Origin of the sequence: Arthrobacter gengyunqii (genome assembly GCF_023022985.1) — a bacterium.
GTDB classification, from domain to species: domain Bacteria; phylum Actinomycetota; class Actinomycetes; order Actinomycetales; family Micrococcaceae; genus Arthrobacter_B; species Arthrobacter_B gengyunqii.
Window position 1 is genome coordinate 2,225,701 of record NZ_CP095461.1, and the last position, 55,444, is coordinate 2,281,144.

The window sequence follows — 55,444 nt, forward strand, 5'->3', positions numbered from 1 at the left end:
GAAGTTCATCGCGTCCTCCGGGTCCTCGCCCATGCGCATCTTCTGCACGTATACGGCCATGTTGGCCGTGCGGCGGGAACTTTCCAAGATCACGACAGTAGAGGTGGTCTCATGAGCGAGGCGCACAACCCCACGGCCGGCGAAGACCGGACCATCAACATCCTGCAGCTGTACCCGCGGGAAATGAACATCTACGGGGACTGGGGCAACGTCCTGGTCCTCAAGCAGCGCCTGAAGTGGCACGGCTACAACGCCAACGTCCTGGAGTACAACGTGGGCGACGACTTCCCGGCGGACGTGGACCTGCTGGTGGGCGGCGGCGGACAGGACAGCGGGCAGGTGGTCATCCAGGACGACCTGCAGACAATTGCTCCGACCCTGCGCGCCATGGCCGAAGACGACCTGCCGATGCTCGCCATCTGCGGGCTCTACCAGCTCTTCGGCAACTTCTTCAAGACGCACACCGGGACCGTGATTCCGGGCATCGGCCTCCTGGACCTGGAGACCCACGGCGGCACCGAACGATTGATCGGCAACGTGCTCTCGGTCAGCGAGGAATTCGGCGAAATCCACGGCTACGAGAACCACTCCGGCCAGACGTTCCTGGGTTCGGGCGTGCGTCCGCTGGCCGAGGTCCGCAAGGGCGAAGGCAACAACTCCAAGGACAACTGGGAGGGTGCCCGCTACCGCAATGTGGTGGCCAGCTACCTGCACGGTTCCCTGCTGCCCAAGAACCCTGCCATTGCCGACTTCCTGCTTCAGCAGGCCGTGATCCGAAAGTTCGGTTCCTTTGAGCCGCGGCCGTCGTCAGCCAAGGATCTGGCGGAGCTGGCCAAGCTCTCGGAATTGGCCCGGCAGCACGCCTCGCAGCGTCCGAGGTAGAGCCGAGTCCGGAACCAGCCCCGCACTTCCTCTACTCCGTGCCGGCGCGCCGGAGCCGCACGGCTGCGACCGCAAAACACACTGCACCTGCCGTCAGTGCCAGGACGGCCACGAGCCTGGCGGTCCCGAATTCATCGAACAGTCCCGGCGTCAGGATGACGGCCAGCACTCCGAGCAAGGCTGCACCAATAATGAAGAACGCCGGGCGGTACTCACGGGTTGTGTTCATGCACGCAGCCTAGCCGCCGTCGGAGTACCGGGCGAATCTGCCTCCGGCGGGTGCGCTCGTGCCGGCAGCCTTCCCCAATCCGGCCTACCCTAGCCCGATCTACTGCTCGGATTCTTCGTGCAGATAACGGGGCTTGCCTCAATCCTCCGTGCAGATAACGGGCTCAAACCAGCGGATTCCGCCCCTTTGGGCCCGTCATCTGCACGAAGGAATCTGGAGGCGCGCTCTTGGGCGCATTATCTGCACGAAGGAATCCACAGATAGGATTTTGGGCCCGTCAACTGCACGAAGAATCCGGAAAGGGATCTTCGGGTTGCTGCGCTGCAGTAAGAGTCAGCGCACGGGATCCGTGGACACCAGCCATTCGTGCGCACCGGCATCGGCAGCACCCATGGACTCGACCACGGGAATGGTCCGCGCCCGCACCTCAGCCTGGTGATCCGGCGATGCGCAGGCACCCTGCGGCAGATCCGCAGCAACGGAGCACCAGCGGTAGGGGTCCCGGACGATGACGGAAGGCGCCCAGGCCAGGTCCGTGACGGTCCAGGCGCCGTCGTCGTCCTGGCCGAACTGGGCGCGCAGGATCAGGCCCTCGTTATTCACGTCATACCAGGGAGAAAGCTCGGTAACGGCGTTGCCCAGGCCGTAGGCAATCCAGGTTCCGTTGTAGTTTTCGATCGGCAGCACGGAGTGGCTGTGATGGCCGTAAATGAAATCGAACTCGCCGCTGTCAGCCAGGGCATGGGCTACCTCGATCTGCTGCGCATTGGGAACGGAGGCGTATTCGTCCCCGGCGTGCACCGCTCCCACCACGACGTCGGCACCGGCGGCGCGGGCGGCTTTGGCCTTGGCGATCATCACCGCAGGATCCAGCAGGTCCACCTGCCAGTCGAAGTCCGCGGTCATGCCGTTCAATCCGTAGGTGGCCTCCACAACGGAAACCCTGGCGGCGGGAGTCTGCAGGATGAAGGGCTCCGCAGCGTCCGCCTCCGAGGCATACGAGCCGGTGTGCGGCAGGCCCAGTGCGTCGAGTACCCCGAGGGTCCGGTTCAGCCCGGCGGTTCCGGCGTCCACCGTGTGGTTGCTGGCGGTGGTGCAGGCGTCGTAGCCCACGTCCTTTGCCGCGGTGAGGATCTGCGGCGGAACATTGAACAGCGGATAGCCGGTGTAGGGTCCATCCGTTTCCGCGACGGGTGTTTCCATGTGGCAAATGCCCAGGTCTGCGGAGTCCAGATAGGCCCGCTTGCCTTCGAGCAACGGCGTGAAGTCCAGCGGCATCTTCCCGGAGACCGCGGCGTCGGCACCGGCCTGAGTCCACAGCTGCGGATGCACCAGCAAATCTCCGGCAACCATCAGTGAGAAGCACCGTGCCGCCGCGCACTCCGCCCCCAGTCCGGTCGTGGGGGTAGGGGTGGGAACCGCGCCCGGGGACGTCTGGCCGGGGCCTGCGGGCGAACCGGAAGCGGACCCGGGAGCCGGATCGGAACTCGACGGCGGTGCCTCCGTGTCCGGCGAAGGCGCCACGGGGGCGCATCCGGCAACTGCTGCAAGCAGGAACACCGCGGCGGCCATCCTGATTCCGGACCCTGTTCGACGCGTTGCTCCGGTTGTGGAGGCAAATCCGTTGCTGCGTATACCCATGGAGTGCTCCTGGTGTCACACATTCGGTCTAAAAACCGCCCCGCGCAGTCCCGCCAAGCGTACGACGGCGTTTCTGTTGTTCGCGTCACTGTGCTTGTGCGAGTCTTGACCCTTATGAGTAACCCTTTCCTGCGCACCAGCACCCTGCCCTACCAGCTCCCGCCGTTTGAGGAGATCACGCCCGATGATTTCCTTCCCGCCTTCAAGACGGGCTTCGAGGAACACCTCGCGGAAATCGACGCGATTGTGGCAAACAGCGAGCCCCCCAACTTTGAGAACACCATCGCCGCGATGGAACGGGCCGGTCAAACGCTGGCACGCACGGCCTACGTCTTTTTCACGTTCACGGCAGCGGATGCCACCGAGCCGATCCAGGCCATCCAGCAGGAAGTCGGACCGCAGCTGGCTGCGCATGACGACAGCATCCACCTCAACAAGGCCCTTTTCGAACGGGTCAACGCCGTCTCCACCGACGGATTGGATGATGAATCCGCCCGTCTGGTGTCCGAGTACCGCCGCAGCTTCATCCGGGCCGGCGCCCAGCTCGACGACGAGGGGCAGGCACGCATGCGCGAACTGAATGCCCGCCTGTCCATCCTGGGCACCGAATATGCGCAGAAGCTGCTCAAGGACACCAACCAATCGGCCCTGCTGGTGACCGACGCTGCGGAGCTGGCCGGCCTGTCCGACGACGACATCGCGTCCGCGGCAGCGGCGGCCGCCGAGGCAGGCGGGGCCGAGGCAGGCAAGAAACAGTACCTGCTGTCCTTGGTCCTGCCCACCTCGCAGCCGGCGCTGGCCTCCCTCACCAACCGGGACACCCGCCGTCGGCTTCTTGAGGCCTCCCTGAACCGCGGTTTCCGGAACAACGAAGAGAACACGCTCGGTCTCGCCGCCGAGATGGCTGCATTGCGTGCCGAGCGCGCCGAGCTTCTGGGATTCGCCAACCATGCCGAGTTCGCCACCGACGACCAGACGGCTCCGTCCTTGGAAGCCATCCACGCGATGCTCGGAAAGCTGGCACCGCCGGCGGTCCGCAACGCACACGCCGAGGCGGAACTGTTGCGTGAAGCCGCCGCCCGCGACGGCGTCGAGGACCTGCAGGCCTGGGACTGGTCCTTCTATTCCGAGCAGGTCCGGCGCGAAAAGTTCAGCGTGGACCGCGCTGCGCTTCGGCCCTATTTTGAGCTGGAGCGGGTCCTGCACGACGGCGTCTTCTATGCTGCCAACCGCTTGTACGGGGTGACGTTCACCGAACGTCCGGACCTCGCCGGCTACCACCCGGACGTCCGGGTCTGGGAAGTGAAAAACGAGGACGGTTCCGGGCTGGGATTGTTCCTGGGCGACTACTACACCCGCGACACCAAGGCCGGCGGGGCGTGGATGAACTCTCTCGTGCACCAGTCCTCGCTGCTGGGAACCTCCCCCGTGGTCATCAACAACCTGAACATCGCCAAGCCGCCGGCCGGGGAGCCAACCCTGCTCTCCTTCGACGAAGTGGTGACGGCGTTCCATGAATTCGGCCATGCCCTGCACGGCCTGTTCTCGGATGTCACCTACCCGCAGTTCTCCGGAACGTCCGTTCCCCGCGACTTTGTGGAGTATCCCTCCCAGGTCAACGAAATGTGGATGCTGTGGCCGGAGGTCGTCGCCAACTTCGCCAAGCACCACGTCACGGGTGAACCGCTCCCCCAGGACGCCATCGACCGGCTCGAGGCAGCCTCCACCTGGGGCGAAGGCTTCGGCACCACGGAATACCTGGGCGCCACGCTCCTTGACCTCGCCTGGCACGAGCTCGCACCGGGCGAAACGGTGCAGGACCCCGAAGCGTTCGAGGCAGCGGCCCTGGAGCGTGCCGGCGTCGCACTGGATCTGGTGCCGCCCCGCTACCGGTCCGGTTACTTCAAGCACATTTTCGCCGGCGGCTACGCGGCCGCCTACTACGCGTACATCTGGAGTGAAGTCCTGGACGCGGACACCGTGGAGTGGTTCAAGGAAAACGGCGGGCTGACCCGGGAGAACGGAGACCGGTTCCGCCGCGAACTGCTCGCCCGGGGCAACAGCATTGATCCGCTGCAGGCCTTCCGGAACTTCCGCGGCCGGGAAGCCGCCATTGATCCCCTGCTGCACCGCCGCGGTCTGGCTTAATCCGCAATGGTCACCATTGCCGCCTGCCAGGAGCTCCATCAGGACTGGCTGAAAAACCTGGCCGGCGCCACCGGCGGCCGCACCTTCTCCACGCATGAGTCGGACTGGGTGTGGCTGCCGGCGCGGCGGCAACTGGTGCTGCTGTATCCGCAGCGGATTTCACCCGCCGGCATCCGCCCGGGGCTCGCCGAGGGCATGCGGCTCGGCGCGCAGAGCGTGTCCGTGTGGATGAACAACGCAGCAAGCTACGCACCCCTGGAGGCCTTCGGTTTCCGCCGGGGACCGCAGCCGTTGTGGATGAGCGCCCCCGTGACGGCACCGCAGCAGTACAGCGCGGCCGCGGCGGCCATCGACCCGGATCCGCCGGAGGTCACCGGGCCCGACGCCGAGGAACTCGCCGCCGGCCGTGCCCACCCTCGCAGTGCGTGGCACCTGACCACACGGGGCGACGGGAAGCTGACCGGGCGGGCCTGGGTGTACGACCCGTCCGTCGCCGCGCGGCCGCCCCACGCACCGGATCCAATTTCCGGCAGGCCCGGAATTCCCGCGGCTCCGGCACGGAAACCCCGAAAGGGGTCCCTGGCCGGAATTTTCGGGTTGTCCGTTGGACCTTCCAGCCGGCGCAGGGGTTACGGAACAGCGCTGCTGAGCCGCGCTGCCGCAGTGGCAGCCGCTGCCGGCGCGGACCGGCTTGCCATCAACGCCGCACCCGCCGGCTCCGAGCTTTGCGCGGCCCGCGGCTTCGAACTGATTGGCCGCGGACAATATCTGTTCCTGGACCTGCGTTAAGTGAACGCCTGGCGGGGCTTCCCGCCCGGCCAGGCGTTCACCTCATAAGCCGGTTACCAGCCGCGTTCGGCCAGCCGGTGCGGCTGCGGGATCTCGTCCACGTTGATGCCCACCATGGCCTCCCCCAGTCCGCGCGATGCCTTGGCGACTTCATCGGCGTCGTCAAAGAAGGTGGTGGCCTTGACGATCGCCGCCGCACGCTGGGCGGGGTTGCCGGATTTGAAGATGCCCGAGCCCACAAACACGCCGTCCGCGCCGAGCTGCATCATCATGGCAGCATCAGCGGGTGTGGCGATGCCGCCGGCTGTGAACAGCACCACCGGAAGCTTGCCGGCCGCAGCCACCTCTTTGACGAGCTCATAGGGTGCCTGCAGCTCCTTGGCGGCGACGTACAGTTCATCTTCGGGCAACGAGGACAGCCGGGCCACCTCGGAGCGGATGGCGCGCATGTGCATGGTGGCATTGGAAACGTCGCCCGTGCCCGCTTCGCCCTTGGACCGGATCATGGCCGCGCCTTCGTTGATGCGCCGCAGTGCTTCGCCCAGGTTCGTTGCGCCGCAGACAAAGGGAACAGTGAACTTCCACTTGTCGATGTGGTTGGCATAATCGGCCGGGGTCAGGACCTCGGATTCGTCAATGTAGTCAACGCCGAGTGACTGCAGGACCTGTGCCTCGACAAAATGTCCGATGCGGGCCTTGGCCATGACCGGAATGGAGACGGTGTCGATGATGCTGTCGATCATGTCCGGATCACTCATCCGGGAAACACCGCCCTGGGCGCGGATGTCCGCCGGCACACGCTCAAGCGCCATGACGGCCACGGCTCCGGCGTCCTCGGCAATGCGTGCCTGCTCAGCAGTGACCACATCCATGATCACCCCGCCCTTGAGCATTTCGGCGATGCCGCGCTTGACCCGGCTGCTGCCGGTGACCGGAGACAGGGAACCGGACATGGAAACAGGCACGGACGTGCCCTGGGGCTCTGGAATGTTCATGGAATTTCTCACCTTCGCGGGGAAACCGATGCAGCGTTCGCTGTTGGCTCCAGCCTAGGCGTTCAACGTCCTGTTAAACAGGCGGCCCGCCGCCGGATTGCTTCCGGTGACGGGCCGCTGGGAATTGGCTGTATTGCTGAGGACGATGCTGTGGCTAACGGGCCTTCGGCAGTGCCTGCCGCCGGACCGCGAGCATCCGCTGCGCAATGGTGACGCAGCTGGCCGCGCACAGGAGCACCAGGACCACCAGCAGCAGAATCTCGGGGACTCCCAGGCCCACCAGTCCGGTGGCCACCAGCAGGGAGACGAGGCGTTCTGCACGTTCGGCAATGCCAACGTTGGCGTTGAATCCCAGTGACTCCGCTTTGGCCCGAATGTAGGAAACCAGCATGCCCAGCACCAGCGCAATGATGGCGGAGATGCCGATGGCGTCGTTGTTGCCGCCGGTGAAGAACCAGATGCTGACGCCGGCAAACAGGGCGCCGTCGGCGAAGCGGTCCAGGGTTGAGTCCAGGAAACCGCCCCATTTTCCGGTCCGTGCCTGCTGGCGGGCCATGATGCCGTCAATGACGTCCGAGAAGATGAACGCGGTGATGAACAGGGTTCCCCAGAACAACTGTCCCAGCGGGTAGAACACCAGCCCGCCGATCATCACGCCCAGCGTCCCGGCAATGGTGACCATGTCCGGGGTGATCCCGCGGCGCAGCAGCCAGCTGGCCAGCGGGGTGAAAACGGCAGTGAAGAATCCCCGCGCGTATTTGTTCAGCACGGGTCAGTCCTCGCTGTCCTGGCCGGAGCCGTTTTCCGGCCAGGCATCGGCCACCTGCTGCCGGACATCGCCCAGGGTCTGGGTGATGGCCTTCGTCTGCGCGATGATCGGCAGGAAGTTTCCATCCCCGCCCCAGCGCGGCACAATGTGCTGGTGCAGGTGGGCGGCAATTCCCGCTCCCCCGGTCACGCCCTGGTTCATGCCCAGGTTGAAGCCGCTGGGATTGGAGACCTTGCGCAGCACCCGCATGGCGGTCTGCGTCAGGGAAGCAATCTCGGCTGTTTCCCGCTCGTCAATGTCCGTGTAGTCCGGCACGTGCCGGTACGGGCAGACAAGCAGGTGCCCGGCGTTGTACGGAAACAAATTCAGGATGACAAAGGCGTACTTGCCGCGGTGGACAATCAGCGATTCCTCGTCGGAACGGCCCGGTGCGGCGCAGAACGGGCAGTTGTGCTCCGAAGAAACCTGCTCCTGCCCACCCTTGATGTACGCCAGGCGGTGCGGGGTCCACAGGCGTGCAAATGAATCCGGCACGCCCGCAAGCTCGAATGAGTCGGTGACTGCGGCATCCCCGGGATAGGGACTGCCGCCGTCGTCCTGGCTGCTGTTTTCCATCTGCACTCCTGCCTCGGCCGCCTTACTTGTCCCGGTTCCGGACGGCTTCGACAATCCGCTTGACGGCCTCTTCCACGGGCACGCCGTTGTCCTGGCTGCCGTCGCGGAAGCGGAAGGAAACAGCACCGGCATCGGCGTCGTCGCCGCCGGCAATCAGGACAAACGGAATCTTGTCCTTGGACGCGGTGCGGATCTTCTTCGGGAAGCGGTCGGTTCCGGTGTCCACCTGGGCGCGGATGCCGGCGGCCTTGAGCTTGTCGACGACGTCGAACATGTAGTCGTTGAACGCCTCGGCCACGGGGATGCCAACCACCTGAACCGGTGCCAGCCAGGCCGGGAACGCGCCGGCGTAGTGCTCGGTCAGCACTGCCATGAAGCGTTCCACGGAGCCGAACAGCGCACGGTGGATCATGACCGGACGCTGGCGGGTGCCGTCGGCGGCCTGGTACTCGAGCTCGAAGCGCTCGGGCAGGTTGAAGTCCAGCTGGATGGTGGACATCTGCCAGGTGCGGCCGATGGCGTCGCGGGCCTGGACGGAGATCTTGGGGCCGTAGAACGCGGCGCCGCCCGGATCCGGGACCAGGTCCAGGCCGGACTCTTCGGCAACCTCGGCCAGGGTGCGGGTGGCTTCCTCCCACACGTCGTCGGAGCCGACGTACTTCTCCGGGTCCTTGGTGGACAGTTCCAGGTAGAAGTCATCCAGGCCGTAGTCCTTGAGCAGGTCCAAGACGAACTTCAGCGTGGTGGTCAGCTCGTCCTTCATCTGGTCGCGGGTGCAGTAGATGTGGGCGTCGTCCTGGGTCATGCCGCGCACGCGCGTCAGGCCGTGGATAACGCCGGACTTTTCGTACCGGTACACGGAGCCGAATTCGAAGAGCCGCAGCGGCAGTTCACGGTAGGACCGTCCGCGGGAGCGGAAGATCAGGTTGTGCATGGGGCAGTTCATCGGCTTCAGGTAGTAGTCCTGGCCGGGCTTGGTGACCTCGCCGGTTTCCGGGTCGGTGATCTCATCCACGTGCATGGGAGGGAACATGCCGTCGCGGTACCAGTCCAGGTGGCCGGAAACCTCGTACAGGTGGCCCTTGGTGATGTGCGGGGTGTAGACGAACTCGTAGCCGGCTTCGGTGTGGCGCTGGCGGGAGTAGTCCTCCATGGCCTTGCGGATGATGCCGCCCTTGGGGTGGAACACCGGCAGGCCCGAGCCCAGCTCGTCCGGGAAGGAGAACAGGTCCAGCTCGGTGCCCAGCTTGCGGTGGTCGCGGCGCTCGGCCTCGGCCAGGCGTTCCTGGTAGGCCTTCAGGGCGTCCTTGGTGGGCCAGGCGGTGCCGTAGATGCGCTGCAGCTGCTGGTTCTTCTGGTCGCCCAGCCAGTAGGCGGCGGAGGAACGGGTCAGCGCAAAGGCGTTGGAGATCAGTTTGGTGTTGGGCAGGTGCGGGCCGCGGCACAGATCACACCACACGACGTCGCCGGATTTGCGGTCCACGTTGTCGTAGATGGTGATTTCGCCGGCGCCGACCTCGATGTTCGCGCCCTCGCCGGCTTCGTCGGCGCCGTCCTTCTTGCCCAGGAGTTCCAGCTTGTACGGCTCGTTGGCCATGGCTTCGCGGGCTTCTTCTTCGGTGACCACGCGGCGCGCAAACTTCTGGTTCGAGTTGATGATCTTCTGCATCATCTTCTCGAGGGTCTTCAGGTCCTCCGGGGTGAACGGCTCGGCGACGTCGAAGTCGAAGTAGAAGCCGTCCTTGATGTACGGGCCGATGCCGAGCTTGGCATCCGGGCGCAGCTGCTGCACGGCCTGGGCCATCACGTGGGCGGTGGAGTGCCGCAGTACGTTGAGGCCGTCTTCGGAATCGATGGTCACGGCTTCAATGGCCTGGCCGGGGGCCAGCTCGGTGTCCAGGTCCTTCAGGACACCGTCCACGCGCATCACGACAACGTCGCGGCGGTCGAAGAACAGCTGTGCACCTGTGGTGCCAGTATCCACCGTGGTCTCCTCGTCGTTGACGATGAGGGTGAACTTCTCTGGCACTGACACGGTTGTCTCCTAGATTTCGTTGTATGGCGTCTGCGGCACGGCCTGGACACGGCCGGCTCTTTCTGCGCCCCTTTGATGTTATCCGCTGGAGTTGGGCCCTACCAACCTGCCGCGCTGGGGACGGGGCAGCGGAAGCGAGGCAGTGTCCGCCAGGTTCCATGCTTCCAGGGCCTGCAGGCTCATGCCGCGCTCCCCTGTGCGGCGGGTCAGCCCCCGGATCAGCATCAGCTCGGTGCCGAAAAGCAGCGGACCGGTTTTCTCCTGCGCCTCGGTGAAGAAGGTGCAGTCCACGCACCCGGTGCCGTCGTCGAGGCTGATGAACACCACCCGGCGGCCGCCGCGCATGGGCGGCGTTTGGGTGGCCACGCGGATGCCGGCCACGAGAACTTCTGAGCCGTTGCGCAGCCCGATCAGATCGCGGGCCTTGGTGACGCCCAGTTCTGCCAGCAGCGGGCCGTAGCTGTCGATCAGGTGGGCGCTGACGTCCACGGACAGCAGGTCCAGTTCCGTGCGCACCTTCTCGCGCAGCGTGGGTTCAGGCAGTTCCGGCCGAAGGTTCTCCAGCTCGGTGTCCCCCAGCGGCAGCGCCAGCTGTCCCGGAATGGGGTCATATTTCCGCGGGGCCGGGCGCGGCGGCGCCGTGTCCAGATGGTGCAGCAGGTCAGCCCGGGAGGCACCGGTTCCGGCTTCCCGGGCCAGCGAGTCGAAAGCTCCCAGCGAGGCCAGGCGCATCAGTGTGGCCCGCCCCACCCTGGCGCGGGCGCGCAGGTCGGCCAGGGAATCGTAGGGCTGGCCGGCGGTGATGCGCCGCAGCTCAGCCGCCGACAATCCGTAGATCCCGGCCAGGCTGAGCCGAATGCCCAGTTTTTCCTGCCGGGCCGGATGCCCGGGAGTTGCCGGAACCGCCGGCACCCGTTCCACCCGGTACTGCGCACCGCTGCGGTTGATGTCCAGCGGCAGGATGGGGATCCCCATCCGCCGGGCCTCGGCCACCAGCAGCCGGCGCGGATACATGCCCGGATCGTGTTCGAAGATCCCGGCCAGGAACGCTTCGGGGTGGTGGGTCTTCAGCCAGGCGGACTGATAAGTGGGCACTGCAAAGGCTGCCCCGTGGGCCTTGCAGAAACCAAAGCTGCCAAAAGCCTTCAGCGTTCCCCAGACCTTGTCGATGACTTCGGAGCCGTATCCGCGCTTGCCGGCCTCGGTGCGGAAGAAGTCCTCCACTGACGGTTCGGCATCTTCGTTGCCCAGCAGCCGGCGCAGCTCGTCGGCCTTGGCCAGTCCGCAGCCGGTAAACACGTCAAAGGTGCGCAGCACCTGCTCATGAAACACCGTCACCCCGTGCGTTTCCGCCAGGACCGGCCGCAGGGCTTCGTGCGGATACACCTCCGGAGACCAGCCGTGCCGGTGCTCCAGGAACGGGCGCACCATGTCGGATTTCATGGGTCCGGGCCGGAACAGCGAAATGTCGATGATCAGGTCGTTGAACTCCCGCGGGGCCAACTTACCGATCAGTTCCCGCTGGCCCGGGGATTCGATCTGGAAGCATCCCAGCGTATAGGTGCTGCAGATCAGGTCATACGTGGCCGGGTCGTCCAGGGGCACGGCGTCAAGGTCGATGGAGCCGTCCGCCAGCACATAGTCGGGACCCCGCCCCGCAGGCCCGGCGGGGTGTGCGCCGGCACGGACGGTGTCCTCCTTGGTGGGATGCAGTCTGTGCACTTCCTGCAGCGCGTAGGCCATGGCGCTTTGCATCCGCACCCCCAGCACGTCGAGTTTGAGCATGCCCATGGGATCCATGTCGTGTTTGTCGAACTGGGACATGGGCAGGCCCAGGCCGGAGGGCTGCACCGGTGTGCGGTCCAGCAGCGAGGTGTCCCCCAGGATCACGCCGCACGGGTGCATGGAGATGTGCCGGGGCAGCCGGTCCAGGCGTTCGGTCAGGTCCACCAGCAAATCCAGCTGCCGGTTGCCCTCGACCCGTTCGGCGATGTCCCGCAGCTCGGGCTTTTCCGCGAGCGCTTCACGGAACTTGCGGGCGGAGAAGCGCCACAGCTGTTTGGCCACGGCTCCGATGTCCTCTTCGGCCAGGCCAAGGGCCATGCCGGCGTCGCGCACCGCTCCGCGCGCCCGGTAACCGTTCTGCATGCTCATCAGGGTGACCCGTTCGGCCCCGAATCGTTCAAAGATGCGGTGGTAGACGTTGTGCCGCTGCGCGCTTTCAACGTCGATGTCGATGTCCGGGAGGGTGGAACGGTCCCGGGACAGGAACCGCTCAAAAATCAGGTCATGGGCCAGCGGGTTCACGTGGCTGATGCCCAGCAGATAGTTCACCAGGGAGGAGGCTCCCGAGCCCCGGGCTGCGGCACGCACGCCCATCCCGGTGATCATGGCGGAGACTTCTGCGACGGTCAGGAAGTAGGAGGCAAACCCCAGCCGTTCAATGATGCCCAGTTCATGGGCCAGCCGGTTGCGCAGGCGCGCTTCGGCTGCAGAGTCCTGTGCGGGGAAGCGGCGGCCGATGCCGGCTTCGCAGCGGCTCACCAGCTCAGCCATGGGTGCGGTGTTGATGCCGATCACGGAGGCCTCCGGAACCACCGGCTGCTTCCATCCCATGTCAGAGACGGGGTCCATCCGGCAGTCATCGGCGAGCGCCTCGGTGTCCCGGAGCATCCGGGCGGCCCCGGCAGCTCCGTAGCCGGCCTCGGCGCTGATTTCGCGGGCCAGGGCCTTCATCTGCGCTGCGCTCTTCAGCCAGCCCTGTCCGTTGGGCTGCAGGTCCGGCAGCCGGGCCATGGAGGTCAGCGCCCGGGCCGCGTCCAGGACGTCGGCGGTGGCGGCGCCGTCGGCATCCACGTAACGCACGGCATTGGTGAGGATGGCCGGCATCTGCATTTCATCCGCCAGCCGGAACATGCGCACGGCGTGGGCCAGGCTGAGGTTGGTCCCCGGGGCGCTGAGGTGGGCCACCACCTCGACGGCGAGCGCTTCACGGGGCAGGAGAGCCTGCCAGCGGCGAAAAAGCGTACGGGCGACGGCGTAGCTGCGGCTGCGCATGGCGGTGCCGACGTCGGAATGGGGACCCACCAGCACGGTCAGGACCGGTTCGCTGCCGGTGTCCCCACTGCTGCCGCCGCCGTCTCCATCCCCGCCGCTCCCTTTGCCGCCGTCGCCCGCTGCCCGCGAGGCCAGCTGCGCCATGGTCACTCCCACCGGTTTGCTGTCCTTGCGTGCCGCTGACGCGGAGGTGCCGGCGTGCGCATCGGAAATCAGCCGGCACAGCGCCCGGTAGCCGGCTCCGTGCCGCCGGCCGCGGGCCAGCACCACAACCCTGCCGGTGACCGGCTGGACGCCGTTGTCCTCCGGCTCCCCCAGCACTGCCAGATCCACCCCCACGATCGGATCAATGCCGGCGTCCATGCAGGCGCGCAGGTGCTTGACCGTTCCGTACAGTCCGTCCCGGTCGGTGCAGGCGAGCGCGTCGGCGCCGTCAGCTGCGGCAGCCTGTGCCATGTCCTCCGGCCAGGACACTCCGTAGTGCGCGCTGAAGGCTGTGGCTGCATGCAGATGGGTAAAGCTCATGTCGGGAGGTTCCTAGGCGCTTTCCCGCAGGGCGTCATGGATGCGGATCAGGCGCCAGCGGTCGGAACTGATGTCATGCGAAAGATCCAGCGTGCGCAGCGGCGAGCGGGGGGTGAGCCGTGCCTGGACACGCCAGATCTCCGAGTCCACCAGTCCGGGGCCGCGCCCGCGTTCCGCCCGGGCCTCTTCATCCCACCAGTTCCGGCGCTCGTACCAGCGCACGGGATCCGCTGCCACCTTGTAGGTGTGACCGCCGTGAACAAGCCGCAGCGGCTGGCCCGCAGGCGAGCACACCACCTCTATCGCTTCACTGAAAACACCCATTTCAGTTTTCCTCTCCGCCGCACAGGCCTGCCCCGCACCCGCACCGGCCGCAGCGGCCAAAATCGGTTGGTGGACGTCAACACGTTAGAACATATGTTCGAACAGCTTCCAGTGTACGGCCAGCCTCCGACAAAAGGCACCTCCCTCCCGGGCTGTCTGCCCGGGACTGCTCACACTTCTTCCTCCGCTTCCGTCCGTACCGCTGTGGACAGCGGCGTTTCCTTGATAAACAGGCACAGCACCAGCGCTGCCGCCACCACCGGCACGCTCAGCAGGAAGATCGGCGGCAGGGCATGGCCGAACGCCGAGGCCACGAAATCCTGCACCGGCGCAGGCAGTCCGCGCAGCATCGCAGGGCTCAGGGAATTGATGTCACCGCCGAGGGCCTCCCCTGCCCCTCCCGGACCTGCCGGCGACGCGGCCATCTCGTTGCCCAGCCGGTGGATGAAGATCGAGCCGAACAGTGCGATGCCAAACGATGCCCCGATCTGGCGGAAATAGTTCGCCGCGGAGATCGCCGCGCCCATGTCCCGGCCCGGCACGCTGTTCTGCACAATGAGCACCAGGTTCTGCATCAGCATGCCGATCCCCAGACCCATCACCAGCATGCCGAGAGCCGTGAAGCTGTACGGCGTCGTATCGGAAATCCGGGACAGGAGCACCAGCCCCGCAATGATCACCGCGCAGCCCAGGATGGGATAGATCTTGTACTTCCCGGTCCGGGAGATCAGCTGTCCAGAGCCGATTGAGGTCAGCAGCAGCCCGCCCATCATCGGCAGCATCATTAGTCCGGATTGGGTGGCAGTGGCGCGGTTGACCATCTGCAGGAAGGTGGGCAGGTAGGAGATGGTGGAGAACATGGCGATGCCAACGGAAATGCCCACCAGCACGGGCACGGTGAAGTTCCGGTTGCGGAACAGGCCCAGCGGCATGATCGGCTCCGGGGCGTTCAGTTCCACCCGCACAAATGCCGCACCCGCAGCCAGGGTCAATGCGGCCAGGGCCAGGATCTGCGGACTTGACCAGGCATAGGTGGTGCCCGCCCACGTGGTGAGCATGATCAGGGCGGCGCTCGCAACGGCCAGCAAAACGGCACCGGCATAGTCCAGCCGTGGGCGAGCACCGTGGGGCTTGGCCAGGTGCAGGGAGGTGACGACGACGGCGAGCGCCACCGCCCCGATGGGCAGATTGATGTAGAAGACCCACCGCCAGGACCAGGCATCGGTGATCCAGCCGCCCAGCAGCGGCCCGCACACAGAGGCAAGTCCAAAGGCTGCTCCGATCAGTCCCATGTACTTGCCGCGCTCACGCGGAGAGACGAGGTCTCCCAGGATGGCCTGGGCCCCGATCATCAGTCCGCCGCCGCCCAGGCCCTGGAGGGCGCGAAAACCGATCAGCTGACCCATGTTCTGCGCCAGTCCGGAGAGCACGGACCCGATCAGGAACACCACGATGGCAAAGAGGAAGATGCTCTTGCGGCCAAACAGGTCGCCGAGTTTTCCGTAGATCGGCAGACCGATGGTTGCGGCCAGGATGTAGGCGGTAACCACCCAGGACAGGTGTTCCAGCCCGTTGAGGTCACCCACGATGGTGGGCAGGGCGGTGGCCACGATGGTCTGGTCCAGGGCTGCCAGCAGCACGGAGAGCACCAGCCCGGTGAACACCAGGGCCAGGTTCGGTGTTGGCGCTGCCGCCGTGCCTGCCGCAATACGTGGTGAAAGTGCTTTATGGGACATGTGGAGCGGCCTCCTGGCCGTGCTGCCGTTGCTGATCGATGCCTACGGGGTTGTGGTTTCCTGCTCCGCGTCTCCGAGGCGCACCCTGGCGGTCTCGGACAGCGGAGTCTGCTTGATGAACAGGGTCATGATCAGGCCGGCGCCCAGCGCCGGAATACCGAGCAGGAAAATCGGCGGCAGGGCATCCCCGAAGGCCTGGGCAATGAAGTCCCGCACCGGCTCAGGCAGCATCTTCAATTCAGACGGACTGATCGAGTTCACTCCGTTGCGCAGCACTCCGGAGGCCTCCGGCGGTGCGTCGGCCACCTGGTCGTTCAGGCGCTTGATAAAGAAGGAACCGAACACGGCAATTCCCAGCGATCCGCCCATCTGCCGGAAATAGTTGGCGGAGGAGACGCCGGTGCCCATGTCCTTGGAGGGAACGCTGTTCTGCACAATCAGCACCAGGTTCTGCATCAGTGCTCCGATGCCCAGGCCCAGCACAAACATGCCCAGCGCTGTGAACCAGTAGGGCGTGGTGTTGGAGATCCGGGAGAGCAGCAGCAGCCCAACAATCATCACGGCCGCGCCGAATATGGGGTAGATCTTGTACTTGCCGGTGCGGGAAATCAGCTGCCCCGTGCCGATCGAGGTGATCAGCAGGCCGGCGGTCATCGGCAGCATCATCAGTCCGGACATGGTGGCGGAAGCGTCGTTGACCATCTGCAGGAAGGTGGGCAGGTAGGAGATGCTGCCGAACATCGCCAGCCCAACGGACAGGCCCACCAGGGTGCAGACCAAGAAGTTGCGGTTGCGGAACAGCCGCAGCGGCAACATCGGTTCGGCGGCGCGCAGCTCCACCGGAATGAAAACGGCAATGCCGACGGCGGCCGCGGCTCCCAGCCCCAGGATGGTCGGGGACGTCCAGGCATAGGTGGTTCCGCCCCAGCTGGTGAGCATCACCAGCGCGGCGCTGACGAGCGCCAGCAGAGCCGCGCCTGCGTAGTCCAGCGGCGGCCGCGGTCCTGAGCGTGCCGGCAGATGCAGTGACGTGATGATGACGGCCAGTGCAAGGATGCCCAGGGGAAGGTTGATGTAGAAGACCCACCGCCAGGACCAGTATTCGGTCAGATAGCCGCCCAGCAGCGGCCCGCTCACGGACGCCAGCCCGAAGGCCGCACCGATCAGCCCCATATACCGGCCGCGCTCGCGGGCGGAGACAATGTCGCCGATGATGGCCTGCGCGCCAATGATCAGCCCGCCGCCGCCCACACCCTGGATGGCACGGTAAGTGATCAGCTCGGTCATGCTGTGTGCCTGCCCGGACAGGGCGGAGCCGAGCAGGAAAACGGCAATGGCAAACACAAAAATGTTCTTGCGCCCCAGCAGGTCTCCGAGTTTGCCGTAGATCGGCAGCCCGATGGTGGAGGTCAGCAGGTAAGCGGTGATCACCCAGGACAGATGGTCCAGGCCCTGCAGGTCTCCCACGATGGTGGGCAGCGCCGTGGACACGATGGTCTGGTCCAGTGCGGAAATCAGCACCGCCAGGATCAGGCCGGCAAACACCAGAGAAATTTGCCGCCGCGAGTGCGGTGCGGGAGCGCCGTCGCTGTGCCGGGACGGTGGCTCGCTGCCGCCGCGGCTCCGGGAGGCCGGGTGTGCGGGGGTTGCATTCGGAGCGGCGGTCGGGGAGGTCAGAAGGTGGGACGACGCCGGTGAACCAAGGTCTGTTGCGGCGCGTGCTCCCGGGTGGATGGCTTCTGCGCCGTGGGCGGTGAACTTTGCGGCCATTGACGCTCCTTGGAGGGGTCGTCTTTCGAAATAGTGCCGGACCAGACAGCACTTTCCATTCGACGCCGGAGGTCCTGCCAAGTCAACGGTCTGCGCTGAGAGCGCGCGAAGGCCAACCGCATCCCGCTCGTGCCCATCGGAACGGCACTCACCTGCCTGTTCTTCGGAAACGCTAAGCGAATTCCATGCCGTCCGCCGGGCGCGGAGCCGTGAGCCAGTACCGGGATCCATCCGTGCTGCGGGCCACGATTCCCTCATCCACCAGGTAGCGGCGGACGGCGGCGGGATCCGTGGAATAGCTGCCCAGGCGGCCGGTGATTTCGCGTTCCGTCAGGGCCGGAACCTCTCCCGGAGCTGCCGGGGCGGATTCGAAGATGTGCCCTGCAACGTAGTGGAGCAGTTCCAGCCGGTCGGCCTGCTTTCGGGGATAGGAGGAGATTTTGCCGTTCACCAGGAACCTGCGTGCCGAGGTGTCCGGCGCTTCCCTGCCGCTGGCCAGGAGCCGGGCAAACACTCCGCCCGCAGGCTGGACATCACAGGCACCCGAGGTGACAAGGCCGGCCTTCTGCAATGCGGCCAGTGATTTGCGTTCCTTGGAGTCCATGGCCTGGCCGTCCAGCGGCGTCCCCCGCTCGGCCGCTGTAATGATCCGTGCATACAGCCTCAGCCTGCGCTCGTCGGCGAGCGCAGCGGCGACGGCCCTCCATTGTTCCGGTGCGGCCTCTTCCTGATCCATACCTGACTCCCCCTGGCTGCTGTCCCGGTGCATGGCATCTATGACGTGTGAGTACCGTACCCCACACCGGCAGATCGACTAGCTGCGCGAGAAGGCATCCAGTTTGGCCTGGGTCTCGGCGTCGTGGCGCACTTTCAGCTCATAGTCCATGAACGCGTCGATCATGGCCCGGTAGGTGGCCTCCACCACAGTGGGGTCACCGTCCTGGGCTTCGGCGGTGGCCCGCACATGTTCCAGGACTTCCTCGACGCGCCCGGGGGCTTTGACTTCGGCGTCGTTGTCCTTCAGGGGACCGGCCAGGCGCACGAGCCGCTCCCGGCGCCAGATCAGCGCCACAATTTCTTCATCGATTTCGTCGATGGCGGTGCGGATATCGTCCAGCTGGGAGGTCATGGATCGTTGATGATCGGGGCTTTCCATGGCTTCAGCCTATCGGGCCGCGGCCTCCGGCGTCTCCGGCTGCCATGGGTCCGGACCCCGTATGGCCGGAAAATGCTTCCCGGTCCTGCCCCGGTGCCGGCCGGGAGAGCCTGGAAGGCCACCAGATCCTGCGCCCAATGTCATAGGACAGGGCTGGCACCAGCAGCGAGCGCACCACCAGCGTGTCGAGCAGGACACCAAAGGCCACAATGAAGGCCAACTGCGCCAGGAACAAAACGGGGATCACGCCCAGCGCCGCGAAGGTGGCTGCAAGGACAATCCCGGCGCTGGTGATAACGCTGCCGGTGATCATCAGCCCGCGGACCACCCCCTCCCGGGTGCCGTGCAGCTTGCTCTCCTCCCGGACACGGGTCATGAGGAAGATGTTGTAGTCAACGCCCAGGGCCACCAGGAAGATGAAGCCGAACAGCGGAACGGCCGGATCCGCCCCGGGGAAACGGAAGACGTGGTTGAACATCAGTGCCGAGACGCCCATGGTTGCTCCGAAGGACAGCAGCACGGTAAGGATCAGCAGGAACGGAGCCAGCAGTGCCCGCAGCAGCAGCATCAACAGGAACAGGATCACCACCAGCACCACCGGAATGATCAGGTTTCGGTCATGGGCGGCCGCCGCATTGGTGTCGATGGTGGTGGCCGTCACTCCGCCGATGAGGACATCCCCAATCCCGGCCACCTTATCCCTCATGGCGGTTACCGCCTGTTCAGCGGCGTCGGACTCTGCCGCATCCTTCAGCGTGGCCTCCAACAGGACTTTTCCGTCCACTACCCTCGGCGCACCGGATGTTCCCGGCACCGGCGAGGCCTGCACGCCGTCAGCCGTTACGGGCAGGGTGCCTGCAGGAGTTCCCGTAGCGTTCACGGCCAGGGCGTCCACGCCGGGAACGGAGAGGACTTCCCGGGCAACGGCATCCACTTTCCCTTCGGGGGCGATAATCAGCGCGGGGCTGCCGGAGCCGGAGGGAAAGTGCTCGCCCAGTACCTGTTGGCCTTCCTTGGTGGCTGTCTGCCCCAGCACGAAATCGCTCTGCGGCACCCCCGAGGCCCGCAACTGCAGCAAGCCGGCCGCCGCAACCAGGAGCACAAGGGTGGGTATCACCCAGAGCCGGCGTGGATGCGCCTTGATCGCCCGGGCCACCCGGGGCCAGATCCCCTTGGCGGAGTTCCCGTCCCGGTCCGGATGCTCGGAACCGAACTTCGGCCGGCGCGGCCAGAAGGCCGCCCTCCCGGTCAGCATCAGCAGTGCCGGCAGCAGCGTCATCGCTGCCAGGAAGGCAAACCCGATGCCGATCGCAGCCACCGGCCCCAGTGCCTTGTTGGAGTTCAGATCGCTGAGCAGCAGGCAGAGCAGGCCGGCCGTCACCGTGGCGGCCGAGGCCAGGACCGGCTCGAAGGTTCCCTTCAGTGCTGCCTTGGTGGCGTCCCACCGGCCCTCATGGTCCCGCAGGGATTCCCGGTACCGCGAGACGTACAGCAGCGAATAGTCAGTTGCGGCGCCGATGCCCAGGATAAAGAGGATTCCCTGCACCTGGCCGTTCAGGGTGAGCGTTCCCGCTTTGGCGAGGTAATAGACCACAAGGATGGCTGCCGACAGGGCAAAGATGGAGGTCAGCAGGACCAGGAACGGCAGCAGAGGGGAACGGTAGACCACCACCAGGATCACCAGCACCGCCAGTGCCGCCACCAGCACCAGCGATGTGTCGATGCCGCCGAAGGCTTCGGTGATGTCCGCCAGCTGTCCGGCCGGTCCGGTGACGTAACTGTCCAGTCCCGGCGGGACGCCTTCACCCACCGCTTTGGTGAGATCCTCAACGGTGCCCGTGGCGCTGTCATCGTCCTGCACCGGCACAAAGATTTCCGCTGCCTTGCCGTCCGTGGAGAACTGGGGCGGGGAGACTCCGCCGGCCACGCCGCTGATCTTTGAGAGCTCCGTCACCCGATCGGTGACGAAGGTCCGGTCCGCTTCGGTCAGGCCGTCGTTGTTCACATAGACGACGACGGCGGGGATCGCGTCGCTGTCCGTAAATTTCGTCTGCAGCTCCGAAACCTGGGTGGATGCCGAACTGGCAGGCAGATAAGACGCCTGGTTGTTGTCGGCCACTTCACTGATCTTGCCGAAGTAGGGGCCGCCGATCCCGCCCACCGTGAACCAGACGATGATCAGCACCACGGGTATCAGAAAACGGGCCCAGCCTGAGCGGTCCCTGCGCGGTCCGCCGTCGGTCGGCGGATCCCCTCCGGCACCGGCCCGGCGGCTTCCGGCAGGATGACGGGGAGGTGGAGCATTCCGGTCCATACTTCATGACAGCCCCGGCCGGGCGCCGGCGTCAACGCCCCCGCACTGCCGGTGACCCCCAAGACCGCCGAATCCCGCGTAAAACCACGGACGTAAGACATGAACTTTTTTGCCCGGCAATGGCAAGATCAGGAGGGTGAAACCTTCTTTGTCCGTGATCACCGCAGGCGTGCGGGATCTCGAGGTAACCTACGCGTTTTATTCCTCCCGGCTGGGCTGGAAAGCGGTCCAGCACGTCCCTGAAGAAGTCATCTTTTATCAGGTGGGACCCGGACTGCTGCTGGCGTTCTTCCGCCGGGACCATCTGGCCGCCGAAGCCGGCCCCATGGGCGAAGCAGCGGCCGCGCCCATCACGCTGGGCCACAACGTGGGTTCAGCAGCCGAGGTGGACGCCGTCCTGGCCGACGCCGCTGCGGCCGGCGGATTGATCACCGCCCCGGGTACCCAGATGAGCTGGGGCGGCTACTCCGGTTACTTCACTGATCCGGACGGTTACCGCTGGGAAGTGTGCCACAACCCGGGCATGCGCATCGATGCAAACGGTCGCGTCACTCTCGAGGTCAGCGACCCCATAGACACCGACCCGGGGCAGGCGGCTCTGTCCGATCTGACCGGCCAGAACAATCTGACCCGCTAGAAGAGGGCCGGCTCAGTCGCTTCCGGGGCGGGAGCCGCCAACAGTTCCGGCCCGTCGTTGCGGACGTTTCCCACCGCTGGCCCCACTTCGCTCAGCGTCCAGCGTGCCGCCTCGCCGTGGGCACCAGTGACGACCCGGCGTACCAGTGCCGCGGCGTCCGGTGCCGCGGCGTCCGGTGCCGCCGGATCCAGCCATGCCGCCATGTCCTCCCGGTTCAACGGAACCGGAAGGCGATCGTGCAGCTCCCCCAGTTCCGCGAGCACATCCGGCTGCCCGGCGGTGCGGATGTCCACGGGGTCCGGAGCCGCGGTGGTGAGGATGGAGGTCGAGAGCAGCCAGCTGCCCGCCTCGCCCGGAGCCTTGGACGGATCGCGCCACCACTCGTAAAGTCCGGCAAAAAACGTGAGTGCTCCGTCGGCGCGCTGCACATAGCAGGGGCGCTTGGTTTTTCCCGGCCCGGTTTTCCACTCGTAATAACCCTGCACCGGCACCGCACACCGGCGGGAGACGACGGCGTCGCGGAAGGTCGGCTTCTCCAGCACCGTTTCGCTGCGCGCGTTGAAGGCCCGCACCCCGGCCGAAGCGTCCTTCGCCCAGCCCGGCACCAGACCCCACCGCGCCACATGGACCTGGCGGACCCGGCGCCGGCTTCCCTGCGGCCCGGGCACAAACCGTTCCAGCACCACCGGCACGTCCGACGTCGGGGCCACGTTCCAGGACGTGCGCAGCTCCAGATTCGCCTCAGCTTCCGCCTCGGCCTCCGCCACCAGGTCCGCCGTCGTCTTGGCCATTACGTAACGTCCGCACATGCTTCCAGTCTGCCCTGTCCGGCACGCGGCACGGGAACCGGACGGGCGGGGAATTGAACACGGCGCGCAGCGGTTGTACCCGACAGTCCCTCTATTTCCCAGCCCTAAAGGAGCCTATCCATGGCCGCCACAGCAGAAGCTTTCACCCCCGACGCCGGTTCCATCACCATGTTCTCCACCACATGGTGCGGCTACTGCCGCCGCCTGAAGTCCCAGCTGGACGCTGCCGGCATCGGCTACAACGAGGTCAACATCGAGAACGTGGACGGCACGGCCGAACTCGTAGCCGAAATCAACGGCGGCAACCAGACCGTCCCCACCGTGATCTTCCCTGACGGCTCGTCCGCCACCAATCCGTCCGCCGCAGAGGTCAAGGCACGCCTGGGGCTCTAGCATTCCCGCCCCAGCCTCCGACATTCACTCACATCAACTTCGCGCACAACCATCCCCTTCATAGGATGGAAGACGGAGCGCCGGACATCGGCGTTCCGCCCGGACACCCCCGAGAGGCAGCACCACGCATATGGTTCACAAGGTTCAGGCAGTAGTCGTCAAGGAAAAGAACGCCCCGGTCTCCCTGGAGACCATCCTGGTTCCGGATCCCGGCCCCGGAGAAGCCCTGGTGGACATCCTCACCTGCGGTGTCTGCCACACGGACCTGCACTACAAGCAGGGTGCCATCAATGATGACTATCCGTTCCTGCTGGGCCATGAAGCCACCGGCGTGGTTTCCGCCGTCGGCCCCGACGTCACCGAGGTTGCCCCCGGCGACCGCGTGGTCCTGAACTGGCGCGCCGTCTGCGGCGAGTGCCGTGCCTGCCGCAAGGGTGAGCCCCAGTACTGCTTCAACACGCACAACGCCACGCAGAAGATGACGCTGGAGGACGGCACCGAGCTGACCGCCGCCCTGGGCATCGGCGCGTTCGCCGAGAAGACCCTGGTTGCCGCCGGCCAGTGCACCAAGGTGGACGACGACGTCGACGCCGCCGCGGTGGGCCTGCTCGGCTGCGGCATCATGGCCGGCATCGGTGCCGCCATCAACACCGGTGAGGTGCAGCGCGGCGAATCAGTGGCCGTCATCGGCTGCGGCGGCGTGGGCATTGCCGCAGTTGCCGGCGCGCAGCTGGCCGGAGCCACCACCATCATCGCCGTGGACATCGACGCCAAGAAGCTGGAACTGGCCAAGGCGCAGGGTGCCACCCACGTCATCAACTCCAAGGAAGAAGACCCGGTCGAGGCCATCCGCGCCCTCACTGACGGCAACGGTGCCGATGTGGTGATTGACGCCGTCGGCCGCCCCGAAACCTACAAGCAGGCCTTCTACGCGCGCGACCTCGCCGGCCGCGTGGTCCTGGTGGGCGTGCCCAATCCGGAGATGAAGATCGAACTGCCGCTGGCGGACGTGTTTGGCCGCGGCGGCTCGCTGAAGTCCTCCTGGTACGGCGACTGCCTGCCCTCGCGCGACTTCCCGATGCTGGTGGAGCAGTACAAGCTGGGCCGCCTGGATCTGGACGCCTTTGTCACCGAGCGCATCGGCCTGAAGGACATTGAGGAAGCCTTCACCAAGATGCATGACGGCAAGGTCCTGCGTTCGGTGGTGGTCCTCTAAATGGGCGTGAACATCGACAACGTCATCACCTCGGGCACGTTCTCGCTCGACGGCGGCACCTGGGAGGTGGACAACAACGTGTGGATCGTCGGTGACGATGCGCAGGTGATCATCATTGATCCCGCGCACGATATCGACGCCGTGGCTGCCGCTGTCGGCGACCGCGAAGTCATGGCCATCCTGCTCACGCACGGCCACGACGACCACATCCGCGCCGTCGGCGAAGCCCGGGAACGCTTCAGCGCCCCGGTGTTCCTGCACGCGGCGGACCGGATGCTCTGGGATGCGGTGTTCCCGGACGAAGGGCCCGACGACGAGATCCAGGACGGCGACATCTTCGAGGTGGCCGGAATTACCCTGCAGGCCCTGCACACCCCGGGGCACTCCCCCGGATCGGTGTGCTTCCTGCTGGCCGCCGACGCACCCGGCGACGGTTCCCCGGTGGTCTTCAGCGGTGACACGCTCTTCAGCGGCGGACCCGGTGCCACGGGCCGGTCCTACAGCGACTTCCCCACCATCATCAAGTCCATCCGCGAACGGCTGCTGACCCTGCCGTCCGAGACCCGGGTGCTGACCGGCCACGGCGATGCCACCACCATCGGCGCCGAGGCGCCGCAGCTGGAGGAATGGATCGCCCGCGGTCACTGACCTGTTGCGCTGCACTGCGGGGCTGGTGTTTCCTTCCGAGGAGGCATCAGCCCCGGCGTGCGGAAAGAATCGTTCTCCAGGTTGATTCCTGCAGGCCTTGATTCCGGCATTCCGCCGCCAGACACTGGAGCCATGGCCCTCCAAATCAGCCCCGCCTTTTGGAAGTTCATCCCGCAGTTGCGTTACGAACCCACGCCGCGGCGCATCCGGGCTCAGCTCGGGGGCAACACAGCAGTTGATTCTTCTGACGCGTTGCTGGTCTATGAGCCACGGCGGGTCACCCCTCTTTACGCCGTGCCGGCAGCGGACATCGCAGGCGTCCTGACGCCCGCCTTGAACCTCCCGGATAAAGATCCGCTCGCCGAGGTGCCGCCGGAGGCGCTCATGGACCCGCGCTATCCCTTTGCCGCGCACACCACGCCGGGCGAGCGCCTGGATCTGCGGACCGGCTTGCACGACCTTCCCGGTGCGGCGTTCCGCCCCGAGGACCCGGACCTGAACGGTCGCATCCTACTGGACTTTGATGCCTTTGATACCTGGTTGGAAGAGGACCAGGTGATTGAGGGCCATCCCCGCGATCCGTTCCATCGGGTGGACGCCCGCCCCTCGTCACGCGCGGTGCGGGTACATCTGGACGGACAGTTGCTGGCGGAAACCCGGGAGCCGCTCCTGGTCTACGAGACCATGCTCCCGGTGCGCACCTACTTCCCGCGGGACGACGTCGACTGGGACGCCCTCGGCGTTTCCCTCACCCAATCGGTGTGCCCGTACAAGGGAACGGCGTCCTACTGGTCGGTCAGGGGCAAGCCGGAGGGAACGGACCTGGCCTGGTCCTACGAGAAGGTGCTGCCCGATTCCACCCAACTGCAGGACAGGGTTTCGTTCTTCGACGAACGAACCGAGGTCTACGTGGACGACATCAAACAGGAGATCGATTCCTTCTTCCGGTTCTGAGGCTGCAGGAACGCCGGGTGTGCAAGGATAGCCAGCACTACAGGGATGGGGATGCGATGCTTCTGAAAAACCGAGTTGCCGCAGGTATGTTCGTGCTCCTCATCGGAGCAAGCTCCGGCTGTGCCGCGGATCAGCCATCCACGGATGATTTGTCCTCGTTCAGCTCGTTGGAAGATGCCCGGCAGGCTGTGGCCAACCAGCTCGACTGTCTGGAGGATCCACCCTCCCCCACCGCGGTCATGGGCAGCACCGGGCGGATCCCCGCCGAATCCGTGAAGTGTACACAAACCGTAGAGATCTTTTACTTTGAATCAGCAGAGGCGCGCGACGAGGCATACAACGTGATGGGCGATGCCGCGGGATCCGAGGGGTCCGTCTATTTTGCCGAGGGCAGGAACTGGTTTGTCGTTGATTTCTCCGAGGTGGGGGTCGGCACCACCGATCCTGAACCGTTGGATCTGTCAGCCCTGTCTGAACCGCTTGGCACACGTTTCACCGAAGTGAAATAAGAGCAGCGGGGAGCTTTAAAGCCCTCACCCGGGGTCGAGCGCGAGCCAGCCCGCGACGTCGTGCGCACAGTCATTGATCGAACGATTCGTGGTGTTGACCTCAAAGTCGTAGACCATTCCGTTGTGCACGCTCAGGGCTTGCTCCCGCGCCATTCCCTCTACCCGGTCAGGCCGTTGTGCTTCCCGGGACGCGGCCACCTCAGGGGCGCAGCGCACTCCCACCCACATCATGAACACGTCGCCAAACATTGATCGTAAACGCTCCTGGCCGGCTCCGCCGGACAGGAGAACCTCATCAAGAATCAGGTGGGCCCCCGCCGTCGCCATACTTCTCAGCCCGGTGTACCAACTGCGCTCCAGGGCACGGTACTCAGCACTAAGGGTGATCCCGCCGTCCCGCTCATAGGTAATCCCCGCCCGTGGACTATCACCCCCGTTGGGAAGTGCCTCAATGAATGTGTCGACGCCGAAGGTCAGCCAGAGGCCCGGCAGTATTTCCTGGAGAGCCCGGCTGATTGAGGACTTCCCGGAGCTCGAGCCTCCGTTCAGCACAATCACCTGAGGATTTCGTTTGGAAGACATTTCCTGAGCGTCATCAAATATCACAGGTATTGCCCGGAAGTCGTTCCAACAGTGAACGCCAGTGCTGCCACGGTCATGAGCACGACGCCGGCAAATACCTCGAAGGGCAGCCACTTCCGCCATTTGGGAAGAGTGTCACGGTAAGCCATCGTCAATGCGAAGCAGAATGCCGCGCAAAAGAGGAAAACGAATCCAAACATTAAACCGCTGAGCATCAATTCGCCCTCATAACAGCCGGAACCATACCCGGTCTCCGGAGTGCAGACCATGCGGTTCGGGTAGGTGCCCAGAGCGGTTCCGAAGAATGCGGCGGGCAGCAGGCACAGTACCGTGCCGGCGAGGATTGCGATTGTGCTCCCGATACGTCCACGGGAAGACGGACGGCCCGCCACAGCACCGGCCGGGGCGTCAACATTCATGTCAACACCCCGACCGATCGGCTCAGCCAACGGGTGTGCCCGTTGAATCGATGGGGAAACTCTCGATGACTTCGTTGGTTTCCGTGTCGATGATGACGACTGACTGCCGAGGCCACGCCGGGTCCGCCACCACTGTGTAGTCGACGTCGTCCGGGTTCACCGCCTCTGCCTTTCCGCTGGCGTCCCGGGTGGAAGCATCCACAATGTCACCGGTGTCCGTGCGAACGGCGACCGTTTCGTCAGGCAGCCCTGTGGCGTCGCCTGAAACCGGAGTTGCGTTCCACCATCCCTCATAGCCCATAGCGGATTCTTCCAAGGGCGAAGGTTCCGGCTTCGCGGCCGCGCCGCTTTCGATGCTGCAGCCGCTCGACACAAGCACTCCTGCTATCAGCAGCACTGTCGTTATCGCTTCACGCGTTTTCACTGTTCCCCCGAGTCACTGTTCGGCTGCCGCCCGGTGATCAGTCCGACACCGACGGCGCTCCAAATGGTGGCCGTGATCATGACCATATCTCAGCGCGTTCCCAAGGTCCGACGGGCACAACGGACATAACGGGCCAGGCCTGGTCGGGAGTAACTGATGACCCCTGTATGGTCGTGACCAATCCACCGCCACGTTGAAGGGACAAACATGACGATGAAGCTCGAATGGGCCGGACTGGCCAATGCCAGGGATCTTGGTGGAATCCCGCTGGGAAACGGCGGTTATACAGTTGCAGGCGCTTTTGCGCGCTCAGACCATCCTCAAATGCTCACACCGGCAGGATGGGATCAGTTGGCTTCTTACGGTATCCGCACCGTCGTATCGCTGGAGACGGGAGGCCTGGAAGGAGAAGCCGCGTTTCGGGCGAACCGTCCCGTCGAAGCCCCTGAGCACATATCCGCGGAGCTGCTTCGTGTACCGATCGAAGACGGCGCCGACGACGACTTCATGGAACGCTGGGCACGGACCGGCTTGTGGGGCACTCCCCTGTATTTCAAAGACGCGCTGGAACGCTGGCCCGAGCTGCACGGCACAGCGCTGAACGTTCTTGGAACAGCGGAGAGGCCGGTTCTGGTGCACTGCGGTCGCGGCCACGACAGGACCGGCATCATGTCGTTGCTCCTGCTCGCCCTCGCCGGCGCGACAGGAGAAGGGATCACCGAGGACTATCTGCAAAGCGCCCGCAACCTTCAAGCACGCGAACCGTCCGCCGTGGAAAAGGGGGAGGCTGCCCTGCAACGAGCCGGGACGACCGCCTTGGAATGCATCCAGGGTGCGATGGCTGCAGTCACGGACGACTGGTTGCGCGGTGCCGGCGTCAAAGCCGAAGCGCTGGCGAACATCAGATCATCCCTGCTCGGAGATGACACCACGGTCTTCTAAGAGCTCACCGATGTGGCGGCGCCTCCGCCGATGACCCGCCGTGAGATGCTCGGGTCCATGACCACGTCAACGCGCCTTCGACCCGCCGAAGTAAAGGATCTGCCGTTCATCTTCAGCAAGGAGCTCGAGTACATGGAAACCATCGAGCCGGATGAGGTCCCGGGTTGGATGTCCGCCATCGAGGTGAACCTCGCAGACTGGATCGACTACCTCCCAAACACGCTGGTCTGTGTCGACGAAGACGGGCAGCCGCTCGGGTATGCCATGTGGGCTGTCGAGGGTGAGAGCGCCACGCTGGTCTCGATCCATGTCTCGGACAGCCATCGTCGCCACGGGCTCGGGCGGCTCCTCCTGGCTGCGTTTGAGCAGGAAACCAGCCAACGCGGAGCCCGCGTAGCGAAACTCGGCGTTCACCGGAACAACCAGGCCCGCCTGCTCTATGAGGACGCAACCTATGAAATCACGGGACAGGACGGGGACTATGTGCTGTTCAGCAAGGCACTCGGAGAATTCTGAGGATGACCGCCAGCTGGGCCGTGGGCTAATGTTCGACGATCTCCACATCACCGGGGTGAATGAAGATGGCCCTGTGAACCGGTAGACGGTCACCTACCTGTTTATTGTTTCTCGTACCCTGAATTTCGCCCAAGTAGTTGCGCGGGGACAGCAAACGGCCTCCAATAGTCCCGTGACCAAAGATCCCGGCGCCACCACATCAAATAAACCAACCGGACTGAAGCGGGCAATCGGTGCACCGCTGCTGTTCGCGTTCATCGTGGGCGACACCCTCGGCGCCGGCATTTACACCCTTGTGGGTACCATGGCCGCCGATGTCGGCGGCGCGATCTGGATACCCCTGCTGATCGCACTGGTCGTCGCACTGCTCACCGCCGCGACATACGCGGAGCTGATCACCAAGTACCCTCACGCCGGCGGAGCCGCACGTTACGCTGACCGGGCTTTTGGCATCCCCTACGTGTCATTCCTCGTTGGCTTCCTCATGATGGCCTCCGGAATCACCACAGCCGCTGCCCTCGCGAATGCCTTCGCGGGCGATTACCTGACAGCGATCATCGACGTGCCGGCCGCCCCCGCAGCAATTGTGTTCATCATCTTGCTGACTCTGATCAACCTTCGCGGCGTCCGGGAGTCCCTCGGCGCGAACCTTGTGGCCTCCATCATCGAGGTAACCGGTCTCGTCATCGTCATCGTCGTCGCCGCCATCGTCTTCACCTCCGGCAACGGGGACCCGTCCCGCCTCCTCGAGTTCGCACCGGACGTACCGCCCCTTCAAGGTGCCTTCGCCGCATCGATCGTCGCTTTTTTCTCCTTCCTCGGCTTCGAGGCGGCAGCAAACATGGCCGAGGAAGTACGTAACCCGTCCAAGGCCTACCCCCGCGCGCTGTTCGGCGCCATCAGCACCGCCGGGGTTGTTTACCTCCTCATCGCTGTCGGCGCGGTGATTGTCCTGCCTCCGACGGACCTGGCCGAATCCACCGGACCTCTGCTCGACGTTGTTGCCGCCAGCGGCGTCGGCATACCGCCCGGATTATTCAGCATCATCGCCCTGATCGCCATTTCCAACGGGGCGCTGCTGTTCATGGTCATGGCCAGCCGTGTTGGCTACGGATTAGCCGAAGCCGAGCTGCTCCCCCGCGCCTTTGGCCGCGTGCTGCCGGGCCGCCGCACCCCCTGGGTCTCCATCGTCGTCATTGCCGGTTTGACGATCGTCCTTACCCTCACTGGAAATGTCGCCACATTGGCGGAAACCACAGTGCTGCTCCTGCTCCTGGTGTTCCTTTCTGCCAACGTCAGCGTCCTCGTCCTCAAAAAGGACAAAGTCGACCACGACCACTTCACAGCCCCCCGCATCATGCCAATCCTCGCGATCATTGCGAGCATCGCACTCCTCACCCAGCAAACCGGAACCATCTGGCTCAGCGCCGCTGTGTATGTAGTGATCGGGTCCCTGTTGTTCCTCGCTGCCCGGGCCGGACGCAAACACCAGGAACGCGTGGACGCCCGCTAACCCGGGACACTCGTTCGACCGCGAGACGCTGCTCGATTTCATCGAAAGTGCCGTGTCCGTGGCTAGGACCCTCCTGCCGGGAGACCTTTGTCGTCCGAGCATGCGGCGGTTAGGCTCTGCATATGACTGCTTGGAGCCGCTACCTGTTCGGTGTCTCGATGGTTTTCGGGGTGGGCACGATGATACTCGCTGAACAGCTGCCCCAATGGTGGGGGCCAGCGTCGATCATCATCATGCTCGTAGCTGCTTCTGCCTTCCTCACATGCTCCGTTCTTGATTACCGACGGGGCGCGCAGTAGCCGGCACTACTTCATGGAAACGCAAACCAGCTGGTTGCGTGAAAGAGGATCAGATCCCCAACCACGCCCATGAGGCACACCCGTTCAAAGGGCTTGTTCACGGGCCTGTTCCAGGAGCCACGTCTCGACATCTGGCCATGCAACCTGCAACTCACCGCTGAGGCCCTCGTGGTCGTACCCTGAATACTGCTTCCACGGGACACCCCGGGAACTCAAACCCTGAGCCAACTCACCATGAGGCAGGACCATCCCGACAGCATCATGATCCTGGTCGCCCCAAAAGCAATAGAGCGGACTGGGAGCACGATCAACCAGGGAATTCGGGGCTAATCTGGCGAGCTCACGGTAGAAAATGGCACCGGCCAGAGGATCGAACCTTTGATCAATCTGCGTCCAGATAGCTTCGTCCTGCTCCATTTCCGCCATCTGCGCATCAACGTCGCGGGAGGTGATCCCGTAGTCTCCAAGCAGGGGAAAACCACCAGCGGCAACGGCCACAACAGACCCATGCTCGGCCAACCGCTGTGCCACCCAGGGGCCGAATGCGCCGGTGAACGAATAGCCGAAGAACAGAAAACGGGGAAACCCGAGGTTCAGAGCAACACGCCTCAAGTCCTCGGCCCAGCGGTCAGGATTGTATGGTCCGCGAGTTCGCGTGCTGGCTCCGACGTCGCGGGGCGAGGCAATAATGACGGTGAATCGACGCGCCATCAGCTCCACCAGCTCGGGAAACCACGTGTAGTTACATTCCGGTGCAAGCAACGCAGGACCGGAACCCGTAACCCTGAACGCTATCTTTGCCCCGTCAATATCCATGAAATCCATGTCAGTGACTGTAGACAACCAGGAGGCAGAAAGCTTGAAAAGATTCTATGTAGCGTCGAGCTTCAGGAATATCGTCAACGTCCGGTACATCGCCCAAACCTTGGAAAACATGGGCTACGTCAACACGTACGACTGGACCGAGAACGCGTCCGCACTCGACGGGAGTTCAGTCACCATCGGCGATCTGCGCTCCATCGGCCAGCAAGAGAGAGATGCAGTAATTGGCGCCGACCTCGTCGTGGTCCTCCTTCCGGGAGGGAAGGGCACGCATGTTGAGCTTGGCATCGCGATCGCTCAAGGCAGAAGAATAATCCTGCATTCCCCGGCCGCAGTCATAGATGACCCTGGGACCACCAGCACGTTCTACCACCTCCCTGAAGTGGAGAAGTGCCACGGAACTCTGGACGACCTCATAACAATGATCCTCGGTCGAGAAGTGACCGTAGCTGATTAACCCGATTCGTCCGAGTAAATCCGTCTTGGTCGTGCAGGGCTTTTATCTCCGCGTCGTAGACGGGCGCGCGTGGCTGCGTGGCTACAGCTGCGACGACCAGCATGTGTGGTCACCCTCCGACCGCTTCATCTTTCAGCTTCCGCCACCGTCCGCTTGAGAGCGGTGGGTTCCGAGGGCCGCTTTACATATTGGATCGGACCTCCGATACCGTCGTAACGTTGTGCCCTCTAGCTTCGGTAAGGAGACGGTGTTGTGCAGGTAGGCGAGGTGACCCTGGGATCTTATCCGCGTGACGACGTCTCATGGGTGAAAGATGGCAAGGTTCGAGAAGGTCGCGCGGAGATATTAATCCGGCAGGCAGACGGGACTCTGAAGCCCTCCGGCGAAGTCACCTTGGGCGACTTGGGTGCTCTGCATCCTGATGTGGAAATCGGTGGCGAGTTCGTGGTTGAGCTACGCGCCCGCTTCGAGTCGGAAATATTCGAGCGCCGGGTGACCTTCATTGCCAGTGGTGACGAGGAGAACGACGTCTTCGTATCTGCAATCGGGCCCGGTGCGTACGCTGAACCGAAGGCCGGCCTGTTTAGACGGACCCGGTATTCAGGCTTCGAGTTTGGTGTGCTGGTAATGGCCGCTACAACTGAGCAGGGTACCCGCATGAACGGCGCGTCAGGCCCGCTCGTCGAGCATGGACCCGGCGACGGCGTAGCACCCAGCAGCGGCGGCTGACGTTTGCATTGCCCCCCTAGTGGGTGCATTGATCGCAACATGGCGGAGCTTGTGATCCATCGGTGCATATAGTGAAACCTTTAGAATCATCGACTAGGGGGAATTATGACGGATTACATCAGCCGTAATCAGCGCAATTGGATCCTGCTCGCTATCATCGTCGTCGGTTTTACCGTGGCAATCATGGGTTACAGCTACTTAATCGCCAGCAACTGCGAGACTTCCGGGGTTTATGAGTTCTTCTCTGCCGCCCGTGCCTTCCATACCGAGGCCGGATGCTCAGGCCCGCCCTTGACACTCGCGCAGTCCTGACACTGCGTTCGCAAGCCAACCCTTCAGCGTCCGCTTTCCTCGATGTTGGTTCGACGGTTCGTGATTTTGAAGCGGGTCATGCGTTGGATCATGACGGGATACAAGTGCAGGATTACCCCGATCAACAGAATCTGTGCAGCACCTCGAGGGTGTGATGTCGCCACGGCCATGATGGCCAGTACTGCGGTAGCGGAAAAGCCGAGAAGGTGACCGGTTTCGGACTGCTCGGTCCCTCTAAGGAAGCGGGCTTTTCCTGACGTTCCTTGCTCTGTCCGACGCATCTGCTTAATGATCCTGTTCCAGCCGACGACGTCGAGTAAGCGCCGGAATGCCTCCGCTCCCAGCAGCGTGTAGATCCGGGGCTCGAATGGTCTGACCCGGTAGCGCTGGCGGGCAACGTCCACCAGTACCGGACCAGTCAGGAGCGCCATGAAGAGAAAGGCGCCCTGGACAACAAACGCGTAGACGAGGTGGTCGGGTCCTATGGCAAACCAGCCGGCGACCGCTAGTCCGAGACCGAGCACCAGACCCGCAGTCACCGAGCCGGCTTGTCCACTAGGCCCTGCCATCACAGAGAGCCAGCCTGTCCGCCGACCAGAACATCATCGATCCCCATTCTCATGCCCCGAGTCTAACCAGACCCTTCCTCCGGATTGCGCGCATCATGTCAGGCATGGGTCTGCGCCTTCGGGGTCTTCCTCCTTCGGGTTAGAGTCCCCGCAGTGGCGGATTTCCTCGTAATGTATCTCTGGACGGAGGAGATCGGATGATTGGCGGGGAATTGCAGCAGCACGCGCGGGCAAGGATTCACGAGCTTTCCGACACAGCGGCATCGCTTGACGACGTGAGCCACGGGCGTCCGTTCACCCCGCACCTGGACGCGTGGAAAGTGCGCGGGTCGTGAACGACGACACGCCATCTCTTTTCGAGGTCGACGACGCCTCCCGGCCCTTGGCCGACCGGCTTCGGCCCCGCAGCCTGGCGGACGTCGTCGGGCAGGCCCATCTGCTCGCACCGGATGCTCCGATCGGCCGGATGGTGGATGCGCACCGGCTTGTGTCAATGGTCTTGTGGGGTCCGCCGGGGTGCGGAAAGACCACGATCGCCAGGCTTCTCGCCGAGCAGACCGATCTGGCGTTCGAACCGCTCTCAGCCACCTTCTCGGGCGTCGCTGACCTCCGCAAGGTGTTCTCCGCGGCGCAACGCCGGCGTGAGGTCGGCCAGGGCACGATGCTGTTCGTCGATGAGATCCACCGGTTCAACCGCGCCCAGCAGGACTCGTTCCTGCCTTACGTCGAGGACGGCACCGTCGTCCTCGTCGGTGCAACAACGGAGAACCCGAGCTTTGAGCTCAACGGGGCGCTCCTTTCCCGAACCCAGGTCTTCGTGTTGAAACGCCTCGACGACGGCGCACTTGAGACCCTCATCGCCCGTGCCGAGGACCTCCTCGGCGCACCTCTGCCGCTGACGGATGAGGCCCGGCAGGCGCTGGTTGCGATGGCGGACGGTGACGGCCGCTATCTGCTGAACATGATCCAGCAGGTCCAGGCCCTTCCGGCGCCCGTGGATTCGGCGGCCCTTGCTGCGGCGGTGCAGAAACGTGCGCCTCTGTATGACAAGGGGCAGGAAGGTCATTACAACCTGATCTCCGCCCTGCACAAGGCCATGCGGGGCTCGGACCCGGACGCGGCACTGTACTGGTTGGCGCGGATGCTCGACGGCGGTGAGGACCCCCTGTTCATCGCCCGCCGCATTACCCGGTTCGCAAACGAAGATGTCGGCATGGCCGACCCCCAAGCCGTACAGCAGGCACTCGCAGCCTGGGACGTGTATGAACGCCTCGGCTCGCCCGAAGGCGAACTCGCCATCGCGCAGGCCGTCGTCTACCTCGCCACCGCGCCGAAGTCCATCGGCGTGTACCGCGGGTTCAACAAGGCGCGTGCTGCTGCGAAGCGAACCGGGTCATTGATGCCGCCGGCGCACATCCTGAATGCCCCCACCCGGCTGATGAAAGACCTGGGCTACGGCGACGGCTACCAATACGACCCCGACACCGAAACCGGATTCTCAGGCGCGAACTATTTCCCCGACGGCATGCCGAGGGAAACCTTCTACCAACCCACTGCGCGCGGGTACGAGCGGGCCATTGCCGAACGGCTGGCCCACTGGGCGCGGCTCCGTTCAGCGGCATCCGGATCGTCCGAACCAGATCAATCCGACACCTGATTGAACGGACCAGCCACGTGACTCCCGCTCCGCCACCCACGGCGTCCGTTCGCGGCCCGGACCGCCTGAGCCTCAATTCCGGGGAGCTGACCACGCCGGCAACGAACCGCACAAACGAGGCCAAAGCCATCCGATTCACCACTCATACGGCAATCTGTGACGTCTTGGACGCCACTCCAGCCGAACTGATTACCATCAAACCCGTGCGATAGAAGGACCCGTGTACGGATGTGGGATCACTTCGTCCTGGCCGTGCGCCATGTACCGTGTTGGCCATGAAGAATCTTCCGCTGTCGCTCACGCTTGCCGCTGTATCCGGTGTGCTCACCCTCAAAAGCCCGGCCGGTTGGTCCCCGGGGGTGCGCCGCTCCTACGTTCTTGCGCCCGGCGCCGCCATTGGCATCATCGCCGGGGCAGCCGTGTGGAAGGGCAGTCAGAAAGGGAGGGAGAAGGCTTCCGCCGGAAGAATCGATCTTGTCACTCCGGCCGCTTCCCGCTCCACCGACGGCGCTGCGGGCACCGCACCCCTCCCTTCCTATGTGCGCGCAGACGCCCGCCCGGCAAGGCTGCCGGCAATCGGATTGGCCGTGCTGGCGGCGACGGTGGGCATCACCGTGAGCGGGGTCTTGGCAGTGAGCCTGGTGCTGGATGAGCGGCTTGAAACATGGTTGCTCCGGCGCGGGGTGGCTCGGCCGCGGCGTGTGATGGCGGTCATCGCGGCCATGAGCTCCCTGGTCCTGGACCAGATGATGGATTTGAAGGGTCCCGAGGATGCCCGTAAGTAGAGCCGCCGCATCGCCGCCCGATGGCTAATTGACTCTCGAGCCGTCCAAGTTACCCATCGCCTCGGTGTCATGCCGTTCAGAGGTCCGTTGCCGGACGAGCGGATATCCCAAGCAGCCGCTTCTATGAATCGTGAGAACATCACTGAGTGACCGACGACACTTTGCTTGAACTGCCGCCCCTATATGAGTCCCTGACCTGGCTCACTCCGCTTTCCGAGGAACGTGCCGCTCACCTTGTGGCGTTCTTGTCCGACCCGGCGCCGGCTGAGGTTCTGGACATGGGGTGCGGATGGGGCGAACTGCTGCTTCGGGTTTTGACGGCGGCCCCGCAGGCACGGGGACGCGGAGTGGACAGTGCTTCCGCAACCATCGACCGGGCGAAGCAACAGGCATTGGCTCGTGGGCTGCACAACAGAGCGACGTTTGATTCGACGCACGGGGCAGAAGCTGAGGCTCGCCCCGCAGATGCCGTCATCTGCATCGGCGCGAGCCAGATCTGGGGGCCGCCGGTAGAGGACGCGCAGCCGCTCGACTACGCCGCAGCCCTGCGCGCCCTTCGAGCCCTGGTGCTCCCCGGCGGCCGACTCGTCTACGGCGAGGCGATCTGGTCAGCAACACCTCATCCGGCTGCTACCGCCCCTCTGGCTGGACGTGATGACGAGTACCTGACAGCGGATGCGCTACGCGAGCAGATCCGTGCCGTTGGTTTCGAGGTGGTGGACGGCGACCAGGCAAGCGTTCAGGAGTGGGACGCCTTCGAGGCCGGATATCGCGACAGGTTTACCCGCTGGCTAGAAGCACATGATGCCCACCATCCCGCCGCAGGGCAGGTCCGTCGGCAATATGAGGAACAGCGCGCTGCATATGAAGAGGGCTACCGAGGCGTACTCGGGATGGTGTATTTCTGCCTAAGGGGGTAGAAGTCCACAGCAACCCACTGTTCATCTGGCGCGCAGACATGCTGGCGTTCCACCAGGATCCTCCAGCGAGACGCAGGCCTGCGACCGGCTCATACGCTCAGTGTTTCCGCTCTGGTAAGGACCCAGGAGATTGCTTCTGCGGCAGCGGATGCATGGAGTCGATGACACGGGCGGGCATCATCGTCACCTGCGCAGTGAGGTCGACAGGAGTAAAAGCAGGATCAATGCAGGACTTCCAGAACTCGATGTGTTTGGCATCAAGCCAGTGCGAAGACTCATAAAGGTCAGTACCACCCTCGCCCCGCACGCTGTACCAATAGAGATAGTCGATGCCGTCGAGAGTCTCCGAGAAAATCGTTTCCACGTACATTTGCTCTGGCTCGAGGGTCTCCTGCACAGCCTCCATATGCGACCGCAAGAACTCCATCCATTCAGCTACCTCTTCCTGTTTCCCAGCCTGAACACGGAATCTAGTTAGCTCAACACGCATGACCCAAACCTTTCACAGCTCCTTAACTTTTCTCGGCCATATTTACCGCTTGATCCTACTGGTCACGGCCCCGGTCCTGCCCGTAAGCCGGCCCCTCGGTGGTTACCTAGAACGACTACTTTCGAGTGATCTCGGAAGCATGCAAGGTCGGCTGCGTGGACCCTGCGGCGGGCACAACGTAGTGTGCGGACAGCAAGGTCAGAGCGGCGGGCCTCGTCGGGAGGAAATCGTGATCAAGCGGGGGAAACGTCGTTTCAACTGGCTACTTGCTGCCATTGCGGCGTCGATTGCAGGCGTTGTGGCGATGTTCTGGCGGTCGGGAACCTGTACTGACTCTGTTGCCGTGGCGGGTGAATGCAGTCTTGGGCCGTCGCCGTCCACCATCATCTTGGTGGTACTCCTTTGGGGCTTGGCGGTGTGGCTTCTCTACGCATGGTGGAGCGACGATCGGCGAGCAGAGGCCGGGCAATGGGAGTGCCGGGACGAGCCTGACCGACGTCGACCGGGCCTATAGCACTCAGGCCTGTTCGGCTACGTCGAACTCGTTGCCGTGAGGGTCAGCGAGCGTGACCCACCGAAAGCTTTTCTCGCCCCGGCGCTCGACCAGGGTCGCCCCGGCAGTGAGCAAGCGATCGACCTCGGCGTCGAGGTCGGGAGCGGCCAGATCGAGATGGATGCTGTTCTTTCCGACGGACTGGTCGTCAACCTTTTGGAAAGCGAGCATCACCGGCAGTCCGCCGCCCTCGAGGACCACGAACCAGCCCTCGTTGGTCTGGGTGATCTCCGCATTGGTCTGCTCGGCCCACCAGCGAGCGAGCAGTTCGGCGTCTGTGGTGTTGATCGTGACCATGCCTAATTTGAGTGTCATGAAGTCACCCTATTGGCGCCAGGATTCAATGGGAACGAAACAGTGTGAGAGCAAGAGCATTTCCATGCGTTCCGATAGAGGAAGCCATCTCACGGAGCAGCTTTTAAGATGCGCTGCCAGCCGGATCCGTCGAGGGCATCCTCCAATGGCAGCCTGATCCGATGATCGACGCCGAATCCGTGGATTACGACGAGCGGTAGACCTTCTCCTCTAGTTCCGGCCCGGCCGGAACCCCATTAGTTTTTCGGCCCGCCCGGGGACTGTGCTGTCCCGTTCGGCGGCTGCGAAGTGAGCGCATCCCGGATCTCGGTCAGCAGCATCACCTGCGGATCCGCGCTCTGTTCCGGAGAGATCCCAAGTCTGCGGTTGCGCCGTTCGATCATTTTGTTCATCGGCAGCACGATCGCGAAGTACACGGCAGCCGCGACGAGCAGGAAGTTCACGACGGCGGTCAGCAGGACCCCGAACTGAATCTGGTTCCCGTTGAAGGTAACCGCCGCGAAACTGTCGAAGTTCGGCGAACCGACGAGTCCGGAGATGAACGGCATAAGCACGGAGTTGACCAGGGCGTTGACGACGGTCGTAAACGCTGCGCCGATGATTACAGCAACCGCCAGGTCCAGGACATTGCCCTTCATGATGAAGTCTTTGAATCCCTTTAACATCTCGCCAGAGTAACCGCCCCAGGACCCGCGGCGCAGCCCTCACCGAAGATTCGTGTCTTGCGCAGCAGCATTCGCCGGACCGAGTGGTCGGCGTCCTTGGTGAGGACTAGATTGGCCCGCTTGCATACGGGAGCGTCGCTTCTTGTTGGTTTCGGTGGCGGGTTTCGGCTCGTAATCCGAGGTAGGTGCCGGTGATGATGAGTACGGCGCCGAGGAGCCCGATGAGGGCGAGGGTGTCCTGTCCGACGGTGAGTCCGATGAGGACTGCCCAGATGGGTTCGGTGCCCATGAGGAGGCTGGCTCGTGAAGCAGAGGTCTGCTGGATGGCCCAGGTTTGGACGAGGAACGCGAAGACGCTGCAGGCCAAGCCCAGGTAGAGGACACCGAGCCACTGTGCCGGGTTGAAGGTTCTGATAGCGGCAAGGACGCCGGTATGGTCCGCGGCGGTGTAGACGACGGCGCAGACGGCGCTTTGTGCCAGAGTCAGAGTCAGCGGGCTGTAGTCCCGTCCTCGGGTAAGGCCGGAGACAGCGGTGACGTGGATTGCACGGACGATCGCGGAGGCGAGCATCAGTGTGTCGCCAGGAGTCGGGGTAGCGAGCCCATCCTCGGAAACGAGCAGACACACACCGACGACGGCGATCACGCCGGCGCCGAGTACCATGCGCGGTAGCTTCACCCGGAAGGCGATGCTCTCGGCGACTGGGGTGAAAACGACGACGAGGCTGATGATCAAGCCGGCATTCGTGGCACTGGTGCCGGCGATCCCATGGGTTTCCAGGATCAGTACGGCCGCCTGAGTGAGGCCGAGCACGACGCCGATGACACTCTCACGCAGTCCCGCCTTGCGCCGGTTCCATATGAGCGCGATTACGACCAGCGCAGCGGTGGTGATGAGGAACCGCAGGGAGAGGATTACGGTGACGCCGACGGTGTCTGTGAGAGTTTTCGCTGCCAGGTAGCTGCTACCCCACACCACGGCGACCAGCAGGAGAAGGACATCGACGCGTCGCGTAATGATCAAGGTCAGGAAACGACCATGCGAGCCCTGTCGTAAACGCTGGGCGAAGGAGTTCGGTGAGGTTAGGGGTGAAAGGAAAGATGGCACTTTTCGAGTGTCCCCGGTCCTTATCAATTAGACGAGAGGGCAATTTCTGAAGTGATGGTTTAGCGTTCACTTATGGATGTGAATCAATTGCGAATGCTTAGGGAGCTGGGAGAGCGCGGGAGTCTGGCTGCTGTGGCGCGGGCATTCCACGTTTCACCATCTGCTGTGTCCCAGCAGCTCACCGCGTTACAGCGCCGGGTCGAGGTGCCCCTGACAGAACGCCGAGGTCGAAACTTGGTCCTCACCGGTGCCGGGCAGGCATTGGCCGAAGCAGCCACCCAGATCAGCGTCGCTATGAGCTCCGCGGAGCAGGCCGTGAGCCGGTACGTGCAGGACCCGACCGCGACAGTGAGGATCTGCGCATTCAACAGCGCCGCCCTGACCTACTTCGGCCCACTTCTGGGAGACCTTGCTGGTGAGGGGAATCCCCGCCTTGTTTGTCACGACCGGGACGTAGGGCAAGATGCCTTTCCCGCCCTCGCAGCTGACTATGACCTCGTGATCGCTCACCGCCTCGAGCACAGCGCGCCCTGGCCGTCGTCCCTGACAGTGCTACCCCTGGTGCGTGAACCCTTGGACGTCGCGATGTCGGATCGACATCCTCTGGCCGGTCAATCCACCGTCGGTGTCGCGGAGCTTATCGATGAGGAATGGGTGTCTGTTCAGGATGGATTTCCACTGGTATCAGCTCTGCACAGCATCGCCGTGCATGCAGGCAAGTCCCTGAACATAACGCACCGGATCAACGAGTTCTTCGTTGCCGCCGCGATTATCGCTAACAGTCCCGCCGTCGCGCTCATGCCCCGCTACACCGCAGCACCTCAGCCCGGCAGCCGCATAGTCCTCAAACCACTGCGCGATGTACACCTCAGCAGACACGTCGACATCCTCTGCCGCCCCGAAAGCCTGTACCGAACAGCCGTTCAGAAAGTCCTCAGGACTCTCCAGAACCGTGCCACACCCACTCGTTTGGACGGCAAAGACGCAGAAGGAACCGTCTGAATCGGAACGTTAAGTCATCTGGGAAATGTCGCGATACAGGATGCCTCAGCGATCGTCCAGAAGCGATTAGTTTCGAGTGTCGTATGGCGGTAGCCGATGGTCTAACGATGAGGCGTGCCGCTGCGTGTAAACCCTCTCCGGGGTTGCAGGAGATAGTCTGAGCCACCATGAGAGAGATCCATCAGGAAGTTGATTACGTCCGGTTTGAGAACGTTGCCCCGGATGAAGTCTGGAGTGAGATCGCGGATCTCTTCGTCTCGAGCTTCGCGGCCCCTCCTTACAACGAATCACCAAGCGACCTACACAGCATCGCCCAATGGGGACCCGATCAACTCGCTAGTCCTGGTGGACGACTCGTCGCGGCGAGCCACGACAAGCAGGTGATCGGCTTTGCGCTCTCACAAAGGCTTGACCAAGATATCTCCTGGCGGCGACGACTAGACGCAATGCTGCCAGCGCGAGACGCGGCAATCATGCCATCGAGGACCGTGATCGTCCAGGAACTAGCTGTCCGCGAGAGCTTTCGAGGCCATGGGATAGCCAAACAGTGCATCCGCGAACTTCTCTCGAGCCGAACCGAACACGATGCTGTCCTAGGCGTTTTTGGGCAAGCACCCCAAGTCAAAGAAATGTATACACGATGGGGTTTCTCGGAACTTGGAACCTGCCTCATTTACGGCGGAACCGTGACCCTGCATACCTTGCACCAAAGACTTCCCTGGAGGGCCTAATCATCCCTGCGGGCAGGCAATGTGCGCGCCGGGACCTCATGCGACCATCGGTTCGCTGCCATAGGTGCTGCCTAAGTACGCCCTGCGCAATGCCGTCCGCACGCAAGGGGATGGTCAGCGGGCGCCTTCGCGGGCGGGGCCAACGAAGCACTCTAATGATCTCCCCGGGACAAGGGAAAATCAGGTTAGGGACTGGGAGTATTGTCCATGGGGCCCGGTGAGCGCGATCGGGCAACCGTTTCTGGCCAGAACAAAGGCACCGTCTTTTGGCATCGTCCGGGTAGGGATCCGGGCGGTGATCTCGGGCAAGACCGGCAGGCCTTCGTTACTTAGCCAGACGCAGTCAAGGGCATTCACCTGGTCCACGAATTGCTGCCGCTCAGGGCGCGTGAGGTATACGAGCACAGCGCTGTGGAAGATGACCAAAGTGGCCTCCGGCGGCGCCAACCGTGCCAGCCTCCCGATCTCCTGGTTCAGGTCACCGGCCACGAGCATCGGCGGATCAGCGGCGACCACAGCCGCGGCGGCGTGGAGGCGCTGGCGCCTGGCCTCGTGTTCAGGCCAGATGAGCGTCTCCAACCACTGCAGGTTCTCCCGGTCGCTGATGTCGATGGGGTTTATATCGATACCCGCGCGCCAGATCACCTCGGGAACCTTCGTTGGGACAGTGGCATTGCCTCGCCATTCGCATTCGAGCACCACATCCGTAGCCTGCGGCGGATCCACCCGGACCTGTCCATCCCCCCGCTGGTAGGTGTAGCTGTATCGGTCCGGGTAAAGGCAGAGCCCGGCTGAGGCTCCAACTTCCAGCAATGCGACCGGTCCTTCGATGGCGGCTAGTTGTACCCGGCCATTAGGTTGGTAGCAGGCGGCTGATGGGTGGTTTGCCTCCGAGTGCGCTGTGGCGTCGTTCATTGTTGTAGTGCTCGAGCCATGGCGCAAGTGCCGCTGCCCGCTCGTCGTTGCTGGTGAAGATCCGTCGGTAGGCCCATTCGGTGGCCAGGGTGCGGTTCAGGCGCTCCACCTTGCCGTTCTGCCAGGGGCAGTGCGGTTTGATGAACTTCTGCGTGATGCCGTAGGCGGCGCAGAGATCACGCAGCGAGTAGCGGTAGGCCCAGGCGTTGTCGGTCATCAAGCGCTCGATCCGTGTGATGCCGTGTGAAGCGAAGTAGGTGATGGCACGTTCCAGGAACCCCGCGCAGGTCGGTCCCTTCTCGTCGGGCAGGATCTCGCTGTAGGCCAGCCGGGAGTGATCATCGATCACGGAGTGGACGTAGTCGTAGCCGACTTTGATCTGCTTGCGCGCGTTCGTGGAGCCCATTTGCCGCCCGTGGGCCTTCCAGCCGCCGCCGTCGGGGATCTTGCCGAGCTTTTTGACGTCCATGTGCACCAGCTCGCCGGGCGTTTCGCGCTCGTACCGCACGGCAGTGGCCTTCGATGAGCGGATCACCTCTCCGGTGATCGGGTCGCAGTCACGCAGGAAGGCCGTGCCATGGCGGCGAAGGATCCGGGACACCGTTCGCGCCGGGACGCCCAGCATCGGTCCGAGCACGTCGGGCCCGGCGCGATGCTCGGCACGGGCAGCGAGAACCTTCTGCTCAACCTCGGTGCTGGTGCGCGTTGGCATCGTGTGCGGCCGGGAGGATCGTGTGGCCAGCCCTGCTTCGCCTTCAGCGTCGTAGCGGTCGATCCAGGTCTTCACGCACTTGCGTGAGACACCCATAGCGGCCGCGATATGGGCCTGTTTCCAGCCAGACTGGTGGCGATGGACGATCAGCAGCCGGCCATAAACGGTCAAACGGGCATTACTGTGGGACACGAGAACCTCCGGGTTGGAGTGGGCCTTTGACAAGCCACATCCCATCCGGAGGTTCTCCTTCGTTCAACCAGACACGCCGTTACCAACGTCCTGGCCGGGTACAGCTAGTTCGGGAAGGAGGACCGCGCACCGACCGGCCTCGTTGGTCTGGGTGGAGCGGGTGCGGATGACCGGGTCCACGTTCTGCCAGTTGCGGAGAAGCCAGGTTCGGAAGTTCTCGTAGTCTCCGAGGGGTGCGCCCTGGGACCGTGCAGCGGCGAAGACCAGGTTCGGTTGCCGCTTAGCCGGCGGAAGCCCGCCCACCAGTGCCTGCACCGACGGATCTTCGGCGACGCCGAGGGCCCAGTCCTCATAAATGTCGGAAACGCCGTGTGCTTCGAGTTCCGCGAAACGCCGGTAATTCTTCGCAATGGTCATGGGTGGATACTAGCGCGGCGAGATCAACCCCAATTGGAGGGTGAGATGCGAACGCATACGGGTCGGAATGCGCCGCGGACTCCGCAACCTCCTGTTCATTGTGCTGACGGTATTAACCACACGAGTTCGCCCTCATCATGGGTCGTTCCTCAAGGGATTCCTGAATGGGCGCATGACTGGTGCTGTCGAGGGACGTTCGCGGGTTTTCGGCTAGACCTGCTCGGCGTGATAATCGAAGGCTAGCGGTAGCAGGTCGCTGGCAAGAACGCTCACGAGCCCCTCAGACGACGGCACAATCACACGCACCTCAGGGTAGTGATCGGCGAGGATTTGCCGATCCCGCCCACAAGGGCTCTTCACGCCACGCCCATGGTTCCCCACTGCAACAATGTGTGTCAGTTCTGTTGCTCCCGCGGCGCGGGCAGCTCCGAGCGCGACCAGCTCTGCGCAAGGCCCACCGGTGAAGTGATAGAGGTTCACACCCGTGAATATCCGCCCGTCCGCAGCTCTCACGGCAGCACCCATGGTGTGTATGCCATCTTCACCAGGACCGGCGTCGGTGGTCGCATCGATATAGTTTCTCTCGCGTGGTCGACTAGTACCAGCTCGATCTCTGAAACGATCTGCGCGGATGGAGGCAGCGGATTAGTCATATCGCGATCGTAGAGACTTCACCGGGTTCGACCAAGCCAGTGTCCGTTAGCTGATCCCTCAGTGATCGTTTCGTCTTACTACTTGCTGCCATTGCGGCGGTGTGGCAGGCGTTGTGGCAATATTCTCGCGGTCGGGCACCTGTACTGATTTTGTTGCTGTGGCGGGTGAATGCAGTCTTGGGCCGTCGCTGTCCACCATCATTGTGGCGGTACTCCTCTGGGAGCCTAGCGGTATCGCTTTTCTACGTATGGTGGAGCGACGATCGGCGAGCGTGAAGGCGAGCTCAGGATCCCGTCGCTAGTGTCTTTTGCCTTCGTCTGGCCCCAATGGCGTCCGCTCTTGTTTGCCCCGATTCATGAAATTCAGCCGAAATGGCCACCCGAGGATCAAGATGGCACCAATAGCTACGAAAAATATGTTTGGCCCCGTCCATCCCTCATAACTTAGGCGCAGGATGGGCGGGAGAAAAATGCATACGCCGACAAGGATTCCACACCAAGCTTGGAACCTATTTCCATAACGGGACGAGGATGACGGGCTCAAGTTCTGACCTGCCGCTGGGGCTCACGCATACCAGGAGTCTAATCACCACGTTGATTTTTGATAGACCTGTCCGCAAGCCGATCCTAGATCGGACGGTCCTTGCATTTGCGAGGTATCGGATAGAACAGTTAGGCGAATGCGCTCCCACGTCCTTTTCATCAGCGGCCGTTCCGGCGTCGGCAAGTCCACCGCTGCATTGGCCCTGCACGAACAACTCATTGGACACGACGTCCAGCACGCCGTCATCGAGGGCGATTACCTCGACCTAGCCCATCCCGCACCACATGTGGCATTTCCCGCAGACAGCCTCGCCGAGCAGAACCTGGCCGCGATGTGGACCGCCTACCGATCACTGGGTTACCACCGACTCATCTACACCAATACGGCGGCCGTCCTTACACTGTCCAGCTTGGTGGCAGCTCTGGGCGATGATCCACTCGTCACGGCGGTTCTGCTGCGCAGCAGCGACGAATACGCTCGTCCACGGTTGGAGCGCCGAAATCACGGAGCAATCGACCCCTCTCTGATCGGTCATAGTGCCTTTATGGCGAACCTGCTCGATAAGGAAGCTCCGGCCTCCGTGCACCGGATCGATACCGACCAGCTCCAACCGTCAGAGGTGGCGGCCCAACTGCTTGCTCTAACGAATTGGGCGTAACTCCGTCTCTCGCCACGACGCCCTGGGGATCCCTGGCCGGACACGTCATCTGTCCGCCTCGGCACTCCCCGCGTTCCATGGCCTGGCCTTATGCTCGCCGGTCTTCGCGCCGCCATACGTAGATGAGCCACACCGCCAGACCCCATAGGACTCCCGCCAAGATCATGGTGGACGGCGACGCCCCAAAACTGCATTAACCCGCGACGGCAACAGCAAGTAGTAGCCAGTTCAAACGACGTTTCCCCCGCTTGATCACGATTTCCTCCCGACCGGGCTCTGCAGCTCTGACCTTTGCTGTCCGCACACTACGTTGTGCCCACAGCTTTAGTGAGCGTGGTCGCCGGCGCAGCTGAAGCCGGAGAATTCTGCGCTGAAGACTGTGCCGATGCTGATGTCTCCGCTATTGATGACGAAGCCGGTGCGGCACATCCGGCAAAAGAATATGACCAGCAATTACCGGACGAATCGGAACATTCGCAGCCGCATGCATCGGCCATGGCCGCCCTTACCGGTGCGTCCGCAGCACCGACCCAAGCCACACCGCAGGCCGGCACAGAGACTGAAGCCGTCGCGCCGCTTTCGGACGACGTTTTGTCGGTAAACGTCACCTGCCATGAAGATAAGCATTACCAATGGAATGTGAATTACAATGCCGGAGCCCCTGAGACCACATATGCGGTCTACGCTGACTACCGGTATGAAACAGGCGGCGGATTCGACGGGGGCGGCGGCTCCTTCTCAGACCCCCTTGCCAGCACCACTGCTGCCCACTATGCGGGAGTCCTGACTACGGGAATTTATGGCATCGGTTCCAGCGGTACTTCGACCGGGCACGCTGGCCCCAATGGGACCCGCGTGTACGTGACCGTCACCGTCAACGGCTACACCCAGGAAGGTTGGGACGATTGCTAGGATTAGGCATGGATAATCTTCCTGAAGGCATTCAAGTATCCTCCAACCATCGCCCAGGCGAGCCTCTGCGCCCATGGGAGGACACCCAGCTCGCCGGCGCCGACCTGACCCTGGCAATCAAAACTGCGCAAGCCGAAGACGCCGTTGTTCGCCTCATTAACGGCGAGGACCTCTCCAAGGATGACATCATCTCCTTCGGACGGCTCAACGCGGTCTGCGTCATGAGATGGTACGAGCCGGTGGTGAACCTGCTCGGCCCGCGCAGCCCTGAGCTGCACCCGAATCATATTGCTCTGATCCGCAAGCACAGCAAGCTCTTCCGCCAGCGGTAGCGATACCAGATTCTCCAGGGGCCCGTTCCGGCAGTTGTCCGGGCTGGGCCCCTTCTCTGTGCAGGAGAACTGCTTCTCGGAGCCAACCCCCCCCAATAATCCCCCGCGCTCTTTGGGGGATTCCCCCCTGTAATCCGCGGTTGGAGTGGGCTTGGCGGCCCGTTGGACGGGCGTCTCAGAAAACGATGGCCGAAGGGGCATCCAGGCGTCCTCCAACGGGATCCATCACCGGGCGCTTTCGAGGGCGGGCCAATGCAGCAATGAGGGATATTTCAGAGCATTCCGTCTGCAGGGACTTCGCTAACCTCGTCGTCATGTAGCACTGGATGCGATCAGAGACAGGTATGCCAACCACACGGCTACACCTGATGAGACCAACGAAAGAAGTGCCACAAACAATGACCAACGCTGCGATCGAATGCCCTCGATGGATGCGTTCAAACTACTGGAGAGGTCGAGGATATTGAGAAGCTCACGGTCAAGGTCAGCCAGCCTGCGTGCATCCTCTGCCTGTCGGTTAGCCCAGTCCTTTAAGAGGCCCTTCTTCGACTTTCCCCAGCGATCGGTTTCGCGTCTGCGGGTCGCCAGCTCGGGTACCACCCACTCATAGCGGTTGGCGCTGGCTGCCAGGGACTGAATGTCACGAGCGACGGTGGCCATGTCGAGGCTTGAGCGGAGAACAGATTCCCGCAGCTTCTTTGCACTTGTAACCGGTCGACGGGAGTGCATCGAGCTTGCCTGGTCTCGAGCACGGGCTACGGCTATTTGCTTGATACGCAGCAACTCGAACAAACCGAAACGAGTGATCAATCCAGGGGCTCCAAAGTCAAGGTCGATCATGATCCCCTGTTCGCTGCGCTCATCACCCCTGTATTTGAACTCATTCTTACGTCCGAGTGCATCATCATATTTGGCAACCATCGCTAAGCCTGAATCGCGCACCTCCCGGTTAGAGGTCTCAAAGGCGTAGTCCATGACCCGTACGCGTTTCCACTCCGGCGAATGAATCAGAGTGAGCGGGCTCTTGTTAAGTCCCAGGGCACGATCAAAATTCATGTCATTACGGTCCCGTTCTTTTCGACTGAACGGATCGAATCTCTGAGTGAATAAAAGGTCGAGTACCGGGTGTGAGGCCCTTGCCTCAATGGCGAAAAGACCCGGAAGCTCGTTCGCAAGCCAATTTCGCCCAGCTTGATGTAGTTCCTCGCGTTTCATTTGAACGGCTTCGAGAGCGACGTACATCCGTTGACGGACGTGCAGGCGCCCTTTGACTCTGCACAGTCGGGGCCGGTACTCCGCCCGCAGAGCGTCGTCGAGCGATGCGGCGGCGGCATCGGTCAAGTCGAAACGAGCGACAACTGCGGTCAGAGCAGATCCAAGGGGCAGCAGCCTAAGAGAAATTGTCTTGAACGGATCGGGCAGACGCATCCGCACCGCGCTTGGAAAGAATCCCTGGTAGTCGTGGCTGACTAGTGTCGCAATGTCTTGCACACCTAGGGAACCGTCTCGCTGGCGTCCTTGTCTAACAGCATCGTCGGCTCCCTCTGTCCGAATGAAGTCCGCCCGACTCCACTTGCGCGATCCGATCCGTCGAGCGAGGTCCTCAGCGTGGCTGGGTGAGTAGTATTCGACCAGCCAGAAATACGGGAGAGACACCTTCTCATCTTCGGGGACAACCACGTTGTACAACGGGTCATGAGGGTGCGCAATCTTTTCCCGGTCGTAATGGTTGAAAATAAGCAGCCAGTTTTGCAGCCGATTGATTGCTCGCCGTGCAGCCTTGGGCATCTTCGCCCAGTAGCGTCGGCCTACGAATAAGACGTTTAGCAACGAATAGGGCACGTCATACCACCGACGTCCCGTACCGATCACGGGCACCAAACGAAACTGCCGATCCACTTCGTCGCGGATACTGCTGTTGATTCCAGCCAGGGGCTCTGCTGTTTCGCCAGAAGCTACCTCACTTCGGCCCTCAGGCGCCGGTGCCTGGTCCGCGACTGGTGAGGCACCTGATTTATCCTCAGAGAAGGCGACGGCGCGTTCAGTTGTCATGCTTTCATCGTATTCTGAGGCCTATTGATTACCGTCTTAACGCGCTTAGGAGTGTGCTCTGAAGCGGAGTGGGCTAATTTGTGGAGCTGGTCTTGCGGTTCAGCCCAGGTCGCGACGGACTTCTGCGGGTCGACGCCTCCAAAGCGGGAAGTTTATATACGCGGCCGCGCTGTTGACTATGTCCGCAAGCCGGTCCCCCACCACGACGCGACCGACCGCACTTACCCACCACGAAGTAGCCGTATACCTGCTTGACCTCGTGATTCGCGTATACCCCGCCCGACCGTATGCCCGGTGAGGGTAGCGCAACCGCTACATTCGGATCCATGAGTGCCCACATCGTCGGTTACGCCCGCGTGTCCACCACCGAGCAGGACCTCACAGCCCAGCAGAACCAACTCGCAGCCCTCGGTGTCCCCGAAGACCTGATCTACACCGACCACGGGTTGACCGGCACCAACCGTGACCGGCCCGGGCTGCGTCAGGCCCTGGCGGCAGTCCGTGACGGGGACACCTTCGTCATCACCAAACTTGACCGTCTCGCCCGTTCCTTGCCCGACGCCCGTGACATCCTCGAAGAACTCACGAAAAAGAATGTGAAGCTCAGCATCGGCGGATCCATCCACGATCCGTCGGACCCCGTCGGACGGCTGCTGTTCAACGTCCTCGCCATGGTTGCCGAGTTCGAATCCGATCTCATCCGGGCCCGCACTCGGGAGGGCATGCAGATCGCCAAAGCCAAAGGCCGGCTTCGCGGCAAACAGCCCAAACTCTCCAAATCGCAGGAAGCACACGTGGTCTCGCTGTACAACGCAGGAGAACACACCACCACGGAGATCGCAGAACTCTTCCAGGTCGCCCGCAGCACGGTGTACCGCATCATCCAGCGAACACACCCCCCAGGCAACTGACGCGCCGGTCGGTTCATCCCCTCCCCCACACCCATGACTAGGCTGGGGGAATGGCAACAGTAATTCTCGTGCGGCACGGCCGCACCACAGCGAACGCCTCCGGGCTGCTGGCCGGCCGCACCCCCGGCGTCTCCCTCGACCAGACGGGCCGTGACCAGGCGGCCGTCACCGGGGACCGGCTCGCCGCCGTACCCCTGGTCGGCGTGGTGTCGAGCCCGCTTGAGCGGTGCCGGCAGACCGCACAGCTCATTCTGGACCGCCAGCAGGGCGCTCCGCATGCGCCGATTGAAGCTGACCTTAACGAGTGCGATTACGGCTCCTGGCAAAACCGCACGCTCGCTGATCTCGCGAAGGATGAGCTGTGGCCGGTGGTGCAGTCCCAGCCCTCCGCCGTCACCTTCCCCGGCGGTGAGTCCATGGCTGCGATGCAGGCCCGGTCGGTGGCCGCCATCCGGCGCCACGACGCGGCTTTCGAAGCCGAACACGGGCCGGGAGCGGTGTGGGCGGCGGTGAGCCACGGGGACATCATCAAGTCGGTCCTGGCCGACGCGCTCGGCATGCACCTGGATCTCTTCCAGCGCATAACCGTGGGCCCGGCCTCCGTGTCGATCGTGCACTACGGCAAGGGCCGCCCCACGGTTTTCGCGACCAACACCGACGCCGGGGACCTGTCCTGGCTGGCGGCCAGCACGGCGCCGGGCGACGCTCCGGTCGGCGGTGGCGCAGGACATACGGCGCCACCGGCCCAATGAGCCTAGAGTAGTCCTATGCCTACAACCGTTCACGAGTTCGCCTGGCCCGACCGCGTTGTCGTCGGCACTGTCGGCGTTCCGGGTCAGCGCACGTTCTACCTGCAGGTACGCACCGGGAAACAGATCGTCAGCATCGCCCTCGAGAAGCAGCAGTCGGCCCAGCTGGCCGAGAAGATCGACGAGATCCTCGACCAGCTCATGACCATCGAAGGCAATCCCTTTCACGTTCCCGCAAGCACACCCATCGAGCTCGTCGACAACGACGATCTCGAGCCGGTTCAGGAGCAGTTCCGCACCGGGGTGTTGAGCCTGGGCTGGGATCCCACCACGGCCCAGCTCGTCATCGAGGCCTATCCCCTCGAAGAGGTTGACCCGGACGACGACGGCTTCCTCGAAGAGGATGACGACGCCGATCCCGCCGAGGTGCTGCGGGTCAGCATGCCGGTGGGCACCGCCCGGGCCTTCGCGAAGCGCGCGCGGGAAGTGGTGGGCGCCGGGCGTCCGATCTGCGTGATCTGCGGTCAGCCGATCGACGCCGACGGGCATACCTGCACCTTCCCCGAGGCCTGATGCCGGCGTCGGACCTGGGAACCGCTGAGCTGACGCTTACCGGCCGCATCACGACGGCGTCGAACGCCACCTTTCTGGGCTCCATTGGCGGTGCCGCCGTCGTCTACAAACCGATGGCGGGCGAGAAGCCGCTGTGGGACTTTCCCGACGGGTTCCTGGCGCACCGGGAGGTGGCCGCCTACCTGGTGTCGGAGACCCTGGGCTGGAACATCGTGCCGCGCACCTTCCTGCGGGACGGCCCGCTGGGCGAAGGAATGGTGCAGCTCTGGCAGCACACGGACCCGGAGCAGACCGCGGTGGACCTGGTGGCTGCGGACGACGTGCCCGGAACCGGCTGGAAAGAGGTCCTTGAGGGTGAGGACCAAAACGGACGGATCGTCGCCCTCATTCACGAAGACACGCCGGCGCTGCGACGGATGGCAGTGTTCGACGTGCTGGTCAACAATGCCGACCGCAAAGGCGACCACATCCTCGCCATGGGCGGCGGCCACCGGTACGGCGTGGACCACGGGCTCACCTTCCACAGCGACCACAAACTGCGGACGGTGCTGTGGGGCTGGATCGGCGAAGAGTTGACCGCCGAGGAACTCGAGGGCATCGACCGGATCCTCGAGGGACTGCGGGGGAAGCTGGGCTCGGAGCTGTCGGAGCTGCTCACGGCCGAGGAAATTGCTTCGCTAGCCGCGCGCTGCGCGCGGCTGCGCTCGGCCGGACAGTTTCCGGCGCCGAGCGGCGGAATGCCCGCGGTGCCCTGGCCGCTGTTCTAACGGCCCTCCCGGCGCAGGACCTCACCGGCTACGGTGGATGTGCCATGGATCTTTTCAGCGCCGAGGGATACGAATTTGCGCGGCAGGTGCTGCAGCGCGGCATCGCCGCCGTGTTTCTGATCGCCTTCATCTCCGCCGCTAACCAGTTTCCGGCGCTGCTGGGTGAGCGCGGACTGCTGCCCGCACCCCGGTTTCTGGCCCGGACCGCCGGCCGCGGCATCCCCACCCTGTTCCGTTGGCATTACTCGGACCGGTTCCTGCTGGCTGTTGCCTGGACCGGCGCCGCCGTCGCCGCCCTGCTCGTTGCCGGGCTTCCCCAAACCGGTCCCCCGTGGCTGCCGATGGCAGCCTTCCTCCTGCTGTTCGGGCTGTACCTTTCCATCGTGAACATCGGCCAGACGTTTTACGGCTTCGGCTGGGAATCACTGCTGCTCGAGGCCGGCTTCCTGGCGGCGTTCCTGGGCTCCAACGAGGTGGCTCCTCCGGTCACGGTGCTCTTCCTCTTCCGCTGGCTGGTCTTCCGGCTGGAGTTTGGAGCCGGGCTGATCAAGATGCGCGGGGACCGGGTGTGGCGGGACCTGACCGCCCTGTATTACCACCATGAAACCCAGCCAATGCCCAATCCGGCCAGCTGGTACTTCCACCACCTGCCCAGACCCCTGCACAAGGCCGAGGTGCTGGGCAACCACTTCGCCCAGCTGGTGGTGCCGTTTTTCCTCTTCTTTCCGCAGCCGGTGGCGGGGATTGCCGCGGCCGTGGTGATTCTCACCCAGCTGTGGCTGGTGCTGTCCGGGAACTTCGCCTGGCTGAACGTGCTGACCATCCTGCTCGCCTTCAGCGCAGTCGCCGATTCCAACCTGTCGGTGCTCTTTCCTGCGGTGTCCTTTGCCGGCCCGGACCCTTCCGCCAACCCTGTCTGGTTCACCGTCGTCGTACTGGCCGTGACGGCCCTGATGCTCTATTGGGCGTGGAAGCCGCTGCGGAATCTGTTCAGCCGCAACCAGCTGATGAACGCCAGCTTCAACCGCTGGCACCTGTCCAACGCGTACGGCGCGTTCGGCAGCATTACCCGATCCCGCAACGAGGTCGTGATCGAGGGAACCCTGGATGATCCCGGCGCGGACGCCCGCTGGCTGGCCTATGAGTTCAAGGGGAAGCCCGGCGACCCGTCACGGCGGCCGCGCCAATTCGCCCCGTACCATCTGCGGCTGGACTGGCTGATGTGGTTTCTGGCGCTGGGTGCCTCCGGCGGTTCCTGGTTTCCGGTGCTGCTGCAGAAACTGCTCGACGGCGACCGCCGCACCCTGGCGCTGCTGCGCACCGACCCCTTTGCCGGGACGCCGCCCCGGTGGGTGCGGGCGAGGGTGTACCGCTACCGGTTTTCGACTCCCGCGGAACGCCGGGCCGACGGCGTGTGGTGGGTGCGCGAACCTGCGGGCTTCCTGACCGGACCCGTGCGGCGAATCGGTGCCTGAGGCCTACCGTTCGGCGCGCTGCAAATGGCAGACTTGCCAGCATCACCAGCCGGCAACCCGGATCACTGCGGATGCGAGGAGCACTGACCATGACTCCAGTGGGATCCCTGCCGAGGACTTTGGCAGCCCTGGACCGGGGCGGCCTCCAGTCCGAGGACCGCACCCCCGTGGTCTTCATCCACGGACTGTGGCTGCACGCCACCAGCTGGGATTCCTGGGTGGAGCTCTTTGAGGAACGCGGCTATGCGCCGTGGGCTCCCGGCTGGCCGGGTGAACCGGAAAGCCTTCCGGCCGCCAATGCCTTTCCGGGTCCCATGGCCGGAACCGGCGTGGCCGAGGCCCTGAGCCATTATGAAGAACTCATCGGCAGGCTGCCCCGGCCGCCGGTACTCGTGGGGCATGCCTTCGGCGGGCTGCTCGCCCAGCAGCTCCTGGCCCGGGGGCTGGCCGCAGGTGCGGTTGCGGTGGCGCCCGTTCAGTTCCGCGGTGTCCTCCGGCTTCCCCCCGTCCAGATGGCGTCCCTGCTTCCCGTGCTGCGGAACCCTCTGAACGTCCGGAAAATTGTTCGCCAAACCCCGCAGCATTTCCGACGGGACTTCGCCAACGCCGTTTCGGAACGCGAGTCCAATGACATGCTGGCCACCTGTGTCATGCCGGCACCCGGACGTCCGCTGTTCCAAGCTGCGCTGGCAAACGTAAATCCGCGCACCCCGGTCCGGGTGGACACCACTGTGGACAGGGGGCCGCTGCTGCTGGTGGGAGCGGGCCGGGACCGGGTGGTTCCGGCGTCGGTGGTCCGGGCCGCCGCCCGCCGCTACCGAAGAGCAACCTCACCCACCGAGTACATGGAGATCGAAGGCAGCGGTCACTCGCTGGTCATCGATCACAGCTGGCAGATTCTGGCGGAAACCGTGCTCGCGTTCCTGGACCGGCACGGGCTCTCGCCGGAATCGGCGGACGGCTAGCAGCCCGGTCTAGATGTACCCGGCCATTAGGTTGGTAGCAGGCGGCTGATGGGTGGTTTGCCTCCGAGTGCGCTGTGGCGTCGTTCATTGTTGTAGTGCTCGAGCCATGGCGCAAGTGCCGCTGCCCGCTCGTCGTTGCTGGTGAAGATCCGTCGGTAGGCCCATTCGGTGGCCAGGGTGCGGTTCAGGCGCTCCACCTTGCCGTTCTGCCAGGGGCAGTGCGGTTTGATGAACTTCTGCGTGATGTCGTAGGCGGCGCAGAGATCACGCAGCGAGTAGCGGTAGGCCCAGGCGTTGTCGGTCATCAAGCGCTCGATCCGTGTGATGCCGTGTGAAGCGAAGTAGGTGATGGCACGTTCCAGGAATCCCGCGCAGGTCGGTCCCTTCTCGTCGGGCAGGATCTCGCTGTAGGCCAGCCGGGAGTGATCATCGATCACGGAGTGGACGTAATCGTAGCCGACTTTGATCTGCTTGCGCGCGTTCGTGGAACCCATCTGCCGCCCGTGGGCCTTCCAGCCGCCGCCGTCGGGGATCTTGCCGAGCTTTTTGACGTCCATGTGCACCAGCTCGCCGGGCCGTTCGCGCTCGTACCGCACCGCAGTGGCCTTCGATGAGCGGATCACCTCTCCGGTGATCGGGTCGCAGTCACGCAGGAA

At 63.8% G+C, this 55,444-nt stretch carries 58 protein-coding genes (2 of these 58 running past the window's edge); 30 read left to right on the forward strand and 28 right to left on the reverse strand.

Annotated elements, in window-relative coordinates; all coding sequences use genetic code 11:
* Both MUG94_RS10120 and MUG94_RS10125 read left to right on the forward strand, forming a co-directional pair.
* Nucleotides 1-115: the 3' end of a DUF1727 domain-containing protein gene (locus MUG94_RS10120; protein WP_227890037.1), read on the forward strand. Its footprint begins 1,157 nt before the window's first position; only the last 115 of its 1,272 coding nucleotides appear in the window; the start codon falls outside the window, past its left edge; the stop codon is at nt 113-115.
* Nucleotides 112-882, forward strand: coding sequence for a type 1 glutamine amidotransferase (locus MUG94_RS10125; protein ID WP_227907603.1), 771 nt, complete (start codon nt 112-114; stop codon nt 880-882). The genes MUG94_RS10120 and MUG94_RS10125 overlap by 4 nt, the downstream gene beginning before the upstream one ends.
* Nucleotides 883-913: 31 nt before the next feature.
* On the opposite strand, the gene MUG94_RS10130 is transcribed toward MUG94_RS10125, so the two are convergent.
* Together MUG94_RS10130 and MUG94_RS10135 are read right to left on the reverse strand one after the other, a co-directional pair.
* Entirely contained in the window at nt 914-1,111 is a 198-nt protein-coding gene (locus tag MUG94_RS10130) for a hypothetical protein (protein WP_227890039.1), read from the reverse strand.
* Nucleotides 1,112-1,444: 333 nt separating this feature from the next.
* Nucleotides 1,445-2,752: a CapA family protein gene (locus MUG94_RS10135; RefSeq protein WP_227907602.1), complete on the reverse strand. Its 1,308-nt coding sequence runs from the start codon at nt 2,750-2,752 to the stop codon at nt 1,445-1,447.
* 114 nt (nt 2,753-2,866) lie between these two features.
* Between MUG94_RS10135 and MUG94_RS10140 the strand changes: the two genes are divergently transcribed.
* Nucleotides 2,867-4,900: a M3 family metallopeptidase gene (locus tag MUG94_RS10140; RefSeq protein ID WP_227907601.1), complete on the forward strand. Its 2,034-nt coding sequence runs from the start codon at nt 2,867-2,869 to the stop codon at nt 4,898-4,900.
* Between the two features lie 6 nt (nt 4,901-4,906).
* On the forward strand, nt 4,907-5,689 hold the full coding sequence (locus MUG94_RS10145; RefSeq protein WP_227907600.1) for a GNAT family N-acetyltransferase: 783 nt from the start codon (nt 4,907-4,909) through the stop codon (nt 5,687-5,689).
* Nucleotides 5,690-5,742: 53 nt separating this feature from the next.
* On the opposite strand, the gene pdxS is transcribed toward MUG94_RS10145, so the two are convergent.
* The 11 genes from pdxS to MUG94_RS10200 form a co-directional block, all read right to left on the reverse strand.
* Nucleotides 5,743-6,642 (reverse strand): pyridoxal 5'-phosphate synthase lyase subunit PdxS, encoded by a 900-nt coding sequence (pdxS, locus tag MUG94_RS10150; protein WP_227907923.1) that lies wholly within the window; start codon nt 6,640-6,642, stop codon nt 5,743-5,745.
* Nucleotides 6,643-6,838: 196 nt separating this feature from the next.
* On the reverse strand, nt 6,839-7,453 hold the full coding sequence (gene pgsA, locus MUG94_RS10155) for a phosphatidylinositol phosphate synthase (RefSeq protein ID WP_227907599.1): 615 nt from the start codon (nt 7,451-7,453) through the stop codon (nt 6,839-6,841).
* 3 nt (nt 7,454-7,456) lie between these two features.
* A complete protein-coding gene (locus MUG94_RS10160; RefSeq protein WP_227890044.1) occupies nt 7,457-8,068 on the reverse strand; it encodes an HIT family protein in 612 nt (203 codons plus the stop codon).
* Nucleotides 8,069-8,090: 22 nt separating this feature from the next.
* Complete coding sequence (gene thrS / locus MUG94_RS10165) at nt 8,091-10,103, reverse strand: threonine--tRNA ligase (RefSeq protein WP_227907598.1); 2,013 nt, start codon at nt 10,101-10,103, stop codon at nt 8,091-8,093.
* 78 nt (nt 10,104-10,181) lie between these two features.
* On the reverse strand, nt 10,182-13,685 hold the full coding sequence (locus MUG94_RS10170) for a DNA polymerase III subunit alpha (RefSeq protein ID WP_227907597.1): 3,504 nt from the start codon (nt 13,683-13,685) through the stop codon (nt 10,182-10,184).
* Between the two features lie 12 nt (nt 13,686-13,697).
* Nucleotides 13,698-14,009: a DUF6504 family protein gene (locus MUG94_RS10175; protein WP_227890047.1), complete on the reverse strand. Its 312-nt coding sequence runs from the start codon at nt 14,007-14,009 to the stop codon at nt 13,698-13,700.
* A gap of 170 nt (nt 14,010-14,179) precedes the next feature.
* On the reverse strand, nt 14,180-15,745 hold the full coding sequence (locus tag MUG94_RS10180; RefSeq protein WP_227907596.1) for an MDR family MFS transporter: 1,566 nt from the start codon (nt 15,743-15,745) through the stop codon (nt 14,180-14,182).
* Between the two features lie 42 nt (nt 15,746-15,787).
* Nucleotides 15,788-17,515 (reverse strand): MDR family MFS transporter, encoded by a 1,728-nt coding sequence (locus MUG94_RS10185; RefSeq protein WP_227907595.1) that lies wholly within the window; start codon nt 17,513-17,515, stop codon nt 15,788-15,790.
* 172 nt (nt 17,516-17,687) lie between these two features.
* A complete protein-coding gene (locus MUG94_RS10190) occupies nt 17,688-18,251 on the reverse strand; it encodes a DUF2087 domain-containing protein (protein ID WP_227890050.1) in 564 nt (187 codons plus the stop codon).
* A 78-nt stretch (nt 18,252-18,329) separates the two neighbouring features.
* Nucleotides 18,330-18,671 carry a chorismate mutase gene (locus tag MUG94_RS10195; RefSeq protein WP_227907594.1) on the reverse strand — a complete coding sequence of 114 codons (342 nt, stop codon included), beginning with the start codon at nt 18,669-18,671 and terminating at the stop codon, nt 18,330-18,332.
* A gap of 4 nt (nt 18,672-18,675) precedes the next feature.
* Nucleotides 18,676-20,985: an MMPL family transporter gene (locus tag MUG94_RS10200; RefSeq protein WP_432418085.1), complete on the reverse strand. Its 2,310-nt coding sequence runs from the start codon at nt 20,983-20,985 to the stop codon at nt 18,676-18,678.
* 136 nt (nt 20,986-21,121) lie between these two features.
* Here MUG94_RS10200 and MUG94_RS10205 point away from each other — a divergent pair, with 136 nt between their 5' ends.
* On the forward strand, nt 21,122-21,622 hold the full coding sequence (locus MUG94_RS10205) for a VOC family protein (RefSeq protein WP_227890052.1): 501 nt from the start codon (nt 21,122-21,124) through the stop codon (nt 21,620-21,622).
* On the opposite strand, the gene MUG94_RS10210 is transcribed toward MUG94_RS10205, so the two are convergent.
* The gene (locus MUG94_RS10210) at nt 21,619-22,431 is read right to left on the reverse strand and encodes an SOS response-associated peptidase (RefSeq protein ID WP_227907592.1); all 813 of its coding nucleotides are present in this window, start codon (nt 22,429-22,431) and stop codon (nt 21,619-21,621) included. The two genes, MUG94_RS10205 and MUG94_RS10210, sit on opposite strands and share 4 nt — an antisense overlap.
* Before the next feature lie 120 nt (nt 22,432-22,551).
* Here MUG94_RS10210 and MUG94_RS10215 point away from each other — a divergent pair, with 120 nt between their 5' ends.
* The 5 genes from MUG94_RS10215 to MUG94_RS10235 all read left to right on the forward strand — a co-directional run bounded on the left by MUG94_RS10215 (nt 22,552) and on the right by MUG94_RS10235 (nt 26,151).
* Nucleotides 22,552-22,824 carry a mycoredoxin gene (locus tag MUG94_RS10215; RefSeq protein WP_227907591.1) on the forward strand — a complete coding sequence of 91 codons (273 nt, stop codon included), beginning with the start codon at nt 22,552-22,554 and terminating at the stop codon, nt 22,822-22,824.
* A 130-nt stretch (nt 22,825-22,954) separates the two neighbouring features.
* Entirely contained in the window at nt 22,955-24,040 is a 1,086-nt protein-coding gene (locus MUG94_RS10220) for an S-(hydroxymethyl)mycothiol dehydrogenase (protein ID WP_227907590.1), read from the forward strand.
* Complete coding sequence (locus MUG94_RS10225; protein WP_227907589.1) at nt 24,041-24,688, forward strand: MBL fold metallo-hydrolase; 648 nt, start codon at nt 24,041-24,043, stop codon at nt 24,686-24,688.
* Nucleotides 24,689-24,820: 132 nt separating this feature from the next.
* Nucleotides 24,821-25,642: a DUF427 domain-containing protein gene (locus MUG94_RS10230; protein ID WP_227907588.1), complete on the forward strand. Its 822-nt coding sequence runs from the start codon at nt 24,821-24,823 to the stop codon at nt 25,640-25,642.
* A gap of 56 nt (nt 25,643-25,698) precedes the next feature.
* Nucleotides 25,699-26,151: a hypothetical protein gene (locus MUG94_RS10235; protein ID WP_227907587.1), complete on the forward strand. Its 453-nt coding sequence runs from the start codon at nt 25,699-25,701 to the stop codon at nt 26,149-26,151.
* 24 nt (nt 26,152-26,175) lie between these two features.
* Here MUG94_RS10235 and MUG94_RS10240 read toward each other — a convergent pair whose 3' ends face one another.
* The 3 genes from MUG94_RS10240 to MUG94_RS10250 are packed head-to-tail and all read right to left on the reverse strand — an operon-like array spanning nt 26,176 to nt 27,468.
* Complete coding sequence (locus MUG94_RS10240) at nt 26,176-26,733, reverse strand: chloramphenicol phosphotransferase CPT family protein (RefSeq protein WP_227907586.1); 558 nt, start codon at nt 26,731-26,733, stop codon at nt 26,176-26,178.
* Nucleotides 26,734-26,753: 20 nt separating this feature from the next.
* A complete protein-coding gene (locus MUG94_RS10245; RefSeq protein ID WP_227907585.1) occupies nt 26,754-27,152 on the reverse strand; it encodes a hypothetical protein in 399 nt (132 codons plus the stop codon).
* Nucleotides 27,153-27,174: 22 nt separating this feature from the next.
* Nucleotides 27,175-27,468: a hypothetical protein gene (locus MUG94_RS10250; protein ID WP_227890061.1), complete on the reverse strand. Its 294-nt coding sequence runs from the start codon at nt 27,466-27,468 to the stop codon at nt 27,175-27,177.
* A 315-nt stretch (nt 27,469-27,783) separates the two neighbouring features.
* Here MUG94_RS10250 and MUG94_RS10255 point away from each other — a divergent pair, with 315 nt between their 5' ends.
* The 3 genes from MUG94_RS10255 to MUG94_RS10265 all read left to right on the forward strand — a co-directional run bounded on the left by MUG94_RS10255 (nt 27,784) and on the right by MUG94_RS10265 (nt 30,547).
* Nucleotides 27,784-28,518 (forward strand): tyrosine-protein phosphatase, encoded by a 735-nt coding sequence (locus MUG94_RS10255; RefSeq protein WP_227907584.1) that lies wholly within the window; start codon nt 27,784-27,786, stop codon nt 28,516-28,518.
* A gap of 57 nt (nt 28,519-28,575) precedes the next feature.
* The gene (locus MUG94_RS10260) at nt 28,576-29,034 is read left to right on the forward strand and encodes a GNAT family N-acetyltransferase (RefSeq protein WP_227907583.1); all 459 of its coding nucleotides are present in this window, start codon (nt 28,576-28,578) and stop codon (nt 29,032-29,034) included.
* A 172-nt stretch (nt 29,035-29,206) separates the two neighbouring features.
* On the forward strand, nt 29,207-30,547 hold the full coding sequence (locus MUG94_RS10265; RefSeq protein WP_227907582.1) for an APC family permease: 1,341 nt from the start codon (nt 29,207-29,209) through the stop codon (nt 30,545-30,547).
* Between the two features lie 383 nt (nt 30,548-30,930).
* Here the strand turns inward: MUG94_RS10265 and MUG94_RS10270 are convergent, their stop codons facing one another.
* Nucleotides 30,931-31,671, reverse strand: a complete 741-nt coding sequence (locus MUG94_RS10270) for an alpha/beta fold hydrolase (RefSeq protein WP_227907581.1) — start codon at nt 31,669-31,671, stop codon at nt 30,931-30,933.
* 4 nt (nt 31,672-31,675) lie between these two features.
* Here MUG94_RS10270 and MUG94_RS10275 point away from each other — a divergent pair, with 4 nt between their 5' ends.
* The 3 genes from MUG94_RS10275 to MUG94_RS10285 all read left to right on the forward strand — a co-directional run bounded on the left by MUG94_RS10275 (nt 31,676) and on the right by MUG94_RS10285 (nt 33,166).
* Complete coding sequence (locus tag MUG94_RS10275; RefSeq protein WP_227907580.1) at nt 31,676-32,125, forward strand: TIR domain-containing protein; 450 nt, start codon at nt 31,676-31,678, stop codon at nt 32,123-32,125.
* A 252-nt stretch (nt 32,126-32,377) separates the two neighbouring features.
* Nucleotides 32,378-32,854: a hypothetical protein gene (locus tag MUG94_RS10280; protein WP_227907579.1), complete on the forward strand. Its 477-nt coding sequence runs from the start codon at nt 32,378-32,380 to the stop codon at nt 32,852-32,854.
* A 105-nt stretch (nt 32,855-32,959) separates the two neighbouring features.
* Nucleotides 32,960-33,166, forward strand: a complete 207-nt coding sequence (locus MUG94_RS10285; RefSeq protein WP_227907578.1) for a hypothetical protein — start codon at nt 32,960-32,962, stop codon at nt 33,164-33,166.
* Nucleotides 33,167-33,189: 23 nt separating this feature from the next.
* Here the strand turns inward: MUG94_RS10285 and MUG94_RS10290 are convergent, their stop codons facing one another.
* The gene (locus MUG94_RS10290) at nt 33,190-33,705 is read right to left on the reverse strand and encodes a glycosyl-4,4'-diaponeurosporenoate acyltransferase CrtO family protein (RefSeq protein WP_227907577.1); all 516 of its coding nucleotides are present in this window, start codon (nt 33,703-33,705) and stop codon (nt 33,190-33,192) included.
* 361 nt (nt 33,706-34,066) lie between these two features.
* Here MUG94_RS10290 and MUG94_RS10295 point away from each other — a divergent pair, with 361 nt between their 5' ends.
* The 3 genes from MUG94_RS10295 to MUG94_RS10305 all read left to right on the forward strand — a co-directional run bounded on the left by MUG94_RS10295 (nt 34,067) and on the right by MUG94_RS10305 (nt 37,097).
* On the forward strand, nt 34,067-35,392 hold the full coding sequence (locus MUG94_RS10295; RefSeq protein ID WP_227907576.1) for a replication-associated recombination protein A: 1,326 nt from the start codon (nt 34,067-34,069) through the stop codon (nt 35,390-35,392).
* Nucleotides 35,393-35,667: 275 nt separating this feature from the next.
* A complete protein-coding gene (locus MUG94_RS10300) occupies nt 35,668-36,177 on the forward strand; it encodes a hypothetical protein (RefSeq protein ID WP_227907575.1) in 510 nt (169 codons plus the stop codon).
* Between the two features lie 146 nt (nt 36,178-36,323).
* A complete protein-coding gene (locus tag MUG94_RS10305; RefSeq protein WP_227907574.1) occupies nt 36,324-37,097 on the forward strand; it encodes an SAM-dependent methyltransferase in 774 nt (257 codons plus the stop codon).
* A gap of 97 nt (nt 37,098-37,194) precedes the next feature.
* On the opposite strand, the gene MUG94_RS10310 is transcribed toward MUG94_RS10305, so the two are convergent.
* The 4 genes from MUG94_RS10310 to MUG94_RS10325 form a co-directional block, all read right to left on the reverse strand.
* The gene (locus MUG94_RS10310; RefSeq protein WP_227907573.1) at nt 37,195-37,587 is read right to left on the reverse strand and encodes a DUF6176 family protein; all 393 of its coding nucleotides are present in this window, start codon (nt 37,585-37,587) and stop codon (nt 37,195-37,197) included.
* 517 nt (nt 37,588-38,104) lie between these two features.
* Nucleotides 38,105-38,455, reverse strand: a complete 351-nt coding sequence (locus MUG94_RS10315) for a VOC family protein (RefSeq protein WP_227907572.1) — start codon at nt 38,453-38,455, stop codon at nt 38,105-38,107.
* 236 nt (nt 38,456-38,691) lie between these two features.
* Nucleotides 38,692-39,120, reverse strand: a complete 429-nt coding sequence (mscL, locus tag MUG94_RS10320) for a large conductance mechanosensitive channel protein MscL (protein ID WP_227890079.1) — start codon at nt 39,118-39,120, stop codon at nt 38,692-38,694.
* 106 nt (nt 39,121-39,226) lie between these two features.
* Complete coding sequence (locus MUG94_RS10325) at nt 39,227-40,228, reverse strand: DMT family transporter (protein ID WP_247098806.1); 1,002 nt, start codon at nt 40,226-40,228, stop codon at nt 39,227-39,229.
* Between the two features lie 72 nt (nt 40,229-40,300).
* Here MUG94_RS10325 and MUG94_RS10330 point away from each other — a divergent pair, with 72 nt between their 5' ends.
* Together MUG94_RS10330 and MUG94_RS17335 are read left to right on the forward strand one after the other, a co-directional pair.
* Nucleotides 40,301-41,230: a LysR family transcriptional regulator gene (locus MUG94_RS10330; RefSeq protein WP_227907570.1), complete on the forward strand. Its 930-nt coding sequence runs from the start codon at nt 40,301-40,303 to the stop codon at nt 41,228-41,230.
* 167 nt (nt 41,231-41,397) lie between these two features.
* On the forward strand, nt 41,398-41,961 hold the full coding sequence (locus MUG94_RS17335) for a GNAT family N-acetyltransferase (protein ID WP_227907569.1): 564 nt from the start codon (nt 41,398-41,400) through the stop codon (nt 41,959-41,961).
* Nucleotides 41,962-42,141: 180 nt separating this feature from the next.
* Here the strand turns inward: MUG94_RS17335 and MUG94_RS10335 are convergent, their stop codons facing one another.
* The 3 genes from MUG94_RS10335 to MUG94_RS10345 all read right to left on the reverse strand — a co-directional run bounded on the left by MUG94_RS10335 (nt 42,142) and on the right by MUG94_RS10345 (nt 44,197).
* Nucleotides 42,142-42,876 (reverse strand): DUF2332 family protein, encoded by a 735-nt coding sequence (locus MUG94_RS10335; protein WP_227907568.1) that lies wholly within the window; start codon nt 42,874-42,876, stop codon nt 42,142-42,144.
* The gene (locus MUG94_RS10340; RefSeq protein WP_247098808.1) at nt 42,815-43,780 is read right to left on the reverse strand and encodes an IS481 family transposase; all 966 of its coding nucleotides are present in this window, start codon (nt 43,778-43,780) and stop codon (nt 42,815-42,817) included. The genes MUG94_RS10335 and MUG94_RS10340 overlap by 62 nt, the downstream gene beginning before the upstream one ends.
* A gap of 63 nt (nt 43,781-43,843) precedes the next feature.
* Complete coding sequence (locus MUG94_RS10345) at nt 43,844-44,197, reverse strand: DUF2332 family protein (protein ID WP_227909312.1); 354 nt, start codon at nt 44,195-44,197, stop codon at nt 43,844-43,846.
* A 1,333-nt stretch (nt 44,198-45,530) separates the two neighbouring features.
* Here MUG94_RS10345 and MUG94_RS10350 point away from each other — a divergent pair.
* The 3 genes from MUG94_RS10350 (at nt 45,531) to MUG94_RS10360 (ending at nt 47,296) form a co-directional block, all read left to right on the forward strand.
* Nucleotides 45,531-46,052: an adenylyl-sulfate kinase gene (locus tag MUG94_RS10350; RefSeq protein ID WP_227909313.1), complete on the forward strand. Its 522-nt coding sequence runs from the start codon at nt 45,531-45,533 to the stop codon at nt 46,050-46,052.
* 327 nt (nt 46,053-46,379) lie between these two features.
* Nucleotides 46,380-46,964 carry a hypothetical protein gene (locus MUG94_RS10355; RefSeq protein WP_227909314.1) on the forward strand — a complete coding sequence of 195 codons (585 nt, stop codon included), beginning with the start codon at nt 46,380-46,382 and terminating at the stop codon, nt 46,962-46,964.
* Nucleotides 46,965-46,972: 8 nt separating this feature from the next.
* The gene (locus MUG94_RS10360) at nt 46,973-47,296 is read left to right on the forward strand and encodes a hypothetical protein (RefSeq protein WP_104053963.1); all 324 of its coding nucleotides are present in this window, start codon (nt 46,973-46,975) and stop codon (nt 47,294-47,296) included.
* A gap of 312 nt (nt 47,297-47,608) precedes the next feature.
* Here MUG94_RS10360 and MUG94_RS10365 read toward each other — a convergent pair whose 3' ends face one another.
* Nucleotides 47,609-49,348, reverse strand: a complete 1,740-nt coding sequence (locus MUG94_RS10365) for a hypothetical protein (protein ID WP_227909315.1) — start codon at nt 49,346-49,348, stop codon at nt 47,609-47,611.
* A gap of 326 nt (nt 49,349-49,674) precedes the next feature.
* Between MUG94_RS10365 and MUG94_RS10370 the strand changes: the two genes are divergently transcribed.
* The 6 genes from MUG94_RS10370 (at nt 49,675) to MUG94_RS10395 (ending at nt 54,788) form a co-directional block, all read left to right on the forward strand.
* The gene (locus MUG94_RS10370; protein ID WP_227909316.1) at nt 49,675-50,259 is read left to right on the forward strand and encodes a recombinase family protein; all 585 of its coding nucleotides are present in this window, start codon (nt 49,675-49,677) and stop codon (nt 50,257-50,259) included.
* Between the two features lie 50 nt (nt 50,260-50,309).
* Nucleotides 50,310-51,011, forward strand: a complete 702-nt coding sequence (locus MUG94_RS10375) for a histidine phosphatase family protein (RefSeq protein ID WP_227909317.1) — start codon at nt 50,310-50,312, stop codon at nt 51,009-51,011.
* 15 nt (nt 51,012-51,026) lie between these two features.
* Nucleotides 51,027-51,581 (forward strand): DUF3090 family protein, encoded by a 555-nt coding sequence (locus MUG94_RS10380; RefSeq protein WP_227909318.1) that lies wholly within the window; start codon nt 51,027-51,029, stop codon nt 51,579-51,581.
* Entirely contained in the window at nt 51,581-52,348 is a 768-nt protein-coding gene (locus MUG94_RS10385) for an SCO1664 family protein (RefSeq protein WP_227909319.1), read from the forward strand. Before MUG94_RS10380 ends, MUG94_RS10385 begins: the two co-directional genes overlap by 1 nt.
* A gap of 44 nt (nt 52,349-52,392) precedes the next feature.
* Nucleotides 52,393-53,823: a lipase maturation factor family protein gene (locus MUG94_RS10390; protein ID WP_227909320.1), complete on the forward strand. Its 1,431-nt coding sequence runs from the start codon at nt 52,393-52,395 to the stop codon at nt 53,821-53,823.
* A gap of 89 nt (nt 53,824-53,912) precedes the next feature.
* On the forward strand, nt 53,913-54,788 hold the full coding sequence (locus MUG94_RS10395) for an alpha/beta hydrolase (protein WP_227909321.1): 876 nt from the start codon (nt 53,913-53,915) through the stop codon (nt 54,786-54,788).
* Nucleotides 54,789-54,814: 26 nt separating this feature from the next.
* Here MUG94_RS10395 and MUG94_RS10400 read toward each other — a convergent pair whose 3' ends face one another.
* Nucleotides 54,815-55,444, reverse strand: partial view of an IS481 family transposase gene (locus MUG94_RS10400; protein WP_247098809.1) — the 3' portion only. Its footprint extends 336 nt past the window's final position; only the last 630 of its 966 coding nucleotides appear in the window; its start codon lies beyond the right edge, outside the window; the stop codon is at nt 54,815-54,817.

What these genes read in the sequence shown, in the direction of transcription:
- MUG94_RS10235 (WP_227907587.1), top strand. Translation starts at nt 25,699, where the DNA reads ATGCTTCTGAAAAACCGAGTTGCCGCAGGTATGTTCGTGCTCCTCATC.
- MUG94_RS10215 (WP_227907591.1), top strand. Translation starts at nt 22,552, where the DNA reads ATGGCCGCCACAGCAGAAGCTTTCACCCCCGACGCCGGTTCCATCACC.
- MUG94_RS10370 (WP_227909316.1), top strand. Translation starts at nt 49,675, where the DNA reads ATGAGTGCCCACATCGTCGGTTACGCCCGCGTGTCCACCACCGAGCAG.
- MUG94_RS10315 (WP_227907572.1), bottom strand. Translation starts at nt 38,455, where the DNA reads ATGACACTCAAATTAGGCATGGTCACGATCAACACCACAGACGCCGAA.
- MUG94_RS10390 (WP_227909320.1), top strand. Translation starts at nt 52,393, where the DNA reads ATGGATCTTTTCAGCGCCGAGGGATACGAATTTGCGCGGCAGGTGCTG.
- MUG94_RS10395 (WP_227909321.1), top strand. Translation starts at nt 53,913, where the DNA reads ATGACTCCAGTGGGATCCCTGCCGAGGACTTTGGCAGCCCTGGACCGG.
- MUG94_RS10245 (WP_227907585.1), bottom strand. Translation starts at nt 27,152, where the DNA reads ATGAATGTTGACGCCCCGGCCGGTGCTGTGGCGGGCCGTCCGTCTTCC.
- MUG94_RS10240 (WP_227907586.1), bottom strand. Translation starts at nt 26,733, where the DNA reads ATGTCTTCCAAACGAAATCCTCAGGTGATTGTGCTGAACGGAGGCTCG.
- MUG94_RS10130 (WP_227890039.1), bottom strand. Translation starts at nt 1,111, where the DNA reads ATGAACACAACCCGTGAGTACCGCCCGGCGTTCTTCATTATTGGTGCA.
- MUG94_RS10125 (WP_227907603.1), top strand. Translation starts at nt 112, where the DNA reads ATGAGCGAGGCGCACAACCCCACGGCCGGCGAAGACCGGACCATCAAC.
- MUG94_RS10195 (WP_227907594.1), bottom strand. Translation starts at nt 18,671, where the DNA reads ATGGAAAGCCCCGATCATCAACGATCCATGACCTCCCAGCTGGACGAT.
- MUG94_RS10135 (WP_227907602.1), bottom strand. Translation starts at nt 2,752, where the DNA reads ATGGGTATACGCAGCAACGGATTTGCCTCCACAACCGGAGCAACGCGT.
- MUG94_RS10330 (WP_227907570.1), top strand. Translation starts at nt 40,301, where the DNA reads ATGGATGTGAATCAATTGCGAATGCTTAGGGAGCTGGGAGAGCGCGGG.
- MUG94_RS10175 (WP_227890047.1), bottom strand. Translation starts at nt 14,009, where the DNA reads ATGGGTGTTTTCAGTGAAGCGATAGAGGTGGTGTGCTCGCCTGCGGGC.
- MUG94_RS10255 (WP_227907584.1), top strand. Translation starts at nt 27,784, where the DNA reads ATGACGATGAAGCTCGAATGGGCCGGACTGGCCAATGCCAGGGATCTT.
- pdxS (WP_227907923.1), bottom strand. Translation starts at nt 6,642, where the DNA reads ATGTCCGGTTCCCTGTCTCCGGTCACCGGCAGCAGCCGGGTCAAGCGC.
- MUG94_RS10180 (WP_227907596.1), bottom strand. Translation starts at nt 15,745, where the DNA reads ATGTCCCATAAAGCACTTTCACCACGTATTGCGGCAGGCACGGCGGCA.
- MUG94_RS10225 (WP_227907589.1), top strand. Translation starts at nt 24,041, where the DNA reads ATGGGCGTGAACATCGACAACGTCATCACCTCGGGCACGTTCTCGCTC.
- MUG94_RS10360 (WP_104053963.1), top strand. Translation starts at nt 46,973, where the DNA reads ATGGATAATCTTCCTGAAGGCATTCAAGTATCCTCCAACCATCGCCCA.
- MUG94_RS10300 (WP_227907575.1), top strand. Translation starts at nt 35,668, where the DNA reads ATGAAGAATCTTCCGCTGTCGCTCACGCTTGCCGCTGTATCCGGTGTG.
- MUG94_RS10160 (WP_227890044.1), bottom strand. Translation starts at nt 8,068, where the DNA reads ATGGAAAACAGCAGCCAGGACGACGGCGGCAGTCCCTATCCCGGGGAT.
- MUG94_RS10345 (WP_227909312.1), bottom strand. Translation starts at nt 44,197, where the DNA reads ATGACCATTGCGAAGAATTACCGGCGTTTCGCGGAACTCGAAGCACAC.
- MUG94_RS10375 (WP_227909317.1), top strand. Translation starts at nt 50,310, where the DNA reads ATGGCAACAGTAATTCTCGTGCGGCACGGCCGCACCACAGCGAACGCC.
- MUG94_RS10145 (WP_227907600.1), top strand. Translation starts at nt 4,907, where the DNA reads ATGGTCACCATTGCCGCCTGCCAGGAGCTCCATCAGGACTGGCTGAAA.
- MUG94_RS17335 (WP_227907569.1), top strand. Translation starts at nt 41,398, where the DNA reads ATGAGAGAGATCCATCAGGAAGTTGATTACGTCCGGTTTGAGAACGTT.
- MUG94_RS10185 (WP_227907595.1), bottom strand. Translation starts at nt 17,515, where the DNA reads ATGGCCGCAAAGTTCACCGCCCACGGCGCAGAAGCCATCCACCCGGGA.
- MUG94_RS10350 (WP_227909313.1), top strand. Translation starts at nt 45,531, where the DNA reads ATGCGCTCCCACGTCCTTTTCATCAGCGGCCGTTCCGGCGTCGGCAAG.
- MUG94_RS10335 (WP_227907568.1), bottom strand. Translation starts at nt 42,876, where the DNA reads ATGAACGACGCCACAGCGCACTCGGAGGCAAACCACCCATCAGCCGCC.
- MUG94_RS10230 (WP_227907588.1), top strand. Translation starts at nt 24,821, where the DNA reads ATGGCCCTCCAAATCAGCCCCGCCTTTTGGAAGTTCATCCCGCAGTTG.
- MUG94_RS10285 (WP_227907578.1), top strand. Translation starts at nt 32,960, where the DNA reads ATGACGGATTACATCAGCCGTAATCAGCGCAATTGGATCCTGCTCGCT.
- MUG94_RS10365 (WP_227909315.1), bottom strand. Translation starts at nt 49,348, where the DNA reads ATGACAACTGAACGCGCCGTCGCCTTCTCTGAGGATAAATCAGGTGCC.
- mscL (WP_227890079.1), bottom strand. Translation starts at nt 39,120, where the DNA reads ATGTTAAAGGGATTCAAAGACTTCATCATGAAGGGCAATGTCCTGGAC.
- MUG94_RS10270 (WP_227907581.1), bottom strand. Translation starts at nt 31,671, where the DNA reads ATGGATTTCATGGATATTGACGGGGCAAAGATAGCGTTCAGGGTTACG.
- MUG94_RS10200 (WP_432418085.1), bottom strand. Translation starts at nt 20,985, where the DNA reads ATGGACCGGAATGCTCCACCTCCCCGTCATCCTGCCGGAAGCCGCCGG.
- MUG94_RS10190 (WP_227890050.1), bottom strand. Translation starts at nt 18,251, where the DNA reads ATGGATCAGGAAGAGGCCGCACCGGAACAATGGAGGGCCGTCGCCGCT.
- MUG94_RS10210 (WP_227907592.1), bottom strand. Translation starts at nt 22,431, where the DNA reads ATGTGCGGACGTTACGTAATGGCCAAGACGACGGCGGACCTGGTGGCG.
- MUG94_RS10140 (WP_227907601.1), top strand. Translation starts at nt 2,867, where the DNA reads ATGAGTAACCCTTTCCTGCGCACCAGCACCCTGCCCTACCAGCTCCCG.
- MUG94_RS10310 (WP_227907573.1), bottom strand. Translation starts at nt 37,587, where the DNA reads ATGCGTGTTGAGCTAACTAGATTCCGTGTTCAGGCTGGGAAACAGGAA.
- MUG94_RS10260 (WP_227907583.1), top strand. Translation starts at nt 28,576, where the DNA reads ATGACCACGTCAACGCGCCTTCGACCCGCCGAAGTAAAGGATCTGCCG.
- MUG94_RS10170 (WP_227907597.1), bottom strand. Translation starts at nt 13,685, where the DNA reads ATGAGCTTTACCCATCTGCATGCAGCCACAGCCTTCAGCGCGCACTAC.
- MUG94_RS10385 (WP_227909319.1), top strand. Translation starts at nt 51,581, where the DNA reads ATGCCGGCGTCGGACCTGGGAACCGCTGAGCTGACGCTTACCGGCCGC.
- MUG94_RS10220 (WP_227907590.1), top strand. Translation starts at nt 22,955, where the DNA reads ATGGTTCACAAGGTTCAGGCAGTAGTCGTCAAGGAAAAGAACGCCCCG.
- MUG94_RS10380 (WP_227909318.1), top strand. Translation starts at nt 51,027, where the DNA reads ATGCCTACAACCGTTCACGAGTTCGCCTGGCCCGACCGCGTTGTCGTC.